Consider the following 50,007-nt stretch of genomic DNA (forward strand, 5'->3'; position numbering starts at 1 on the left):
GTCCGGGAGGTCCGGGTGGTCGGCGCCGACCTGGTGACCCCGGTGCAGGTCCGGGACGCCGCGGCGGTACCGGACGACACCCCGCTGGCCCGGGTGGACCTGACCGCCGTGGCCGCCCGGATCGGCGACCTCGCGCCGGTGGAGCGGGTCACGGTGGACCGGCAGTGGCCGGACACCCTGGTGGTCCGGCTGGTGGAGCGGACCGGGGTGGCCGTGGTGCCGCAGGGGGACGGGTACGCGGTGATCGACCGGACCGGCGTGGTCTTCCGTACCCTGGCGGAGCCGCCACCGGCCCTGCCGGTGGTCCGGGTGACCCGGCCGGGGCCGGCCGACCCGGGTACCCGGGCCGCGCTGGAGGTCCTCGGGGTGCTCACCCCGGAACTGCGCGAGCGGCTGCGGGACGTGCACGTGGAGGGGTTGGCCCGGATCAGCCTGCGGCTGCGCGACGAGCGGACGGTGTTCTGGGGCGACGCCACCCGGGGCGCGGAGAAGGCGCGGGTGGCCACCGCGCTGCTCGGCCAGCCGGCCGAACGGGTCGACGTGAGCGCCCCGGACGTGGTGACCGTCAAGTGACCGGTGCCGCCCGTCGTGCGGTGCGGTGAGTCGTGGCTCAGCCGGCCCGCGTTCCGGCCGGTCGGACGTGACTCGTGGCGCTCCGGCGGCGACACGCCGGGCAGGTCCTTGGCTCATCGCGTGGGGACGCTTACGTTGCCCGGAAGAGGATCAGTGGTTGACATAACTGTAAGCCTCTAGTAGAGGGTTAGGGTTCAGCTCGATCCTCCACAGGGGACAGCTGTCGTCGGCCGCGGATCTGGCCACGCCGTACCGGGGCGGTGCGAAGCCAATCTCGAAGGGAAAGGACCGGAGATGACACCTCCGCACAACTACCTGGCGGTCATCAAGGTCGTCGGCATCGGGGGCGGCGGGGTCAACGCCGTCAACCGGATGATCGAGGTTGGGCTCAAGGGCGTCGAGTTCATCGCGATCAACACCGACGCGCAGGCGCTGCTGATGAGCGACGCCGACGTCAAGCTCGACGTGGGGCGCGAGCTGACCCGGGGTCTCGGCGCGGGCGCCAACCCCGACGTCGGCAAGAACGCCGCCGAGGACCACCGCGACGAGATCGAGGAGGTGCTCAAGGGCGCCGACATGGTCTTCGTGACCTGCGGCGAGGGCGGCGGCACCGGCACCGGCGGCGCGCCGGTGGTCGCCAACATCGCCCGCAAGCTCGGCGCGCTGACCATCGGCGTGGTGACCCGGCCGTTCTCGTTCGAGGGCAAGCGCCGCCAGGTGCAGGCCGAGGCGGGGATAGAGGAGCTGCGCAACCAGTGCGACACGCTCATCGTCATCCCCAACGACCGGCTGCTCGCCCTCGGTGACCGCAACATCAGCATGATGGACGCCTTCCGTACCGCCGACCAGGTGCTGCTCTCCGGTGTCCAGGGCATCACCGACCTGATCACCACCCCGGGTCTGATCAACCTGGACTTCGCCGACGTCAAGAGCGTGATGAGCGGGGCCGGCAGCGCGCTGATGGGCATCGGCAGCGCCCGGGGGGAGAACCGCGCGGTCGAGGCGGCCGAGGCGGCCATCTCCAGCCCGCTGCTGGAGCAGAGCATGGACGGGGCCCGGGGCGTGTTGCTCTCCATCGCGGGCGGCTCCGACCTGGGGCTGTTCGAGATCAACGACGCGGCGCAACTGGTCACCGACGCCGCGCACCCGGACGCCAACATCATCTTCGGCGCGGTCATCGACGACGCGCTCGGCGACGAGGTGCGGGTCACCGTGATCGCCGCCGGCTTCGACGGTGGCGTGCCGGCGTACAAGACCAGCGAGCAGACCCGCAAGCCCAACCAGAACCAGCCCACCCCGCCGAGCACGCCGCCGCCGGCCGTCATGCCGCCGCCGGCCCAGTCGCCCCGGCGGGTGCTCTTCGACGACGTGGACGTGCCGGACTTCCTCAAGAACGGATCCTGAGCGGCGCCGATGACCGATCGAGACGGCACGGTACGCCCGGACCGGCGGGCCGAGATCGCCGCGGGGCTGGCCCAGGTCCGGGCCCGGATCGCCGACGCCTGTGCCGCCGCCGGCCGGGACCGCGCCACGGTGACCATGATCGCGGTCACCAAGACGTACCCGGCGGCGGACGTGCTGGCGCTGGCCAGCCTCGGCGTGCACGACATGGGGGAGAACCGCGACCAGGAGGCGGCCGGCAAGGCCGCCGAGGTCGCGGCGGCCGGGGTCCGGCCCCGCTGGCACTTCGTCGGCCGGTTGCAGCGCAACAAGTGCCGGTCGGTGGTCCGGTACGCCGACGTGGTCCACTCGGTGGACAGCGTCCGGCTGGCCGGCGCGCTCGACGCGGCGGCGGCGGACCGGGGTCGGCCGCTGGACGCCCTGGTGCAGGTCAGCATCGACGGCGACCCGTCCCGGGGCGGTGCGCTGCCCGGCTCCGCCGACCCGGACGTCGGGCTGGGGACGGTGGCCGCCGCGGTGGCCGGGTCGGGCGCGCTGCGGTTGACCGGACTGATGGCGGTGGCCCCGCTGGGCTGGGAGCCGGAGCGGGCCTTCGCCCGGTTGGCGGAGGTGGTCGCGGCGTTCCGCGCCGAGCATCCGAGCGCCACCGAGGTATCGGCCGGGATGAGCGGCGACCTGGACGTCGCGATCGGACACGGTGCGACACAGGTGCGCGTCGGTAGCGCGTTGCTCGGAATGCGTCCCACGCTGCGGTAGCCTGGCTCGGAAGAAGCAAATTACATCGCTGTTGTTTGACGGATCGGCACTCCGTATGTCCCGGGGTACGGCGGGCGGCCCGCGAACCGCTCACCGGGGATTGCCGTTCCGGTCGGGTGGGCACTTGGGGTCCATCACGACATGCGACACGGCATGGGGGCACGTGCCGCACGGCGGACGGAAGGGCGCGGGATGGGTGCACTGCGCAAGGCGGGGGTCTGGCTCGGTCTGGTCGAGGAGGACGACGAGCGGGCCTACGACGACGGTGGCTACGACAAGGGTGGCTACCGGGAGTCCCGGTACCGGCAGAGCCGGTACGCGGAGGAGTTCGCCGACGAGGACGACGACGAGGCCGACGAGCCGCCCACGCCGCCCCGGCCCCGGGCCGGCGAGCGGAGCCGGTTGGGCGACCGGTCCACGGCGCGGTCGCTGGACACCGACCGGTCCGACAACGACCGGCCGGAGCGGCCCGAGCGCTCCAGCGTGCGGTCCATCACCCGGGCCAACGCGGGGGAGGGGTCGGGCACCCTGTCCTACCACACCCGGGACAACCTCGCCCTGGCGCCGCAGGCGCAGTCCCGGGAGCGTCCGGCGGTGGTCGAGGAGGAGCAGCGGTACCAGATCACCACGCTGCACCCCACGACCTACCGCGAGGCCCGGACCATCGGCGAGCACTTCCGTGACGGCGTACCGGTGATCATCAACCTCACCGAGATGGACGAGGCCGACGCCCGCCGACTGGTGGACTTCGCCGCCGGTTTGGCTTTCGGGCTGCGCGGTACGATCGAGCGCGTGACCAATCGGGTGTTCCTGCTCTCACCGGCCAACGTCCAGGTCACCGCAGAGGACAAGGCCAAGATTGCCGAGGGCGGGTTCTTCAGCCTCAGTTAGACCCGCCCGAGCGAGGGACATTCACCTGCCGTGTTGTCGATCCTGCTGCAAGTCCTGTATCTCGTCCTCTACGTCTTTCTGCTCCTTCTTCTGTCCCGGTTTGTCCTGAGCGCCGTCCTGCAGTACGGTCGCCGCTGGCAGCCGGGTCGGGGCGCGTCGGCGGGACTGGAAACGGTGTGGAGCGTCACTGATCCACCCCTCAAGGCGTTGAGGCGTGTGATCCCTCCACTGCGAATTGGTACCGTGAGCATCGACCTGGCCTCCCTTGTGCTCCTGGTTATCCTGTTCGTGCTGATGGAGTTCGTGTTGAAGCGGCTGATCCTCGGGTGATGCCAACCCGCAGGTACAGCCCGCTACGCGGCCGCAACTGACCCGAGGAGTTTCGATGCCGCTGACCCCGGCCGACGTCCACAACGTCGCCTTCAAAAAGCCACCGATCGGCAAGCGGGGGTATGACGAGGAGGAGGTCGACGCCTTCCTGGACGAGGTCGAGCGTGAGCTCGCCCGTCTGATAGAGGAGAACAACGAGCTGCGCGCCCAGGTGGAGCGCGGCGGTCGCGGCGCCCCCGCCGGCCCCGGCGGCGACGCCCGCCTGGCGGCCGAGCTCAACGACGTCAAGGCCCAGCTCGACCGTGTGCAGCGCGACAAGGCCGCCGCCGAGCAGGCCGCCCGCGCCATGCAGGCGGAGCTGGAGCAGGTGCGCGCCGCCGGTGGCCCGGCCGTGACCGGAGACGGTGAGCAGCAGGCGCTGCGGGTGCTGATGATGGCCCAGCGCACCGCCGACGACCACGTCTCCGACGCCCGCCGTGAGGCCGACCAGCTCCTCTCCGAGGCCCGGTCGAAGGCCGAGGAGGTCACCCGCGAGGCGCGGGCCAAGGCCGACGCCCTGGAGCGGGACGCCCGCCAGCGGCACCAGGAGGCGATGGGCGGGCTGGACGCCAAGCGCACCGCCCTGCAGAAGCACATCGAGGAGCTCAAGCAGTTCGAGCGGGAGTACCGCACCCGGCTCAAGGCGTACCTGGAGAGCCAGCTGCGCGACCTCGACGGCCGGGGCCAGGGCCTGGAGGCCGAGATGACCCGCACCGAGGGCAGCCGATCCGTCGGCGGCAACGGTCTCGCGGCGGCCGGCCTCGCCGGCTCCTACGGCGGCGGTCGCTCCGGAGCGCTCGAAGCCGGTCGCTGATCCACGGGTCGACGGCCGTCGTGGCACGGCCGTCGACTCGCCAAGCCGGTCCGACGCGGCGGGGGTGAGCCGTGCTAGTCGCCAGTCTGCTGCTCATCCTGCTCGCCGTCATCCTGTTGGTGCTCGGTCTGACCGGCGGCTCCAGCGTTCTGTTGATCATCTCGATCGCGGCCAGCCTGCTGGCCGCTGTCGCGTTGGTGGTCGGCGCCCGCCAGGCGGTCGCCACCCGCGCGGCGGCGGACCGGGCCCCGCCGGCGACCCGGCGTCGGGAGACCCCCGTCGCCGAGGCGGCGTCCGGCCCGGTGGAGTACGCCGGCCCCGAGCCGGTGCGGACCCGCTCGGCGTACGGCCCGGTCGCGTACGGCCCCACGGGGTACGGCGGCCTGGACGAGGTGTTCGGGACGGGCACCGATCCGCCGGAGGACGTTCCCGGCCACGCCGGGACGCGCTCCGAGCCACTGATCCCGGTCCAGCACGTTCCGATGTCGGTCGACACCGGCGACCCCGGGTGGCGGCAACCACCCGGGTCGCCGATGACCGACCTGCCGCCGGAGATCGACCTCGACGTCGAGCCACCAGCCGACCTGGCCGCCCGGTGGCCCCCAGCGGCCCCTGATCCGGAACGGTCGTCGAGCCCCACCGCGTCGAGTGCCGCCGCGTCGGGCACGGCCGGGCCGAGCGTCTTCGGGCCGAGCGCCTTCGGGTCGAGCACCCCCGGATCGCGCCCCGCCGCGTCGACTGCGCCCGCGACCGGCTCCTCCGCGTCCCGCGCCGCCGGAGCCGGCCCGGAAACCGCCACCCCGTGGATCCCGGTCGACACCGACCTCGACGCCGACGCTGACGACTCCCTCGCCGACCGGTTGTTCCGGCCCCGCGACCGGGCCACCGAGCCGGTGACCACGCCACGCGCCCGGCCGGCCGACCGGCCGGACCCGGCGGCGGACCGGCCGACCCCCACGACCGCGTCACCGGACGGGCCGCCGGACCCGGCCCCGGCTCCGCTGGCCGGGTCGCGGACCTCCGGGGCGGACCCGCTGGACGCGCTGTGGAACCCGGCGACCTCGCCGGCCCAGTCGGCCCCGCAGCCCCAGCCGGCCCCGCCGGCCGAGCCGTCCCCGCCGGCCGAGCCGGAACCGGCGACCTCGCCGCCTCAGTCGGCCCCGGTGACCTCGTCGCCCCAGTCGGCCCCGGCGGCCCCGCAGCCCCAGCCGGCCGACGCCGACGCCCGGCCCGGCCCGGCCCACGCCGCTCCGGCGCCCTGGCCGGTCGCCCCCGATCCGGCCCCCTGGTCGGTGGAGCCCGACGGGACGTTCCGGCCGGCCGCCGTCGAGCCGGAGCCACCCACCCCGGCCCAGCCCATCTCGGAGCCATCCGCCCCGGCCCGGTCCGTTTCGGAGCCGCCCGTTCCGGCGCAGTCGGCTCCGGAGCCGCCTGCCCCGGAGCCGCCGGCCCCGGCCCAGCCCACCCCGGAACCGCCCGCCCCGGCGCAGTCGGCCCCGGAGCCGGTCGCTGCGGAGTCGCCCGCCCCGGCGCAGTCCGTCCCGGCGCAGTTCGTCCCGGTCTCCCCGGCCGCCGACCCGGCGGGCCGCGCGGTGGAGGTCGACCGGGCGCCCTGGTCGGCCGGGTTCGACCCGGTGCCCTGGTCGGTCAGCCTCGATCCGGGGCCCGTCGAGCCGGCCGACGAGCCGGCCGCCCAGCCGGTCACGCTCGCCGACTCCGCCCTGGTGGCGCGGCTCGACACCGAGATCCAGGTGGTCGACGGGCGGCCCCGGTACCACCTCGACGACTGCGCGCACCTGTTCGGCCGGGAGTACGAGCCGTTGCCCGTCTCGGAGGCGGTCGCGCTCGGCTTCACCCCGTGTGGGCGGTGCTGCCCGGACACCGTGCTGCTCGCCGAAGCCGGGCCGTACTGACGGAGCGCCGCCGTGACCAGTGCCGACGACACGTACACCGTTGCCGTGCGGGTGAAGCCGGGCGCGGCCCGCTCCCGGGTCGGCGGCCGGTTCGACGGGCCGCACGGTCCGGCCCTGGTGGTTGCCGTGCACGCCCCGCCGGTGGACGGCCGGGCCACCGAGGCGGCCCGCCGGGCGCTCGCCGACGCTCTCGGGGTCCGGCCGGGGGCGGTGTCGCTGCGGACCGGGGCGGCCAGCCGGGACAAACTCTTCCTCGTGGATCGTCCGCCGGCCGGCCTGGCCGACCTGGTGTCGCGGCTGCGCGACGGTACCGACCGGTGAGGCGGGCCCGGGGTTCGGCGAGTACGCCACCCCGCCTCGGGGCGAGCTGCTAGCGTACCTTTTGCCCCGCTCAGGGGCGGTTCGCGGCGAGTTCGCGGTGCGCCGGTGCGGCACGTTGTCGTACCAGGCGTACGTTCCGTATTCTTGCCAACCTCGGGAGTGCGCGGCCGACGTGCCGCGCGCCCCTTTTCGTACCTGGGGGACGCCATGGCGGCGGCCCCCGCCGGGGCACCGCCGACCGCCGCGGATTCCGTGGCCGAGGGAGCTGACGATGGCGAAGCCAGCCGACACCAGGACCGCCGGGCGCAAGCCGGCGGCGAAGGCCACCCGCAGCACGGCGGAGACCGAGAAGATCCGAGCCGCGCTGGCGGCCCGACGCGACGAACTGACCGCCGAGTACGATCAGACGCTGAGCGAGATCACCGAGCTGCAGCGCGACCGGCTGACCGACTCGGCCGGCGACGACCAGGCCGACACCGGGACGAAGACGTTCGAGCGGGAGCAGGAGATCTCTCTCGCCAACAGCATCAAGGAGCGGATCACGCAGGTCGAGCGGGCACTGGAGCGGCTCGACGAGGGGCACTACGGCTGGTGCGAGCGGTGCGGCAACGCCATTCCGGTGGAGCGGCTCGCCGCCTTCCCGTCGGCGACGCTCTGCGTGACCTGCAAGCAGCTGGAGGAGCGGCGCTGACGCTCGCTCCCCGGCGGCCGGCCCAGCCGGTGACCGTGACCGCGAGAGTGTCGATGGGGAGCAGATGAGCGCAGCACCGCCCGCCGGATCCGGCCGCGCCGAGCCCGGGGGCGGCCGGGCCCGGCCCCGGGTGGTGGCGATCCTCTTCGGACTGGCCCTGTTCCTGCTCGTCGCCGACCAACTGCTCAAGGACGTCGCGCTGGCCGGCCTGGAGGACCGGGACGAACCGGTGCGGCTGCTCGGCGGGGCGGTCTACCTCACCCTGGTCCGCAACAGCGGGGCCGCGTGGAGCATCGGCTCCGGCTACACCTGGGTCTTCCCGATGATCACGACCGGGGTGGTCGCCTGGATCTGCTGGATGGCGTTGCGGCTGCGCTCGCTGCCCTGGGCGATCTCGCTCGGCCTGGTGCTCGGCGGGGCGCTGGGCAACCTCGGCGACCGGATCTTCCGCGCGCCGGGGCACTTCGTCGGGCACGTGGTCGACATGGTCAGCCTCTTCGACCCGTACGGCCGGATCATCCCGGTGTTCAACCTGGCCGACAGCTCCCTGGTCTGCGGGGTGATCCTCGCGGTGCTGCTGGAGCTGACCGGCCGGCAACGGGACGGCACCCGGCTCGCCGACGACAAGGACCCCGACGCCGACGGCGTCACCGCGTCCAGCCCGGACGACCCGGCCGAGCAGCGGGAGCGGGCGTGAGCGCCCCCGCCGGCCGGGACCGGCGTTCCCTGCCCGTCCCCGACGGCCTGGACGGGATGCGGCTGGACCAGGCGGTGTCCCGGCTGTTCGGGCTCTCCCGGACCGCCGCGGCCACGCTGGTCGACGCCGGTGACGCGCTGGTCGACGGCGCGGTCCGGGCGAACTCCCACAAGGTCAAGGCCGGTTCCTGGCTGGACGTCACCCTGCCCGCCCCGGTCGCCGCGCCGACCGTGGTGCCGCAGGCGGTGCCCGGCCTGCGGGTGGTGTACGCCGACGACGACATCGTCGTGGTGGACAAGCCGGTCGGGGTGGCCGCGCACCCCAGCCCCGGCTGGTCCGGGCCGACCGTCATCGGCGGGCTCGCCGCGATCGGGCACACCATCGCCACCAGCGGGGCCGCCGAGCGGCAGGGGGTGGTGCACCGGCTCGACGTCGGCACCACCGGGATCATGGTGGTGGCCAAGAGCGAGTCGGCGTACAGCGCGTTGAAGCGGGCCTTCAAGTACCGCGAGGTGGACAAGCGGTACCACGCCGTGGTGCAGGGGCACCTGGACCCGCTGCGCGGCACCGTCGACGCCCCGATCGACCGGCACCCCACCCACGACTACCGCTGGGCGGTGGTCTCCGGGGGCAAGCCCAGCATCACCCACTACGACACGGTCGAGGCGTTCCCCTCGGCGAGCCTGGTCGACGTGCGGCTGGAGACCGGCCGGACGCACCAGATCCGGGTGCACTTCTCCACCCTGCGTCACCCCTGCGTCGGTGACCTGACCTACGGCGCGGACCCGACCCTCGCCGCCCGGCTGGGGCTCGACCGGCAGTGGCTGCACGCGCGGGCGTTGAGCTTCCTGCACCCGGGCACCGGCGAGCAGGTGACCTTCGTCAGCGAGTACCCGGACGACCTGGCCCGCGCCCTTGCCGTCCTCCGCGACTGACCGGACCGGTCCCGGGGCTTCCCCGGCCGGTCCCGGTGCGCCGCCGGCCGGTCCCGAGGAGCGCCCGGCGCCCGGCGGCCGGCGACCCCGGGGGCTCACCGTCACCGCGCTGCTCTGCGTGGGCGCGGTGCTGGTCGCCGCAGCCCTGATCCGGGACCGGGGGCCGGCGCCGGACCGGACGGTCGGCGAGGTGACCCGGGTCGGCGTCGCCGACGGCGGCTCGATCCCCGACTACCTGCGCGCCGCCGCCACGGAACTCGCGGCGCTGCCGGCCGCCGCCGAGCCCGGTACCTGGGCGTTGGTCTCGTTCACCGGGTACCTGCCGCCGGACCGGCTGGCCGAGGTCCTCGGGGACGTCGGGGTGTCGTTGGTCGTCGGCCGGGTGCCGCTGCCCGGCCGGCAGACCGAACTGGTCCGGATGACGGCGATGCGCCTGCCCGACGACGTGGCCGCGGCGATGACCGAGGTGGCCGCGCGCAAGGAGCGGGAGGCCGCCGACCAGCGCGCCCGGTCGGCCGCGCTGACCGACGCCGACCCCGACCGGGCGCACCTGCGCCGGGTGTACGACAGCGGCGCGCAGGTGGCCGACGCGGAGGCGCGGGCGTACCGGGCGGGGTGCGCCTGTGTCCACGCCGCCGTGGTGCGCGCGGTCCCGGCGGCGCTGCGCGACCTGGCGACCCGCGCCGGGGTGCGGGCGGTCGACCCCGCCCCCGAGGTGTCCCGGCTCGACCGGACCGTCTTCACCCCGCCCCTGCCCGAGCAGCGGGACCTCGCCCGACCCCCGGCTGACGACCTGCTCGGGCCGCTGTCGCCGTCGGTCGGCCCGTCGTGACCGGTCAGTGGGTGGACGCGGCGTCCCGTACCGTGGGCGGTTCGCTGGTGCTGGCACCCACCGTGACGGTCGGGTCACCGGGGTTGCCGGTGGCGGTGGCCGCCGGTGGCACGCTTGTCACCTCGGACGATGGCGTCGGGGTGGCGCGAGCGCCGGTCGGGGCCGGTGATCTGGGCGACGGGGGATGTGCGCAGACCGGTGTGGCCCGAATAGGGTTTGCTTCGTAGCCTGTCAGGCGGGATCCGATGGCGCTGGGAGGGCGAGCCGTGGACGGCAGCGAGACCGGCTGGGGTCGGCCGGCCGAACCAGCACCCCGATGGCGGGCGCTGCTCGACCGGGCCCGGCTCGGTGGTCGCCACGCCGAGGCGGCGGAGGTCGACCACCGCGCGGAGGAGCCGTCCGCGCCGCCCGAGCCGCTGCCCCGGCGCACGTCGGGTCAGGGCTACGCCGGGCGCGCCTCGGCCGTGGGCCGGGCCGCCGATCCGGGGTACGCCCCCGACCCGGCGTACCGGGCCGAGGCCGGTTACCGGGTGGACCCGGCGCACCGGGTGGAGCCGGCGTACCGCCCCGAGCCGGCGTACCAGCCGGAGCCCGCATACCGGCCGGAGCCGTCTTACCCGCTGGAGCCGACATACCGCTCCGAGCCGGCGTACCCGCCGGAGACCACGTACCGGGGCGAGTCGACGTACCGTCCCGAGCCGGCCCGCCCGGAGCCCCCGCCCCGTCCCGAGCCGGTCGAGTCCCGGTACGCGCTGCTCGACAACGGGTACCGCCCGGAGCCCCCGCCCGGCGAGTCCCGGTACGCGCTGCTGGACAACGGGTACCGGCAGCGGGCGTTCCAGGCCCCGCCCGAGCCGCCGCCGGCCCCACCCGCCCCGCCGGCCGCTGCTCCACCGGCCCCCGCCGCGCCGGTGGCGGACCGGGGGTTCGCGGGCCCGCGCCTGGAGTGGCGGGCGCAGAGCGGCGAGAGTGAGCTGGAACGCGCCGCCGGGGTGCTGCGCCGGGAACTCGGCGGTCCCCGGGTGCTGGCGTTCGCCAACCCCAAGGGCGGGGTGCACAAGACCACCGCCACCGTGCTGGCCGCCGCGACCGTCGGCAGCGTCCGGGGCCGGGGCGTGCTGGCCTGGGACGACAACGAGCTGCGCGGCACCCTCGGGCTGCGGGCCGGCAGCGCCCGGCACGCCCGGACCATCCGGCACCTCATCGCCGACCTGGCCCAGATCGAGATCCTTGAGGGCAACACCCTGCTGGAGCAGCTCGACGACTACCTGCGGCACGCCTCCGACGGCTCGTACGACGTGCTCGCCGGGGAGGAGAGCCCGCGCTTCGCCCAGCGGCTGGACAAGTACACCGTCCGCCGGGTGCTGGAGCTGCTGCGCCGCACCCACGACGTGGTCTGCGTGGACACCGGCAACAACGTGGAGAGCCCCAACTGGCGGACGGTGATGCAGGCGGCCGACCAGTTGGTGGTGACCACGGTGCCCCGGGAGGACGCCGCGTTCAGCGCCGACTGGATGCTGGACCTGCTGCACGAGGTGGGGATGGGGGAGCTGGCCGACAACGCGGTCACCCTGATCTCCTGCCCGACCCCGGGCCGGTCCCCGCTGCAGAGCGACCTGGAGCGGCACTTCGCCACCCGGACCCGCGCGGTCGCCGTGGTGCCGTACGACCCGGCGCTGGAGACCGGCTCGTCGATCGAGTACCACCAGCTCCAGCCGGAGACCCGGCAGGCCTGGCTGCGGGCCGCCTCGATGATGCTCGAACCCTTCGCCCGCTGACCGGTCCGGTCCCGCCCACCGGGCGGTCGGTGGCCGGCCCGTCGGGCGTGCCAGCAGTTTCATGATCAACAGAACGGGTCGGTGGATGTCGGGTCGCCAGCAGCGTCATCGGAGTGGACGGCCTGAGAGGATCATCGGGTGAGCCCGGATTCCTCCGACCCCGACCGTCCCACCGAGCGCGCCGAGGCGGCGCCGGCGGCCCACCCCGGCCCCCCGGCACCCCCGGCCGCCGTGCCGTCCGGCGCCCCGGCCCTGTCGCCGGTCGAGGGCCCGGTCGAGCCGCCGGTCGAGGGCCCGGTCGAGCCGCCGGTCGAGGGTCGGGCCGGGCCCGGCGCGGCCTACGCGAGCCTGCTGCGCCTGCACTTCGACGAGCCCCGGCTGCCGGGTCGCCGGGTCGCCGGGCTGGTCGGCGCCGTCGTGCTCGGGATGACCCTGCTGGGGGCGCCGCTGGGCCTGCTCTGGGTGCTGGTGGCCCCGGCCACGCCGGTCATCAAGATCACCGAGGGGGCGATCTACGCCGAGCCGCAGCCGGAGCAGCCGATCGCCGCCGACGGCTGGTTCAGCCTGCTCGGGCTCGGGTTCGGGGTCCTCGCCGCGGTGGCGCTGTGGTACCTGTTGCGCGCCCTGCGCGGCCCGGCCGGGCTGCTCGCGGTGACCGTCGGGGGACTGGGCGCCGCCCTGGTGGCCTGGCAGGTGGGCCGGCGGATCGGCTGGTCGACCTACCAGCGGCTGCTCGCCGAGGCCCCGCCCGGGCAGTCCTTCGACAAGCCCGTCGACCTGCGCGCCGGCGGGGTGGACCGGGTCCTCGGCGTGCTGCCCGTCCCGTACGGCAACGTCCTGCTGGTCGCGTTCGGCGGGGCCGTGGTGTACACCCTGCTGGCCGGCTGGTCGCGCTGGCCCTCGCTGCACCCGGAGCCGGACCTCCCGCCCGACCTCTGGCCCGCGCCGACCCCCGGCTTCGGCCCGGGTCCGCCGGGGCCGGGGCCGGGGCCGCTGCCCGGTGCCGGTGCGGCCGGGGTCAGTTGGGGGACGGGGGCGTCGCCAGCTCCGTCAACGGCACCGGAACCGCCCGCACCTGACGCAGCAGAGCCGCCTCGCGGTTGAGCATCCGCAGCTCGGCCCGGAGCCGGGCGGCGGTGTCGTCGACGGCGAGCAGCCGCTGCCGGTCGGCCACGGTCAGCGCCGCCGTGGCCGCCACCAGGTGCGACAGCACGGTCGGGTCCTCCGGGAGTTGCTCGGACAGCTCCTGCTCGTCGGCCCGTACGAGGGTCAGGTACTGCCGGAAGACCGCGATCACCCGGGCGGCGAGCAGGGACGTCGACTCGTCCGGGCCGGTCGGCTCGGGCAGCCACTCCACCTCGGCGGTCAGGTACGGCGCGGAGGCCTCGTCCACGCTCGCCACTCGGAACCGGCGCCGGCCGACCGTGACCAGGTCGAAACCGCCGTCGTCCAGCTCGGTGACCTGGCGGACCTCGGCGGTGCAGCCCACCTCGTGCAGGGTGACCGCGCCGCCCCCGGGGATCGGCCGGCCACCCGGACCGGTCGGCGCGACCTCCCAGCCGGCCTGGATCGCCACCACACCGAACTCGCGCGGGGTGCCCTCGGGCAGCTCCACCAGGTGCCGGACCAGCGCGCGGTACCGTTCCTCGAAGATGTGCAGTGGCAGCACCAGGCCGGGAAAGAGCACCGTCCCGAGCGGGAACACCGGCAGCCGAGCAGTCACGTCGTCGAGCCTAGCCCGACCGGCCCACCCCGGCGTGGCTCGCCTCACGCATCCCGGACAGCGGGCGCGGCGGGTGGCTCGCCGGCCGGGCAGCCTAGACTCGCAAGGGTGCTGACTCGGATCGACCTGCGTGGCGGGGTCCGTGACCCCCGCTGGCTGCTGCCCCGTGCCCAGCTCGACGTCTCCGTGGCCGTCGAGCGGATCCGCCCCCTCGTCGAGGCGGTCCGCGACCATGGGTACCCGGCGATCCGCGAGGCGAGCGAACGCTTCGACGGCGTCGCGCCGGAGCGGCTGCGGGTGCCGGTCGAGGCGATCGCGGCGGCGGAGGGCACCCTCGACCCGGACGTGCGGGCCGCGCTGCTGGAGTCGATCACGCGGGCCCGCAGGGTGCACGCCGACCAGCGCCGCACCGACCACACCACGCAGGTGGTGCCCGGTGGCACGGTCACCGAGCGCTGGGTGCCGGTCGACCGGGTCGGGCTGTACGTCCCCGGCGGCCTGGCGATGTACCCGTCGACCGTGGTGATGAACGTGGTGCCGGCCCAGGCGGCCGGGGTCCGCTCGCTGGTCGTGGCGAGCCCGCCGCAACAGGAGAACGGCGGCCTGCCCGACGCCCGGGTGCTGGCCGCCTGCGCGCTGCTCGGCGTCGACGAGGTGTACGCCGTGGGCGGCGCCCAGGCGGTGGCGATGCTGGCGTACGGCTCGACCGCCGACGCCGACGGGGCGACCCGCTGCGACCCGGTCGACATGATCACCGGGCCGGGCAACATCTGGGTGACCGCCGCCAAGCGGCTGCTGCGCGGAGTGGTCGGCATCGACGCCGAGGCCGGCCCGACCGAGATCGCCATCCTGGCCGACGACACCGCCGACCCGGCGCACGTCGCGGCCGACCTGATCAGCCAGGCCGAGCACGACCCGTTGGCCGCCAGCGTGCTGGTCACCCCGTCGACGGCGCTGGCCGACGCGGTGGACCGGGAACTGGCCCGGCAGGTGCCGGCGACCAAGCACGCCGAGCGGGTCACCACCGCGCTCAGCGGTGAGCAGAGCGGCGTGGTGCTCGTCGACGACCTCGACGCCGGGCTGCGGGTGGTCGACGCGTACGCCGCCGAGCACCTGGAGATCCAGACCGTGGACGCCCGGGAGTGGGCCCTGCGGGTCCGCAACGCCGGGGCGATCTTCGTCGGCCCGTGGGCGCCGGTCTCCCTCGGCGACTACTGCGCCGGCTCCAACCACGTGCTGCCCACCGGCGGCTGCGCCCGGCACTCCTCCGGGCTGTCCGTGCAGTCCTTCCTGCGCGGCATCCACCTGGTGGAGTACACCGAGGCGGCGCTGCGTGAGGTGGCCCCGCACGTGGTCACCCTGGCGACCGTCGAGGACCTGCCCGCGCACGGCCAGGCGGTCACCGCCCGCTTCCCCGGGGGCCTGGCGTGAGCGCGAGGAGTGAGCCGGGTCTGCGAGCCCCGCAGTCGCGAACCGAGGAGGCGGCGTGACCACCCTCGACGACCTGCCGATCCGGGACGACCTGCGCGGGCTGTCCCCGTACGGGGCACCGCAGCTCGACGTGCCGGTGCGGCTGAACACCAACGAGAACTCGTACTCCGTGCCGGAGCCGGTGGTCGAGGCGATCGGCAAGGCGGTCGCCGCCGAGCTGCGCGACCTCAACCGGTACCCGGACCGGGACGCCACGGCGCTCCGCACCGACCTCGCGGACTACCTCGGCCACGGGCTCACCGCCGACCAGGTGTGGGCGGCCAACGGCTCCAACGAGGTCCAGCAGCAGCTCCTGCAGGCCTTCGGCGGGCCCGGCCGCACCGCGCTCGGGTTCACCCCGGCGTACTCGATGCACCCGCTGCTGTCGCTGGGCACCGGTACCCGCTGGGTGCCGGGCCGGCGCGGGGCCGACTTCGGGCTGACCGCCGCCGACGCGGTGGCGCAGGTCCGCGAGCACGCCCCGGACGTGGTCTTCCTCTGCTCGCCGAACAACCCCACCGGCACCGCGCTGGACCCGGCGGTCGTCGCCGCCGTGCTGGCCGAGGCCCCGGGCATGGTGATCGTCGACGAGGCGTACGCCGAGTTCGCCCGCCCCGGCACGGTCAGCGCCCTCGCGGTGCTGCCCGGCCACCCCCGGCTGGTGGTGACCCGGACGATGAGCAAGGCGTTCGGCTTCGCCGGCGGCCGGCTCGGGTACCTCGCCGCCGACCCGGCGGTGGTGGCGGCGGTGCAGCTCGTCCGGTTGCCGTACCATCTCTCGGCGCTCACCCAGGCCGCCGCCCGCGCGGCGCTGGCGCACCGGGAGGCCCTGCTCGGCACGGTCGACGCGATCAAGGCGCAGCGCGACCGGATCGTCGCCGAGCTGCGCGCCCGGGGGCACCGGGTGGCCGACAGCGACGCCAACTTCGTCCTCTTCTCGGTCGACGGCGACCCCGCCGCGGCCTGGCGTACCCTGCTCGACGCCGGGGTGCTGGTCCGCGACGTCGGGCTGCCCGGCTGGCTGCGGGTCACCGCCGGCACCCCCGCCGAGACCGACGCCTTCCTTTCTGCGATGGAGAAACTCTGATGAGCCGGACCGCCCGGGTGGAGCGGATCACCAAGGAGACCAAGGTCCTGGTCGAGATCGACCTCGACGGCACCGGCCAGGCCGAGATCGGCACCGGGATCGGGTTCTACGACCACATGCTGAACCAGATCGCCCGGCACGGCGGCTTCGACCTCACCGTGCGGACCGTCGGCGACCTGGAGATCGACGCCCACCACACGATGGAGGACACCGCGCTGGCCCTGGGCGCCGCGTTCGACCAGGCGCTGGGGGACAAGGCCGGCATCCGGCGGTACGGCTCGGCGACCGTGCCGATGGACGAGGTGCTGGTCCGGGCGGCGGTCGACCTCTCCGGCCGGCCGTACGTGGTGCACGACGAGCCGGCGCTGGCACCGTACATCGGGCCGGTCTACCCGACCAGCATGACCCGGCACATCTTCGAGTCCTTCGGCCAGGCGGCCCGGATCACCCTGCACGTGGACGTGCTGCGGGCGGCCCGCCCCGGCGGCCACCCCGACGCCCACCACGTGGTCGAGGCGCAGTTCAAGGCGGTCTCCCGTGCCCTGCGCGAGGCCACCGCCGTCGACCCGCGCTCCGCCGGCGCGATCCCCAGCACCAAGGGGACGCTGTGACGGGCGGGCGGCGCTGATGGGCTCGGTGTTGCCGATCCTGTTGCTGGCCCTGGCCGGGGTGCTGGTCGGTGGGGCCGTGTCGCTGCACCGGCAGGGCGCGGCCCGGGGCGCGGTGGTCACCGCCGGGGTGCTCGCCGTGCTGGCCGCCACCGGTGGCCTGCTGTACCTGTTCCCCGGGGAGAACGCATGAGCGAGCGGCAGTGCACGACCCGTCGGCGCGGCGTCGGGAGGCCGGCATGAGCCGGGTGGTCGTCCTGGACTACGGCTCGGGCAACCTCCGCTCGGCCGAGCGGGCGTTGCAGCGGGCCGGGGCGGACGTGACCGTCACCGACGACCTCGCCGCGGCGGCCGTCGCCGACGGCCTGGTGGTCCCGGGTGTCGGGGCGTTCGCCGCCTGCATGGCCGGGATCGAGGCGCTCGGCGCCGGCCCGGTGATCGCCGACCGGGTCGCCGCCGGCCGGCCGGTGCTCGGCATCTGCGTCGGGATGCAGGTGCTCTTCGAGTACGGCGACGAGCACGGGGTGGTGACCAAGGGGCTCGGGCTGCTGCCCGGGTCGGTGACCGCGCTGCCCGCCCGACGCCTGCCGCACATGGGCTGGAACACCGTCGCGCCACCGGCGGCCTCGGTGCTCTTCGCCGGCCTGCCGCCGCAGAGCCGCTTCTACTTCGTCCACTCGTACGGGGTGGTGGACCGCGCGGCGCTGGCCGACTCGGGCGCGCTGGTGACCACCGCCCACCACGGGGCGGACTTCGTCGCCGGGGTGGAGCGGGGCGCGCTGTCGGCGGCCCAGTTCCACCCGGAGAAGTCCGGCGACAACGGCGCGGACCTGCTGCGCAACTGGCTGGCCACGCTGTGACCCGAGGCTGGGCGGGCCCGGTGGCGAGCGCCCCGGGCGTGGTCCGCCGGTGAGCAAGGAACGGGCCCGGCTCCGGGCCGCCCGGGAGGCGGAACAGGCCCGCCAGCGGGCCGCCCGGGAGCGTCGGGTGGCCCGCCGCGACCGGCAGCGGGCGCTGCTGCGCCGGCTGACGCCCCGCTGGCGGCGGCGCCGTACCGGCCGGCTGCTGCGGCACAGCCGGCGCGAGCGGCTCGCCATCGTGGCGCTCACCGGCGTCGCCGTCGTCGGGATCTGGGTGCTCGTCGACAGCCTGGCGCTGCGCCTGGCCCTGATCGCGTTGCTGTTGCTCGTACTCCCGGCGATCGTGGTGATCGCCCTGGACCGTCGTACCTGATGCGAGGAGAAGAAGACCGTGAGCCTCACCCTGTTGCCCGCCGTGGACGTCGCCGACGGCCAGGCCGTCCGGCTCGTGCAGGGCGCCGCCGGTAGCGAGACCGCCTACGGCGACCCGCTGGAGGCGGCGCTGGCCTGGCAGCGGGACGGGGCGGAGTGGATCCACCTGGTGGACCTCGACGCGGCGTTCGGCCGGGGCTCCAACGCGGACCTGCTCGCCGACGTGGTGGGCCGGCTCGACGTCAAGGTGGAGCTCTCCGGCGGCATCCGGGACGACGCCTCGCTGCGCGCCGCCCTCGCCACCGGGGCGGCCCGGGTCAACATCGGCACCGCCGCCCTGGAGGACCCGCAGTGGTGCGACCGGATCTGCGGCGAGTACGGCGACCGGGTGGCGATCGGGCTGGACGTGCGGGGCCGTACCCTCGCCGCCCGGGGCTGGACCCGCGACGGCGGTGACCTGTACGAGGTGCTGGAGCGGCTGGACAAGGCCGGGGCCTCCCGGTACGTGGTCACCGACATCACCAAGGACGGCACCATGCGCGGGCCGAACCTCGACCTGCTGCGCGAGGTCTGCGCCCGGACCGACGCCCCGGTGATCGCCTCCGGTGGTGTCTCCACCCTCGACGACCTGCGGGCCCTGGCGACCCTGGAGCCGGTCGGGGTGGAGGGCGTGATCGCCGGCAAGGCGCTGTACGCGGGCGCGTTCACCGTGGCGCAGGCCCTGGCGGTGCTCGCCACCGCCTGACGCCCCGAGGAAACCGCCTGACGCTCAGGGAAACCGCCTGACGGCGGCGGGAGACCGCCGGTACGGCTGGGCGGGACCCGGTCGTCCGGTCCTCGACCGCCCCACCCGCTGCTGCCAGACTGGGGTGGTGAGCGGGGCGACCGTCGGTCGGCAGCCGGAGATCGACCGGGTCCGGCACGCCCTGGGCGAGGGCCGGCCGGTCCTGGTCGAGGGGCCGGCCGGGATCGGCAAGACCGCCCTGCACCGGGCGGTGCTGGCCGGCGTCGCCGACGACGGCTGGACGGTGCTCGGCTGCGCGCCGACGGAGACCGAGGCGGCGCTGCCGTTCGCCGCGCTCGCCGACGTCCTGTCGCCCCTGGCCGACCTGGTGCCCGACCTGCCCGTCCCGCAACGGACGGCGGTGACCGGCGTGCTGCTCTCCGGCGAGGTCACCGACCCGGTGGACGAGCGGACGGTGGGCGTGGCCACCCGGGCCCTGCTCGACGCCGCCGCCCGCGCCCGCCCCGACACCCGGCTGCTGGTGGCGGTGGACGACGCGCCCTGGCTGGACGCGCCGAGCGAACGGGCGCTGCGGTTCGCGCTGCGTCGACTCGGGTCCCGGGTGGGCGTCCTCGCCACCGCGCGGGCCGACCCGCCCGGGGCGGACCCGGCCCCGCTCGGCCTGGCCCACGCCGGGGTGCTGCGGGTGGCGTTGGGGCCGCTCGGGGTGGGGCCCCTGCACCACGTGCTGCGGGCCGAGGTGGGCGCCACCCTGCCCCGGCCGCTGCTGGTCCGGATCGCCCGCGACGCCGGGGGCAACCCGCTGCTGGCCATCGAGTTGGCCCGGGCGGTGCTGCGCCTGCCGCAGCTTCCGGCGCCCGGCGCGGACCTGCCCGCCGGCCCCTCGCTGCGGCACCTGGTCGCCGACCGGCTGGCCGCGTTGCCGCCCCCGACCCGGCGGGCGATCCGGCTGGCCGCGCTCTGCGGCACCCCGACCCTGGCCGACCTGGCCCGGTGCGACGTCCCGGCGACCGCCCTCGACGCGGCGGAGGAGGCCGGGCTGGTCGCCGTCGCCGAGCAGCGGATCACCTTCACCCACCCGGTGTACGCCGCCGCCGTCCGCGCCGGCATCCCGCCGGGCGTCCGGCGGGGCCTGCACCAGGTGCTGGCCGGTACGGTGACCGACCCGGACGAGCGGGCCCGGCACCTCGCCGCCTGCGCGACCGCCCCCGACCCGGACGCGGCGGAGCGGATCGCGGCGGCGGCGGCCCGGCACCGGGCCCGGGGAGCGGCGGAGGCGGCGGCCGGCCTGTACGACACGGCGGCCCGGCTGACCCCGCGCACCGACCCCGACGGGTACGCCCACCGCCGGCTGGCCGCCGCCGGGTGCCGGTTCGACAGCGGTGACTACCCGGCCGCGGCGCTGGCCGCCGACCGCGCGGCGGCGGAGCTGACCGGTACCGGCCGCGCCGAGGCGCTGCTGCTGCGTTCGGTGGTCGCCTGGTGCGCCGAGGACCTGTCGACCAGCCTGTCCGCCGCCGACCTGGCGCTGTCCGCCGCGCCGGCCGGCTCCCCGGTCGCCGGCCGGGTGCACGCCCACCTGGCGCTGTACCGGGACGCCCCGGACCCGGCCCGGCGGCACGCCGAACAGGCGGTGGCCCTGCTCGCCGCCAGCCCGGCCGACCGGGCGGTGCACGCGGCGGCGCTGCTGCTGCTCTTCTTCAACGAGGTCCGGGCGGGCCTGCCGGCCCGGACCGACCTGCTGGAGCGGGCGCTGCGGTTGGAGGGGGACGAGCCGTCCTGGCTGGCCGGGACGGTGCCGGCGGTGTGGTGGAAGGGGGTCGACGAGCACGACCGGTCCCGGGAGCGGCTGCGGTGGATGCTGGACCGGGCGGTCGCCCGGGGGGACGAGCCCTCCCAGCACGAACTCCTCACCCACCTCGGCGAGACCGAGCTGTTCGCGGGGCGCTGGCCGGCGGCGGCGGCGCACCTCACCGCCGCCCGCGAGCTGGGCGAGCAGTCCGGTGTCGAGCCGGTGGGCGCGGACTGGCTGGCCGGGCTGCTCGCGGCGGCCCAGGGACGGCTGGCCGAGGCGAACCGGACCGCCGAGGCGGGGCTGCGCCGCGCCGACGAGCTGGCCGACGGCTGGCGACGCCGGATCCACCAGCAACTGGCCGGGTTCGCGGCGCTCTGCGGCGGGGCGTACGCGGTGGCGGCCGGGCACTACGGCGCGCTGGCGGCGACCGTCGACGGGATGGGCCTGGCCGAGCCGCTGGCGCAACGGTTCGAGGCGGACTGGCTGGAGGCGTGCGTCGGCGCGGGCGACCTGGGCACCGCCGAGGCGGCCCTGGAACGGCTGGCCGCCCGGCACCGCCGGCTGCCCCGGCCCTGGACGACGCTGGGCCTGGCCCGCAGTCGGGTGCTGCTCGCCGGGGCGCGGGGCCGGGACCCGGGCGACGCCCTGGCCGACCTGGTCGCGGCGCGGGCCGCCGTACCCGCCGGGGTGGTGCCGCTGGAGCGCGCCTGGTGCCTGCTGGTGGCGGGGGTGGCGTACCGCCGGGTCCGGCGTCGCCGCGAGGCGCGGGCGGCGCTGACCACCGCCGCGCTGGAGTTCGACGCCCTCGGGGCCGCCGGGCTGGCCGCCCGGTCCCGGGCGGAGGCGGCGCGCCTCGGTGGCCGTCCGCCCGCCCCCCGCGAGCTGACCGGCACCGAGCTGGCGGTGGCCCGGCTCGCCGCCGCCGGCCGGACCAACCGGGTCATCGCCGACACGCTGTTCATCAGCCCGAAGACGGTCGAGGCGAACCTCGCCCGGATCTACCGCAAGCTGGGTGTGGCCAGCCGCGCCGAACTGGGCGCGGCGATGGCCCGCGAACCGGGCCCGGTCCCGGCGGCTGGACCCCGCACGGTCCCGGCGGGTGGGCCGGGCGGCGATCGGTAGGGAAACCCCCGATTACCGTGCGCCCGCCCCGACCTACTGTCAGGTCGTGGCCCGTCGACTCTTCGCGCTCGAACAGTACGACCGCGTCGCGGGTGAGGACGCCGACGACGCGGTCGACCGGCTGACCACCGGGACGACGCTGCTCACCGCCGCCGAGGTGACCGAGGTGATTGGTGAGCACGGCGGGCCGCGCCCCGGCACCGGCAACTGCGGGTGGGAGAACCCGGAGACGTACCACTCGATCACGCTCAGCATCGGCCGGGCGGGTACCGCCGTCGACGGGAACCTGCCCACGCCCGACCCGATCCTCGGCACGCCCGAGCCCGGCCCGGACGGTATCCGGTTCGTGCGGACCGGTGCCGCCGAGTTCGCCGTCGGGGACCGGTACTGCGAGCTCACCGTGGTCACCTCGGTCACCGACGACCGGGACCGACCCACCCTGGTCCGCCTCGTGGGCCTGGTCCGTACCCGCCTGTGAGCATCGTCCCGACCGACAGGAGTCCCTGGTGAAGCAGATTCGACGTGGTACCCGCCGGGCCGCGCTCGGGCTGGTCACGCCGGCCGTCGTGGCGCTGGCCGTGCTCGGGCTGGCCGGCTGTGGCGGCCCCGGCGCGGCGGTGCCGTCCGGGGCCGGGGAACCGCCCGCGCCGAGTGTCGAGCGTCCGGCGGAGCCGGGGGCCGAGCCCTCGGCGGAGCCGGGCGGAGACCCGGGGGAGCCGACGGGCGGAGCCGTGCCCGAGGCCTGCGCGCTGGTCGACCAGCGGGAGGCCGAGCAGCTCGCCGGCACCGCGCTGAACGAGCCCGTGCCGGTCCGGGAGACCTGCACGTACACCGGGCCGGTCGACGGGCCGACCGCCCAGGTCGAGGTCTTCGTCGGGGACGGGGCCGCGAAGTTCCTCGGCATCGAGCGGGAACTCGGGCACGAACTGCGCCCGCTGGCCGGCGTCGGCGACGAGGCGTACGCCACGCAGGAGGCGGTCTTCGTCCACAAGTCCGGGGTGTGGGTCTCGGTGCGGCTGGTCCGGCTCAACGACCCGGCCGAGAACCGCGCCCCGCTGGAGCGGATCGCCCGCACGGTGGCCACCCGCCTCTGACGGCACCGCCGGGCGCTGCCGTCACTGCCGGGTTCCGACGTCACTGCCGGGTTCTGCCGTCACTGCCGGGTCCTGACGGGACTGCCCGGTCCTGCCGTCACCGCCGGGCGGGCGGCAGCACCCGCCGGTAGTGGGCGATCAACGCCTCGTCCGGGCCGCCGCCCGGCGGCGCGGTCCGTCCGGCCAGCGTCGCGGCGAGGTCCGCGAGGCAGCGGTCCCACCCGGCGGCGGTGTGGGCCGTCCAGTCCGGGTCGAGCACGGTGTTGCTCAGCCGGAGCAGGCACCCGTCGCCGTCCTCCGCCAGGGTCCAGCGCAGGTGCTCCCCGCTCCAGGTGAAGGCCAGCACCCGGGGCGGGTCGAACTCGGTGATCGGCGCGGTCTCCGGCGCGCCGTCGCCGAAGTCCAGGGTGAGCGACCCGCCGGGGCGGGCGTCGATCTCCACCCGGCAGGGGAACCACCGGCTCAGCTCGGCCCCGGTGGTCAGCGCCGCCCAGACCCGGGTCGGTGGGTGCGGGTACCGGCGGGCGACGTGCAGGACCGGCCCGTCGGGGCCGCTGGTGTCCAGGGTGACGTCGGTGCCCATGGTTCAGGTTCCTTCCGGAGGCGTGCTGCTGTCGAGGTGGTCCGCGAGGTCGTCCAGGCGCTGGACCCAGAACCGCCGGTACGGCGCGAGCCAGGCGTCCAGTTCGCGCAGCGCGTCGGGCCGCAGCCGGTACCGGCGGCGTTGCCGCTCGACGGTCTCGGTGACCAGCCCGGCCTCGCGCAGCACCCGTAGGTGTTTGGAGACGTTGGGCTGGGAGAGGTCGAGCGCGGCGGTCAGCTCCTTGACGATCAGCCCGTCGCCGCCCCGCAGGGTGTCCAGGATCCGCCGGCGGCTCGGGTCCGCCAGGACGGTGAAGAGGTCGACCACGCCCTATGATGCTTTGCTGGTTATATAACTGTCAAGGCATGTAAATTGAGTCGTGCGCAATCGGATCGCGCGCTACGGTCGAGGCGTGACCGATCCGCTGGGGGTGCGCCGACAGGTGTGCTTCGCGCTGTACGCGGCGCAGCGCGCCCTGACCGACGTCTACCGGCCGATCCTCGACGAGTTCGGGCTGACCTACCCGCAGTACCTGGTCCTGCTGGTGCTCTGGGAACGGGACGCCGCCGGCGACGGCCGGACCCCGCCCACGGTCTCCGAACTCGGCGCCGCGCTGCGGCTGGACTCCGGCACCCTCTCGCCGCTGCTGAAACGGCTGGAGGTGGCGGGGCTGGTGCGACGGCGGCGGTCGACCCGCGACGAGCGGCGGGTGGAGGTGACGCTGACCGACGCCGGCCTCGCGTTGCGGCAGCCGATGTGCCAGGTGCCGCGGCGCGTGGTCGAGGCGACCGGCCTCACCGAGGCGGAGCTGGTCGGCCTGCGCGACACCCTCACCCGGGTCACCGAGACCATCCACCGAGCGACCGAGCGGTCGTGACCGTCGGCACCCCCGGGCCGCCCGCCGGCCCCGGGCGCGCCACCGGACGGACCCGACCCTCCCGACGACCCGTACCGGCGCCCGAAAGGCAGGCCCATGAGCACCGTCAACCGTGAGATCCACCTCGCCTCCCGCCCCACCGGGTGGCCGACGGCGGAGAACTTCCGCCTCGTCGAGGCCGCCGTGCCCACCCCCGGGCCGGGGCAGATCGTGGTACGCAACCAGTACGTCTCCGTGGACCCGTACATGCGGGGCCGGATGAACGACGTCAAGTCCTACGTGCCGCCGTACCGGCTCGACGCCCCGCTCGACGGTGGAGCGGTCGGCGAGGTGGTGGCCAGCCAGGCCGAGGGGTTCGACCCCGGCGACGTGGTGCTGCACGGGCTCGGCTGGCGGGAGTACGCCCTCCTCGACGCCACCGCCGCCCGCCCGGTCGACCCGACCCTGGCCCCGGTCACCGCGTACCTGTCGGTGCTCGGGATGACCGGGCTCACCGCGTACGCCGGGCTGCTGGAGGTGGCCGCGATGAAGCCCGGCGAGACCGTCTTCGTCTCCGCCGCGGCCGGCGCGGTGGGCAGCCTGGTCGGCCAGATCGCCACCCTCAAGGGCGCCGGCCGGGTGATCGGCAGCGCCGGCTCGGCGGCCAAGGTCGACCGGCTGCGCGCGCTCGGCTTCGACGCCGCGTTCGACTACCACGACGGCCCGGTACGGGACTCGCTGGCCGCCGCCGCCCCGGACGGCGTCGACGTGTACTTCGACAACGTCGGCGGCGACCACCTGGAGGCCGCCATCGCGGCGATGAACCTGCACGGCCGGGCCGCGATCTGCGGCATGATCGCCCAGTACAACGCCACCGAGCCGCCGGCCGCGCCGCGCAACCTGGCGCAGGTCATCGGCAAGCGACTGACCCTGCGCGGGTTCCTCGTCGCCGACCACGGCCACCTGCGGGAGCAGTTCGTCACGGAGGTGGCCGGCTGGCTGCGCGAGGGGAAGCTGTCCTACGACGAGACGATCGTCGACGGTCTCGACCAGGCGCCCGAGGCCTTCCTCGGCCTGCTGCGCGGCGACAACCTCGGCAAGATGCTCGTCCGGGTGTAAGGAAGGGCCCCCTGTTAACGCCTCCGGTAGAGAAGGGTCCCCTTCTCACCCCCCCCGGGATGCACGCGCCGGCAGCGCCGACAGCATCCCGGGGCGGCAGGCGGCGGGACGGGAGAGGATAGGCTTTCCGGCATGACGGTGGCGGTACGGGTGATCCCGTGTCTGGACGTGGACGCCGGTCGGGTGGTCAAGGGAGTCAACTTCCTCGACCTGCGCGACGCCGGTGACCCGGTGGAACTGGCCGCGGCGTACGACCGGGCGGGCGCGGACGAGCTCACCTTCCTCGACGTCACCGCCTCCTCCAGTGACCGGGGCACCATGCTCGACGTGGTCCGGCGGACGGCGGAGTCGGTCTTCATCCCGTTGACCGTCGGCGGCGGGGTCCGACAGGTCGCCGACGTCGACACCCTGCTGCGCGCCGGCGCGGACAAGGTCGGGGTGAACACGGCCGCGATCGCCCGGCCGGAGCTGATCGCCGAGATCGCCGACCGGTTCGGCCGGCAGGTGCTGGTGCTCTCGCTGGACGTCCGGCGGGCACCGGCGGGGACCACGCCCAGCGGGTTCGAGGTGACCACGCACGGCGGCCGGCGGGGCACCGGCCTCGACGCGGTCGAGTGGGCGGGCCGTGGCGCCGAACTGGGGGCGGGGGAGATCCTGCTCAACTCGATGGACGCCGACGGGACCAAGGCCGGCTTCGACCTCGAACTGATCGGCGCGGTCCGGCAGGTGGTCGACGTGCCCGTGATCGCCAGCGGGGGCGCCGGTGAGGTGGCCCACTTCCCGCCCGCGATCGGCGCGGGTGCGGACGCGGTCCTGGCCGCCAGCGTCTTCCACTTCGGCGAGCTGACCGTCACCGAGGTCAAGGACGCCCTGCGCACCGCCGGCCACCCCGTCCGCTGACCGGCCGACCGCCCGGCGCTGCGGCGGGGGCGGTCGACCCGAAGGGCTCCGGCGGTCGGTGGCTCAGCCCTGGCGGGGATGACCCTCGGGGGAGCGGCGCGGCGCCGGGATGGAGCGGACGAAGTACTCCTGCACCGCCGCCGCGTGTTCGGCCTCGTCGAGGTCCCACTCGACCGCGCCCGGGGCCTGCCGTCGGCTCAGCACGCCCTGCATCTTGTCGACCGTCGTGCCGAGACCGGCGCTGGGCCTGGTCCGCCACAGCCGTTCGCCGTCAGGGGTGATCCGGAACCAGCCGTCGGTGACGCTGACCAGCCCGGAGCCGACCAGCCGCCGGACGGCCTCCTCCACCTCGTGCCGCTGCGGGATGGCCTGGTTGAGGTGGTCCGCTGTGGACAGCACGTCCGCCAGGCGTACCCCCTCGGGACGCCGGGTGGTGGCGGCGCGGCGGTGCCGCCCGGCACCGCTCGCGATCACCAGCGAGACGAAGATCCAGGCGTCGGTCCACCGCCATCCGTTCTCCCCCATGCACCAGATGATGCCTGGCGCGGGCGGCCGAGGAAACACCGTCTTTTCGGTCGGGACGTCCGGGCAGGTCAGCGGGGTGGCTTCGGTGCGGCGCGGCTCACTCTCCGTCGACCGGTCCCGGCGGGCGTCGGGGTGAGCGCGCCGCGCGCTCACCCGGCCGGCGGGGCGGCGGGCTGCGGGGCGGAAGCGGGGTGCGGTCCGGTACCACCCGGGTCCGGGCCACCGCGCGAGGTGCCGGCGGCGGATCCGCCCGGGGTCCCGGCGGCGGTCCCGGCATCGGGACCGGCCGGGGGCGCGACGGTGAACATCGGGATGAACACCTGGGCCAGCGGGCCGATGGCCAGGGCGTACGCGACGGTGCCGATGCCGACGGTGCCGCCGAGCAGCCAGCCCAGGGCCAGCACGGTGACCTCGATGACGGTACGGACCAGCCGGATGGAACGGCCCGGCCGGCGGGCGACGTACCCGCTCATCAGGCCGTCGCGGGGGCCCGGACCGAGGCGGGCGCCGAGGTACAGGCCGGTGGCCAGGCCGTTGCCCACGATCCCGACGACCAGCAGCCCGATCCGGGCGACCAGGGGCGTGCCGGTGGGCAGCAGGGCCAGGGCGAGGTCCACCACCACCCCGATGACCAGCACGTTGCTCACCGTGCCGAGGCCGGGGCGCAGCCGCAGCGGAATCCAGAGCAGCAGGACGAGGATGCCGGTGACGATGGTGGCGGCGCCGATCGACATGCCGGTGATCATCGAGAAGCCCTGGTGGAAGACGTCCCACGGGTTCAGGCCGAGATCCGAGCGGATCATCATGGCCATGCTCGTGCCGTAGAGCACGAGCCCGAGGTAGAGCTGGACGAGTCGCCGCGCCGGTCGGTACCGGAGATTGCCAGTTGGTGCCATGCATGCCACCCTAGGGTCCAATTCGCGAGATGAAAGAGCCAATATTGGAGGGGTGGCGGTGACGAGCCAGGTGCGGGGAAGCCAATTGGCCCGACTGCTGGGGCAGTGGCATGCCCTGCCGGGCCGCCGGCGCAGTCCGGACTACGCCGCCCTGGCCGCCGCCGTCCGGGGCCTGCTCGCCGACGGTCGGCTCCCCCTGGGGGTACGCCTGCCGGCCGAGCGGGAGCTGGCGGACGCCCTGCGGATCAGCCGGACCACGGTCAGCGCCGCGTACCGGCAGTTGCGGGAGACCGGCCACCTGGCCAGCCGGCGGGGCGCCGGGAGCTGGACGATGCTCCCGGGCACCCACCGGGTGGCCAGTTCGGGGCTGTGGACCCCGTCGGACGACCGGGACATGCTCGACCTCGGCATCGCCGCGCTCGCCGCCCCGCCGCAGCTCCTGCCGGCGGCCCGGGCCGCCACCGAGGACCTGCCCCGCTACCTCGGCGGCGCCGGGTACCACCCGACCGGGATCATCGAGCTGCGGGAGGCGGTGGCCCGGGGGTACACCGAGCGTGGCCTGCCCACCCGGGCCGAGCAGATCATGGTCACCAGCGGTACCCAGCACGCGCTGGACCTGGTGCTGCGGCTGATGCTCCCGCCCGGCGGCGGGGTCCTCGTCGAGTCGCCGACGTACCCGAACGGGCTGGCCTCGCTCGCCGCCCGACGGGCCCGGATCACCACCCACGGCCTCTCCACCGACGAGGCCGGCTGGGACGGTGAGCTGCTGCTGGGCAGCCTGCGGCAGGGCCGGCCGAAGCTGGCGTACCTGATCCCGGAGTTCCACAACCCCACCGGCCACCTGATGCCGGCCGAGCTGCGTGAACGCCTCGTCGCCACGGCCCACTCGGTCGGCACCGACCTGATCATCGACGAGTCGTTCGTGGACCTCCCGCTGGACGACACCGTGCTCCCACCCCCCACCGCCGCCTACGACCGGCACTCCCGGGTGATCTCCATCGGGGGGATGAGCAAGCCGTACTGGGGCGGGCTGCGCATCGGCTGGGTCCGGGCCTCCGCCCCGCAGGTGCAGCGGCTCGCCGCCGCCCGGGTCGGGGTGGACATGGCCAGCCCGGTGCTGGACCAGCTCGTCGCCGTCCACCTGCTCGCCGACGCCCCGGCCATCGTCGCCGACCGACGGCGGCAGCTCACCGCCCAGCGGGACGTGCTGATCGACGCGCTGGCGGCCCGGCTGCCGGAGTGGCGGGTCACCGTGCCGCGCGGCGGGGTGACCCTCTGGGCGGAGCTGGACGGGCCGATCTCCAGCGCCCTCGCCCGCGCCGCCGAGGACGAGGGGGTACGGCTCGCCCCGGGCCCCCGGTTCGGCCTGGACGGGACGCTGGAGCGGTTCCTCCGGCTGCCCTTCACCCTGCCGGCCGCCGACCTGGTGGAGGCGGTCGGGCGGCTCGCCGCGGTCCGGTACGACCTGGACCGCGCCGTCCGCCCGCAGTGGCGGGAACCGGCGGTCATCGCCTGACCCCGACCCGGCCGCCGCCCACTCGCCACCGGGGCTGAGGCTGGACCCGAGCCCGGCCCCGTGCCGGAGCCGGCGTTGGTTCCGGCGATCGGGTCCGGGTCGGCCGGGTCGGCTGGGAGACTGCCCAGGTGGCCGTAGAAACCCGATCCGGTCTGGTCAGGCTGGGTGCGCCGGGCTCGCGGGTCACCCGGTTGGAGCTCTTCTACGACCTCGTCTTCGTCTTCGCCTTCCTCAACGTCACCTCACTGACCGGGTACTACCCGAGCGCCGCCAACGTGTTCCGCTGCCTGCTGGTGCTGGGGCTGCTCTGGTGGTGCTGGACCGGTTTCGCCGGGCTCGGCAACGCCGTCCGTGCCGACCAGGGCCTCCTGCCGCTGGTCGGGTTCGTCACCATCGCCGCCACCTTCCTGCTCGCGTTGAGCATCCCCGGGGCGTTCGGAAAACGACCCGGCGGGCTGGACGGTCCGCTCGTCTTCGCGAGCTGCTACTTCCTGGTCCGCGCGTCGCAGCTCGCGGTCTTCGGCTGGATCGTCCGGGACGACCCGGCGCGGCTGCGCCGCTGGGCGCTGCTCGCCGTGCTGCCGGTCGTCGCGGGGGGCCTGCTGGTCGCCGCCGCGCTGGTGCCGCCCCGGATCGCCCACGGCGGGGTGGCGACCGCCCTGCAACTGGGCTTCTGGGCCGGCGCGTTGCTGCTGGAGTACGGGGCGGGCGTGACGCTGGGCAAGGCGTACTGGGTGGTGCTCTCCGCCGGGCACTGGGCGGAACGGCACGCGCTGATGGTGCTGATCGCCCTCGGCGAGTCGATCATCGCGCTGGGGCTCAGCCAGAAGTTCGTCACGAGCCAGCTACCGCTCACCTGGCCGGTGGTGGTCGCCGCGGTGACCGGGATCGCGGTCACCGCCGCGCTCTGGTGGGCGTACTTCGACACCCTGGCGCCCGCCGCCGAGCAGGCCCTGCACGCCACCCGCGACCCGGCGGCGCGGGGTCGGCTGGCCCGGGACGTGTACACGTACCTGCACCTGCCGATCGTCGCCGGGATCATCCTGTTCGCCCTCGGCATCAAGGACCTGCTGGTCGAGGCGGCCGACCCGGCGGCCCCGCCGTGGGGCGAGCCGCTGGGCGGCTTCTGGATCGCCGTGCTCTACGGCGGGGTCGCGCTGTACCTGCTCAGCCTCGTCGCGTGCGGGCTGCGGGCGGTCCGGGTGCTGCGCTGGCGGTCGCTGGTCGCGGTGGCGGCGCTGGCCGCGCTCGCGCCGGTGGGCGCCCGGATCGCGGCCCTGCACGCGCTGGTGCTGCTGGCGCTGGTCTGCGTCGGGCTGGTGCTCTGGGGCACCCGGGGGGAGGGGTCGCGCCGCGCCCGGGTCCGGCAGGTGGCGCTGGCCGAGCAGGAGGCGGCCGAGGTCGAGGCGAGCCGGTGGCGGCACGAGCACCTGTGAGCCGCCCGGCGGGGTCGGGCCCCGGGTGGGACCCGACCGCCGACGGTCCCGGGCTCAGAGTTCGGCGAGCGAGCCCTCGTACATCTTGTCGATCTGGGGGGCGAAGTTGGTCTCCACGCCCCGCCGCTTGATCTTCATCGACGGGGTCATCTCGCCCTGCTCGATGGTGAGGTCCCGGGGCAGGACGGTCACCTTCTTGATCGTCTCCCACCGGTTCAGCTTCGCGTTGAGCTGCCCGACGTACTCCTCGACCATGGCCTGGGCCTGGGCCGAGGTGACGACCTCGGCGTACGGGCGGCCGGCCAGCGGGCCGCCGGCGGCCCAGCCGGCGATCGCGTCCGGGTCCAGGGTGACCAGCATGGTGCAGTAGTTGCGGGCCTGGCCGATGACGACCGCCTGGGAGACGTACGGGCAGATCGCCTTGAACATCCCCTCGATGTGCGAGGGCGCGATGTACTTCCCGCCCGAGGTCTTGACCAGGTCCTTCTTCCGGTCGGTGATCCGCAGGTAGCCGTCGGCGTCCAGGCTGCCGATGTCCCCGGTCCGGAAGAAGCCGTCCTCGGTGAACGCGGCGGCGGTCTCCTCGGGGAGGTTGTGGTACCCGCGCATCACCGGCCGGCCCCGCAGCAGGATCTCGCCGTCGGTGTCGATCCGGCACTCCAGGTCGCCCATGGCCTGCCCGACGGTGCCGATGCGCTGCTGGCCGGGCCGGTTGACGAAGTTGCCGGCGCTGGTCTCGGTGAGCCCGTACCCCTCGGAGATGGGCAGGTTCGCGGCGGCGAAGAAGGTGGCGATGTCCGGGCTCAGCGGGGCGGCGCCGGAGACCAGCACCCGGATCCGTCCGCCGAGGCGGGCCTGGAGCTTGCTGAACACCAGCTTCTCGGCGATCGCGTACTTCAGCCGCAGCCCGGCGGGCAGCGGAGTGCCGGCCTGGGTCAGGGCGACCTTCTCCTTGCCGACCGCCACCGCCCAGGCGAAGATCTTCGCCTTTGCCCCACCGGCGTCCTGGGCGGTGGTGACCGCCTTGTTGTAGACCTTCTCGAAGACCCGGGGGGCGCCGCACATCAGCGTCGGCTTCACCACGCTCAGCAGGTCGACCAGCTTCTCCACCCGGCCGTCGACGTAGGTCGGCACGCCGACGTGGATGCCGCCGCAGAGCAGCGTCTTGCCGAACGAGTGCGACAGCGGCAGCCACAGGTAGTGCAGGTCCTCGCGGTGGAGCAGGCCGGTCTCGGCCTGCACCACGCCCTCCCAGCACCAGCCACCGTGCAGCAGCTCGACGCCCTTGGGGCGGCCGGTGGTGCCGGAGGTGTAGATCAGCGTGGCCACGTGCTCGGGGCCGATGCCGGCGACGATCCGGTCGATCAGCTCCGGGTCGGCCGCGAGCGCCCGCGCCCCCTGCTCCTCCAGCTCGGCGAGGGTGAGCTGGGGGACGGCGGCGGCGGGGTCGGCGGCCCCGTCGAAGAGGACCACGTGGGTCAGCGCCGGCAGGCTCGCCCCGGCGATCTTCGCCGCCTGGGCCGGGTCCTCGGCGAACAGCACCCGGGAGCCGGAGTCGCCGATGATGTACGCCGCGTCGTCCGGCTCGGTGGTCGGGTAGACGGTGGTGGTGGCGCCCCCCGCGCACATGATGCCGAGGTCGGCGATCACCCAGTCGAGGCGGGTGCCGGCCAGGATCGCGACCGGGTCCTCCGGGCCGACGCCGAGGCCGTGCAGCCCGGCGGCGACCGCCTTGGCGCGGTGACCGACCTGTTCCCAGGTCAACCAGACCGGCCCCGAGTCGTCCGGGGCGGGGTGGGCGAAGGCGGGCCGGTCGGCGGACGCGGCCACGCGCTTGAGGAACATGTCGGGGATGGAACGGTACGGTACATCGAGAGACATCGCTGTAGCCGCCTTCGGGGGGTGGAGGCGTGACGGGGGTCACGTCGTTCTGCGGTTACGGAAGGGTATTTCGTACCCACCGAATCGGCCAGTCCTGGGCTCCCGGCGTTGGCGAACCGTTGCCCGGGGCGGCGGCGGGTGCCCCGCCCCCCGGTGGTGGTCGCCCCGCCGTGGACCGCCCCCGGTCGCGGGTCGCATCCCCGTCAGTGATCCGAACCGGACCCGTGCCGCCGTCCCGCCGTCCCCGCCCCGGTCAGAACCCCAGCGACGCGGTCCGCAGCCGCTCGGCGGCCGGCGGCGGCCCGTCGACCTCGACCCGGGCCACCCGTTGCCGTCCGGAGAGGAAGAGCACCAGCTCACCGGGGGCGCCGACGACCTCCAGCCGGTCCCCGCCCCGGCCGGCGTCGAGCTGCCCGTGACCGGGCGCCCGCACCGCCACCGTGGCGGGGAAGCGCCGCAGCGCCAGCCGGGCCACCGGGCCGACCCGCCGCCACAGCGCCGCGTCCAGCCCGGCCGGCAGGACCCGGGGCTGCCAGTCGGGCCCGCCCCGGCGGACGTCCTCGTGGTGGATGAAGAACTCGATCGTGTTGGTCAGCTCGTCCACCAGCGGGTTGCTGACCGGGCTCCACAGCGGTGGCCGGCGGACCTGCCCGACCAGGTCGGCCCAGTTGCCGGCGGCGATCCGGCGGCGGACCCGCTCGGCGTACCCGGCCAGCGGCGGGAGCAGGATGCCGGCCGCCGCGTCCGGGCGGCGCTCCCGCACGACCAGGTGCGCGGCCAGGTCCCGGGTCACCCACCCGGTGTTGACCGTCGGGGCGTCGGGACCGACGTCGAGCATGAGGTCGGCGAGCGCCGCGCGCTCCGACCGGGCGTACCGCGACATGCCCCGATCGTAGGCCCCGGGGCGGCGGTCGGCACGGTGGGCGCGGCGGCCCGGCCGCGCCACGCCGACGTGACCGTGGACATATCGCGGTGGGTCGGCGGACGTGGCATCGAACGGTAAGGATGAGGGGGGTACGGGCAACTTACGGCGGGGGAAAGCGTGGCGAGCAGGGCGAGTCGGGATGTGCTCCGGCGGGGGCTGTCGGTCCTCGGGCTGGCGATCCGGGAACAGCCGAGGATCTTCGCGGTGGCGGTCGCCGGCAGCGTGGTGTTCGGCGTGATGGTGATCGCCAGCGCGTACGTGGTCGGCGCGGTGGTCGGGGACGTGGTGGTGCCGGCCATCGCCCGTGGGTCGGTGGCCGTCGGCGCGCTGGCGCTGGCCGCGGCGGCCCTGTTCGGCCTGAGCGTGCTGCGGGTGGTGGGCATCTTCGGTCGTCGGCTCGGGGCCGGCTTCATGCAGTTCCGGCTCCAGGCCGCGTACCGGCGCCGGGTGACCCGGCGGTACCTGGACCTCCCGCTCTCCTGGCACCAGCGCAACGCCACCGGGACCCTGCTGTCCAACGCGAACTCCGACGTCGAGGCCGCCTGGCACCCGATCGCGCCGCTGCCCTTCGCGGTCGGCACGCTGGTGATGCTGGTCGGGGCGATCATCTCGCTCTTCGTCACCGACTGGGCGCTGGCCCTGGTCGGGCTCGCCGTGTTCCCGGCGCTGTTCACGCTCAACGTCGTCTACTCCCGGCGGATGGCGCCCCGGCAGCAGCGCGCCCAGCGGCTGCGGGCCGAGGTCTCCGGCATCGCCCACGAGAGCTTCGACGGCGCCCTGGTGGTCAAGACGATGGGCCGTGAGGCGCAGGAGACCGCGCGCTTCGCCGCCCGCACCGGGCAGCTCCGGGACGCGCTGATCTCCGTCGGCCGGCTGCGCGGGCTCTTCGACCCGCTGCTGGAGACCCTGCCCAGCCTCGGCACCCTGGCCGTGCTGGTGGTCGGCGCGGTCCGGCTGCGGCAGGGCGCGATCACCGTCACCGAGCTGGTCAGCGTGGCGTTCCTCTTCACCGTGCTGGCCTTCCCGGTGCGGGCCATCGGCTGGGTGCTGGCCGAGCTGCCGCGCAGCGTCGCCGGCTGGGAGCGGGTCCGCCGGGTCCTCGACGCCACCGGCGAGATGCCGTACGGGGACGTGACGCTGGACCCGGCCGACCCGCGTCCGGCCACGCTCGGCTTCGCCGACGTCCACTTCGCCTACGAGCCGGCCGAGGCGCACCTGCCGGGCACCCAGGTGCTCGGGGAGGTGACCTTCACCGTGCCCGCCGGCCGGACCGTGGCGCTGGTCGGGCCGACCGGCGCCGGGAAGTCCACCATCGCCTCGCTGGCCGTCCGGCTGGTCGACGCCCGCTCCGGCACGGTCACCCTGGACGGGGTGGACGTGCGGCGGCTCACCGCCGGGTCGCTGGCCGGGACCGTCGCCCTGGTGGCCCAGGTGCCGTTCGTCTTCGACGACACGGTCCGGGCCAACATCGCCCTGGACCGGCCGGGCATCGGCGACGAGGAGGTCTGGGCGGCGCTGCGGCTGGCCGAGGCGGACGGCTTCGTCGCGGCGCTGCCGGACGGGCTGGACACCATGGTCGGCGAGCGGGGCGCGTCCCTCTCCGGCGGGCAGCGGCAGCGGCTCACCCTGGCCCGCGCGCTGGCCGGCCGGCCCCGGCTGCTGGTGCTCGACGACGCCACCAGCGCGGTCGACCCCCGGGTCGAGGCGGCGATCCTGGCCGGGCTTCGCTCGGGCGACCCGGACACCCCGGCCACCTCGATCCTGGTGGTGGCGTACCGGCGGGCGACCATCGCCCTCGCCGACGAGGTGATCTACCTCGAACAGGGCCGGGTGGTCGCCCGGGGCACCCATCCCGAGCTGCTCGCCACCGTGCCCGGGTACGCCGACCTGGTGACCGCGTACGAACAGGCGGAGGCCGAGGGGGAGCAGGCCGGCGGCCCCGGCGGCCCACCCCGGCCGTACGAACCGGTGATCCCGCTGAACTCGGGTCTGGACGTGGAGGTGGACCGGTGACCGCGACGACGACCACCGACCGGCGGCAGTCCCCGCCGACGGAGTCCGCGTCGACCTGGCAGACGCTGCGCCGGGGCCTGGCCCTCTCCCCGGAGCTGCGGGTCGGGCTGGCCGGCACGCTGGCCCTGGCGCTGGTGTACATGGTCGGCCGGGTGGCCGTGCCGGTCGCCGTCCAGCAGGGCATCGACCGGGGGCTGACCGTGCCCGGCGGCCCGGACCTGGACGTGATCGCCACGGTCGTGCTGCTCACCACCGCCGTGCTGGTGGTCACCACCACCTGCGGGTACCTGATGACCCGCCGGCTCTTCGTGGTCAGCGAGACGGCGCTGGCCAACGTGCGGACCCGGGCGTTCCGGCACGTGCACGACCTGTCCATGCTGCACCAGCAGAGCGAGCGGCGCGGCTCGCTGGTCTCCCGGGTGACCAGCGACGTCGACCAGATCACCCAGTTCCTCCAGTGGGGCGGGGTGCTGCTGCTGGTCAACCTCGGTCAACTGGTGGTCACCACCGCCGTGATGCTGGCGTACTCCTGGCAGTTGACCCTGGTGGTGTTCGCCGCCTTCGGGCCGGCGGTGCTGGTCATCCGGGTGCTCCAGCGGCGCCTCGGCGCGGCGTACGGGGTGGTCCGGCAGCGGATGGGCACGTTGCTGGCGGCCATCGGGGAGAGCGTGGTCGGCGCGCCGGTGATCCGGGCGTACGGCATCGCCGGGCGGACCGCCCGCCGGCTCGACGAGGCCATCGACAGCCAGCGGCGGGCCCAGCAGCGGGCGATCCGGATCAGCGTGCTGGGCAGCTCCGTCGGGGAACTGGCCGCCGGGCTGGCGCTGGCCGGGGTGGTGGTGCTGGGGGTGACCCTCGGGGTGGACGGCACGCTCTCCGTCGGGCAGCTCACCGCGTTCCTGTTCCTGGTGACGCTCTTCATCCAGCCGGTGCAGATCGCCACCGAGGTGCTCAACGAGGCGCAGAACGCGATCGCCGGCTGGCGGCGGGTGCTGGACGTGCTCGACGTCGCCCCGGACGTGGCCGACCCGGGCGCGCAGGGGCGGGACCTGCCGGCGGGGCCGCTGGACGTCCGCTTCGCCGGGGTGTCGTTCGCGTACCCGGGCGGGGCGCGGGTGCTGCACGACGTCGACCTGGAGATCGTGGCCAAGAGCCGGGTGGCGGTGGTCGGCGAGACCGGCAGCGGCAAGACCACCTTCGCCAAGCTGCTCACCCGGCTGATGGACCCGAGCACCGGGGAGGTGCTGCTCTCCGGCGTGCCGCTGCGGCAGGTCCGGTTCGGCTCGCTGCGCTCCCGGGTGGTGATGGTGCCGCAGGACGGCTTCCTGTTCGACGCCACGGTGGGGGAGAACGTCCGGTTCGCCCGCCCGGAGCTGACCGACGAGCAGCTCGTCGCGGCCTTCACCGAGCTCGGCCTGGCCGACTGGCTGGACGGCCTGCCGGCCGGGCTGGACACCCCGGTGGGGGAGCGCGGGGAGGCGCTGAGCGTGGGGGAGCGGCAGCTCGTCGCGCTGGCCCGCGCCTACGTCGCCGACCCGGACCTGCTGGTCCTCGACGAGGCGACCAGCGCCGTGGACCCGGCGACCGAGGTCCGCCTGCAACGCACCCTGGACGCGGTGACCCGGGGCCGGACCACCCTGGCGATCGCGCACCGGCTCTCCACCGCGCAGGCGGCCGACGAGGTGATCGTGGTGGACCGGGGCCGGATCGTCCAGCGGGGCCCGCACGACGAGCTGCTGCGCGACCCGGAGTCGGTGTACGCCCTGCTCTACGCCTCCTGGCTGGAGCAGACCCGGTGAGGCGGGGGCGGCTGCCGGGGCGGGTGCGTGGACGTGGACGGGGTCGGTGCTCTAGGGTGCGAGTTAGGTAAGCCTAACCTACTTCCGGAGGTGCGCCGTGCGCCCCAGCCCCGCCCTCGTGCGGCCCAGCCCCGCCGAACTCGTCCGTACCCTGGTGGCCGGGCGGCTGCCCGCGCTCGCCCACGTCGCGCACCGCCCCGGCCCGCACCACGTCCGGCACATCACCGACCCGGACGGGCAGCTCCTGATGCTCGTACCGGTGGTCAGCGACCTCTCCGTCGCGTTGGAGCCGGTGGCCGGGGACGACGTCGCCGTGGTCCTCGACGTGCTCGACCTGCCGCCCGTCGCCGGGGCCCCGTCGCTGGGCCGGGCCTGGGTCTCCGGTTGGGCCACCCGGCTGCGCGACGACGCGCAGCGGCAGGCCACCCTGGACTTCGCCGACGCGGCCCCGACCGGGGACCTGCTCGACGTCGGCACCCGGTTCCGGCTCTACCGCTTCGAGGTGGCCGAGGCCCGGCTGGAACGCGCCGACACCGTGCTGCGCGTCGACCCCGAGGAGTACGCCGCCGCCGAGCCGGACCCGCTGCACCCGGTCGAGGCGCAGGTGCTCGCCGACCTCGCCGATCACCACGGCGCGGAGGTCACCGGGTACGTCCGGCGGCAGCTCGGCCACGCGGCCCCGGCCGGTCCGGTCCGGCCGGTCCGGGTGGACCGGTACGGCCTGGTCGTCGCGTACGGGCCGGTGCCGGAGCGCCACCAGCTCCGGCTGGCCTTCCCGCACCCGGTGGACCACCCGGGCGAGCTGGCCCGCGCCCTGCACCCGGTGCTCTGCCGGGCCCGCGCCACCCGCACCCCCGACTGACCGCCCCGCGCCGGGCCCCGCCCCACCCGCGCCCGGCTCAGGTCAGGTCGCCGGTGAGGTACCGGTGGACGGCGGGACCGACGGCGGCCACCAGCGTCTCCGGCGACGCCGACGCGACCGGCTCCAACCGGAGCACGTACCGGGTCACGGCCAGCCCGACCAACTGCCCCGCCACCAGGGAGCCGCGCAGCGACAGCTCGGCCGGGTCGGTGTCGAGGTGCTCCAGCAGCCGGCGCAGCACCTGGGTGACCAGGAAGTCGCGCAGCATCCGGGCGGTCCGGTCGTTGGTCATGCTGGAGCGCAGCAGGGCCACCGCGCCGGCCCCGGCCGGCGAGTCCCACACCGTCAGGAAGAGTCGGACCAGCCGCTCGCCGAGGCCCGCCGGATCACCGGCGGTCACCTGCGGGATGACCGCGGCGGGATCGGCCGGCGCGTCCAGGGCGGCCAGGAAGAGCCGGTCCTTGGCGCCGAAGTAGTGGTGCACCAGCGCCGGGTCCACCCCGGCCGTGGCGGCGACCGCCCGGATCGACGCCCCGTCGTAGCCGCGTTCGGCGAAGAGCGTCCGCGCCGCGTCGAGGATCGCCTCCCGGGTGTCCGGGTTGCCGGGTCGCCGCCCGGTGCGGCGCGTCCCGCGCCCCGCCGGGCCGCCGCCTCCGCTCACCCGCTCCGGTGAGTCGCCGCCGCTCATCCGCTTCGGTGAGTCGCCGCCGCCGCTCATCCGCTGCGGTGAGTCGTCGCCGCCGCTCATCCGCTTCGGCGGCGCAGGGTCGCCGCCGCCAGGACCAGGGCCACCACCGCCGACCCGGCGACGATCACCAGGTCCCGCCACATCAGACCGGTCGGCTCGGCGTGCGCGCCGACCTCCTGGAGGGCCTCCACCGCGTACGACAGGGGGAGCACGTCGCTGATCGCCTGCAACCAGCCGGCCATCTGCCCGCGCGGCACGAAGAGCCCGCAGAGCAGCACCTGCGGCAGCACCACCACCGGCATGAACTGCACCGCCTGGAACTCGGTCCGGGCGAACGCGCTGCACAGCAGGCCGAGCGCCACCGCCAGCACCGCGTTGACCGCGGCGATCAGCACCACCAGCCGGATGCTGCCGGCGGTCCGGAGGCCGAGCAGCCAGTACGCCGCCGCCGAGGCGATACCCGCCTGCACCGCGCCGGCCAGGCCGAACGCGATGCCGTACCCGAAGAGCAGGTCCAGCCGGCGCAGCGGGGTGGTGAGCAGCCGTTCCAGGGTGCCGCTGGTCCGCTCGCGCAGCATCGCGATGCTGGTCACCAGGAACATGACCACGAACGGGAAGAAGCCGAGCATCACCAGGGCCACCTGGTCGAACAGCGACCGCTGGCCGGGCGGGGTGGGCTGGTCGGCGTACATGGCGTGGATCAGCACCAGCAGCACCGTCGGGACCACCACCAGCAGCACCACGGTCCGCCGGTCGTGCCGGAGCTGGCGCAGGATGCGGCCGGTGGTGGCGGCCAGGATGCGCGGGCTCACGAGGTCTCCTCCCGGCCGGGCCGGCGCCGCTGCGCCGCGCGGGTGTCGTCCGGCCGCTGCGGGTGCGGGGCACGCCGGTCCGGCGGGTGGTCCTCGCTGGCGCGGATCAGCCGCAGGAACGCCTCCTCCAGGTCGTCGGTGCCGGTGCGGGCGCGTACCGCGGCCGGGGTGTCGTCGGCGACCAGCCGCCCCTCGCGGACGAGCAGCAGCCGGTCGCAGCGGGCCGCCTCGTCCATCACGTGGCTGGAGACCAGCAGCGTGGTGCCCTCGGCCGCCATGGCGTGGAACCTCGTCCACAGCTCGGCGCGCAGCACCGGGTCCTGCCCGACGGTCGGCTCGTCCAGCACCACCAGCTCGGGGCGGCCGACCAGCACGCAGGCCAGCGAGGCGCGGCTGCGTTGGCCGCCGGAGAGGGTGGCGACCAGTTGCCCGGCGGCGTCGGCCAGCCCGACGTCGGCGACGGCCCGGTCGGCCTCGGCCCGGCCCCGGCCGTGCAGCGCGGCGAAGTACCGGGCGTTCTCCCGCACGGTGAGGTCGGCGTAGACGCTCGGCGCCTGGGTCAGGTACCCGACCGTGCGGCGCAGCGCGGGGCTGCCGGCGGGTCGGCCGAGGACGGTGACCCGGCCGGCGCGGATCGTCTGCACCCCGACCACCGCCCGCATCAGGGTGGTCTTGCCGCTGCCGCTGGGCCCGAGCAGCCCGGTGACGGTGCCCCGCCCGACGGCGCAGCTCACCCCGTCGAGGACCCGGCGCCCACCCCGCTCGACCACCAGGTCGCGCACGTCGATGGCGGTGTCCGTCGGGGTGGCCGTGGTCGCCATCGGGACCTCCGGATGAACTCGTCGGGTGTTGAATTCAACGGTAGGTGAGTTCCCCGGCCCTCCGCAACGGGTTGTCGTGCGATGACGCCCGAACGGGCAGCCCGGACGAGGCCCGGTGGGCCGGGTGGCCGGGGACCCGGGTGGGTGCGGACAATGGGTCACTGTGCCCGTACCTGACGCGCCGGTGACCGGCGCCCACCCCAGCCCCACGGGGCCGACGCCCGCCGGCACGGCCCGCCCGTCCCGGCTCGACCCGGCCGTCGCGGCCCGGCTCAAGCGCGACGCCGACGGCCTGGTCGCCGCCGTGGTCCGCCAGTACGACACCGGCGAGGTGCTGATGGTCGGCTGGATGGACGATGAGGCCCTGCACCTGACCCTGACCACCGGCCGGGCCACCTACTGGTCGCGCAGCCGGCAGGAGTACTGGGTCAAGGGCGACACCTCCGGGCACCACCAGTACGTCCACTCGGTGGCGCTGGACTGCGACGGGGACGCGCTGCTGGTCAGCGTGGACCAGGTCGGCGTGGCCTGCCACACCGGCGAGCGGACCTGCTTCCACACCGAGTTGCCGGTCACCGGCGGCGTCACCGGGGCGGGATCGTGACCGACGGCGCGGTCAGCCCCGACCTGACCACCTTCACCGAGCTGGCCGGCCGCTGGCGGGTGGTGCCGGTCGTCCGGCGGCTGCTCGCCGACGCGGAGACCCCGGTCGGGGTCTACCGCAAGCTCGCCGGCGGGCCGGGCACCTTCCTGCTGGAGTCCGCCGAGCAGGGCGCCGGCTCGGCCGGGCTGGCCTGGTCCCGGTACTCCTTCATCGGCGTGCGCAGCAGCGCCACCCTGGTCGAACGGGACGGCGTGGCGACCTGGACCGGCCAGCCGCCGGCCGGGCTGCCCACCACCGGCGACCCGGTGACCGTGCTGCGGGCCACCGTCGACGCGCTCGCCGGCCCGGCGCAGGACCCGGCGAGCGGGCTGCCGCCGCTGACCGGCGGCATGGTCGGCTACCTCGCCTACGACTTCGTCCGCCGGTTCGAGAAGCTGCCCGAGCTGACCCGCGACGACCTGGGCGTGCCCGAGCTGGGCATGATGCTCGCCACCGACCTGGTGGTGCTGGACCACTACGAGGGCTCGGCGATCCTGGTCGCCAACGCCGTCCTGCCCCCGTCGGACGCGCCGGACCGGGCCGCCGAGGTCACCGCCGCGTACCACCACGCGGTGGGGCGGCTGGACGCGATGACCACCGCGCTGTCCCGCCCGATCCCGCCGATGATCTCCACGGTCGAGCGCCCGCCGGCCGGCGAGGTGGTCGCCCGGACCCCGGCCGGCGGGTACCCGAAGGCGGTGGAGGCGGCCAAGGAGGCGATCCGGGCCGGGGAGTGCTTCCAGATCGTGCTCTCCCAGCGCTTCGAACGGGCCACCCACGCCGACCCCCTCGACGTGTACCGGGTGCTGCGCACCACCAACCCCAGCCCGTACATGTACCTGCTGCGCTTCGACGGGTTCGACGTGGTCGGCTCCTCGCCGGAGGCGCACCTCAAGGTGACCGCGACCGCCGACGGGCAGCGGCGGGCCCTGCTGCACCCGATCGCCGGCACCCGTCCCCGGGGCGGCACGCCCGCGCAGGACGCCCGGCTCGCCGCCGAGCTGCTGGCCGACCCGAAGGAACGCGCCGAGCACGTGATGCTGGTCGACCTGGGCCGCAACGACCTGGGCCGGGTCTGCCTGCCGGGCAGCGTCGAGGTGCCGGAGTTCGCCACCATCGAGCGGTACAGCCACGTCATGCACATCGTCTCGACCGTGGTCGGCACGCTGCGCCCGGACCGTACCGCCTTCGACGCGCTGGCCGCGACGTTCCCGGCGGGCACCCTCTCCGGGGCCCCGAAGGTCCGCGCCATGGAGATCATCGAGGAGCTGGAACCGGCCCGGCGCGGCCTGTACGGCGGCACGGTCGGGTACTTCGGCTTCGGTGGCGACCTGGACATGGCGATCGCCATCCGGACCGCGCTGATCCGCGACGCCCGCGCGTACGTGCAGGCCGGGGCGGGGGTGGTGGCCGACTCCGACCCGGCCGCCGAGGACCAGGAGACCCGAAACAAGGCCGCCGCCGTGCTGGCCGCGATCGCCGCCGCCGAGACCCTGCGGCCCGCCCGGTGACCGGCACCGACCCGACCGGGGCCACACCCGGCGGGGCCCCGGCTCCCGACGGCGACGGCAGCGCGCCGACCTCCCCGGCGACCGCCGCCGCCGGGACGCCCGATCCCGGCCGGCGCGACCTGGCGTACGCGGTGCTGCTCTGCCTGGCCGGGGCGGGCCTGGCGGTGTGGGCGGCGACCCGGACCTGGTCGGTGGAGGTGACCGTCCGTCCGGTGCCGCTGCCCGCGTTGCGCGAGGGGCGTACCGGGGTGGGACTGGTGCCCTGGGTGCCGGCGCTGGCGCTGGTGGCGCTGGCCGGCGGCGGCGCGGTGCTGGCCACCCGGGGGCGGGTCCGGCGGCTGCTCGGTGCGCTGCTGCTGGCGCTCGGCGCGGCGGTGGCGGCCGGCGGCGGCTACGGGCTGGTCGTCGAGACCGGCGGCGAGCCGAGCCGGCAGTGGCCGGCGCTGTGCCTGGTCGGCGGGGTGCTGATCGGGCTGGGCGGCCTGCTCACCCTGCTGCGGGGGCACCGCTGGCCGGCGATGGGGGCCCGGTACGAGCGGCCGGTGCGTGGGGCCCCGGCCACGTCGGCGCCGGCGGCGGAGCGGGCCGGCCCGGTGACCGGGCGGCGCACCGTCGAGGCGTGGGACGCGCTGGACCGGGGCGAGGACCCGACCGCCGGCTGACCCGTCAGTCGACGGTCGCGGACCGACCCGGTCACGCGGGCCGAGCCGGTCAGCCGACCGACCGCGGGCCGAGCCGGTCAGCCGACCGGTTGCCGCTGCGGCGTGGTGGCGCGGTCGGCGCGGGCGGCGGCCAGCTCGGCCACCATCCGGTCCAGTTCGGCGCGGCGGTCGGCGCGGGCCCGGTCGGCGCAGACCGCCTCCCAGGCGTTGCCCTGGGCGGTCCGGATCCGGGCCTCGCCGACCACGGCGCGTTCCACCGTGTGCACCATCCCGGCGGCCAGCGACGCGACGGTCCGGGAGACGGTGGTCAGGCCGATCGGGTTGGGCTTCTCCGCACTCATGTCTCACCCCGTACGAGAAGTGGGTCGACGTGGGCAGGCACGCCGTCGAGTCTGCCGCGTCCGTATGCTGCCGGCCGCACGTTTCACCATGGTGACCGACGGGTCAACTGTCCCTCCGGGGCAACGGGCCGCACCGCGCCGGGCTTCCTTGATCTTCGTCACAGCATCGACAATCATGATTGCACTGCGCCGTGCTCGCCGGCCGGCGATGATGGAGGCAGTGATGTGGTGGTCGACGACGCGACGCTCACGGTCGGTCCGGGTGGGTGACGAAGGTCGATGGGGGCGGTGGCGCTGGGTGACATCTCGTTCACCGGAGGTCGGCCATTATGCCCCAGCCCGTCTCGTGAGCAGCGCCATACCCCCGGCGGTCTTCGCCAGGTGGCGCCACCTAGCATCGGCCCATGACGCCCGGAGAGGGGAGTCCGTTGGTGACTGCTGAGCATGGGCACGCGGAGGGGGACGAGGCCGGTCCGGCGGCGCCCGCTAGCGTGCTCGACGAGATCCTGGCCGGTGTCCGCGAGGACGTCGCCCGACGGCAGGAGCAGGTTCCGCTGGAGCGGATCCGCGAACTGGCCGCCGCCGCGCCGCCGCCGTTGGACGCGTACGCGGCGCTGCGCAAGCCCGGCGTGGCCGTGATCGCCGAGGTGAAGCGCTCCTCGCCGTCCAAGGGGCGGCTGGCGGAGATCGCCGACCCGGCCGACCTGGCCGGGCAGTACGCCTCCGGTGGGGCGCGGGCGATCAGCGTGCTGACCGAGGGGCGCTGGTTCGGCGGCTCCCTCGACGACCTCGCCGCGGTCCGGGCCGCCGTCCGGGTGCCGGTGCTGCGCAAGGACTTCGTGGTCTCCAGCTACCAGGTGCACGAGGCGCGGGCGCACGGGGCGGACCTGGTCCTGCTGATCGTCGCCGCGCTGGAGCAGAACGTGCTGGTCGGCCTCCTGGAGCGGATCGAGTCGCTGGGCATGACCGCGCTGGTCGAGGTGCACACCGAGGAGGAGGCCGACCGGGCCCTGGAGGCCGGTGCCCAGGTGATCGGGGTCAACGCCCGTGACCTGCGTACCCTTCAGGTGGACCGGTCGGTGTTCGAGCGGATCGCGCCCGGCCTGCCGAGCAACGTCGTCAAGATCGCCGAGTCGGGCGTGCGGGGTCCGCACGACCTCATCCGGTACGCCTCGGCGGGCGCGGACGCGGTGCTGGTCGGCGAGGGCCTGGTCACCCAGAAGAGCCCCCGGGAGGCGGTGGCCGAGCTGGTCAACGCCGGCAACCACCCGGCCACGCCCCGGCCGGTGCGGTGAGCGTCCACCCCGCGACGACCGAGAGGATCAGGAGCACCCGATGAGCGCCGACGTGCCCGCCCGCGCAGCAGAGGCCACCGCGCAGCCCGACGGCACCGGTCACTTCGGCCGCTTCGGCGGCCGGTTCGTGCCGGAGGCGCTGGTCGCGGCGCTCGACGAGCTGGGTGAGGCGCACCGGACGGCGATGGCCGACACGTCCTTCCGGGCGGAGTTCGGCGCGCTGCTGCGGGACTACGCCGGCACCCCCTCGCTGCTCTACACCGCCGACCGGTTCTCCGCTCAGGCCGGCGCGAAGGTCCTGCTCAAGCGGGAGGACCTGAACCACACCGGGGCGCACAAGGTGCGCAACGTCCTCGGTCAGGCGCTGCTCACCCGGCGGATGGGCAAGCGACGGGTGATCGCCGAGACCGGGGCCGGGCAGCACGGCGTCGCCACCGCCACCGCCGCCGCCCTGTTCGACCTGGAGTGCGTCGTCTACATGGGCGAGGTGGACACCGAGCGGCAGGCGCTCAACGTGGCGCGGATGCGGATGCTCGGCGCCACCGTGGTGCCGGTCACCACCGGGTCCCGCACCCTCAAGGACGCGATGAACGAGGCGATGCGGGACTGGGTCGCCAACGTCGACGAGACCCACTACCTGATCGGCACGGCGGCCGGGCCGCACCCGTTCCCGGCGCTGGTCCGTGACTTCGTCCGGGGCATCGGTGACGAGGCGCGGCAGCAGTGCCTGGACCTGACCGGGGCGCTGCCGGACGCGGTGACCGCCTGCGTGGGCGGCGGCTCCAACGCGCTGGGCATCTTCCACGCCTTCGTCGGCGACCCCGACGTGCGGCTGTACGGCTTCGAGGCCGGCGGCGACGGGGTGGAGACCGGCCGGCACGCGGCCAGCATCACCGGTGGCACCTCCGGGGTGCTGCACGGCGCCCGCACCTACGTGCTCCAGGACGCCGACGGGCAGACCGTCGAGTCGCACTCGATCTCCGCCGGGCTGGACTACCCGGGGGTCGGGCCGGAGCACGCCTGGCTGCACGACACCGGCCGGGCCACGTACCTGCCGGTGACCGACGCCGAGGCGATGGCCGCGTTCGAGCTGCTCTGCCGGACCGAGGGGATCATCCCGGCGATCGAGAGCGCGCACGCCCTCGCCGGCACCCTGAAGGTCGCCCCGAAGCTCGCCGCCGACCTGGGCCGGGAGCCCACCATCGTGGTCAACCTCTCCGGCCGGGGCGACAAGGACGTGCACACCGCCGGCGAGTACTTCGGCATCCTCGACAAGGAGGAGAACGCGTGAGCGAGCTTGGCGAGCGAACCATCGTTGTCGTGGTCCGCGTCGACGCCGCACGTAGTGAGGTGGCGGCGTGAGCGAGTCTGGCGAGCGAACCATCGTTGTCGTCGTCCACGGCGACGCCGAACGCAGTGAGGTGGCGGCGTGAGCCGGATCGGGGTGGCGTTCGACAAGGCGCGGGCCGACGGGCGGGCGGTGCTGGTCGGCTGCATGCCGGCGGGGTTCCCGACGGTCGAGGGCAGCATCGCGGCGATGACCGCGATGGTCGAGGCCGGCGTCGACGTCATCGAGGTGGAGATCCCGTACTCCGACCCGGTGATGGACGGCCCGGTGATCCAGAAGGCCAGTGACATCGCCCTGGCCGGCGGGGTACGGACCCGGGACACCCTGCGCATCGTCGAGGCGGTCGCGGCCACCGGCGCGCCGGTGGTGACGATGACCTACTGGAACCCGATCGAGCAGTACGGCGTGGACGCCTTCGCCCGGGACCTGGCCGCCGCCGGGGGCACCGGCCTGATCACCCCCGACCTGATCCCCGACGAGGCCGACGAGTGGCTGGCCGCCTCGGACGCCCACCAGCTCGACCGGACGTTCCTGGTCTCGCCCTCCTCCACCGACGCCCGCCTGGCGATGACCGTCGAGCACTGCCGGGGCTTCGTCTACGCGACCGCGGTGATGGGTGTCACCGGGGCCCGGACGCAGACCTCCTCCGCCGCGCCGACCCTGGTCTCCCGGGTCCGCGCCGTCACCGACCTGCCGGTCGGGGTGGGGCTGGGCGTCGGCACCGGCGCGCAGGCCGGCACGGTCGCCGGGTACGCCGACGGGGTGATCGTGGGCAGCGCCCTGATCCGCTGCCTGCTCGACGCCCCGGACGAGGCCAGCGGCGTGGCCGCGCTGCGGACGCTGAGCGCCGAGCTGGCCGAGGGCGTGCGCAACCCGCACCGCTGACCCGCCGCACCCCTGCCCCGCCGCACCGCTGACCGACCCCGCCCGGCACCGCCCACCGGGCGGCATCCCACCGCGCCGAGCCGGACCTCGCCCCGGTGTCGGAAGCCCCGCAGCAGGTCCGGAAGCCTCCGTAAGGGTCCGGAAGCCCCGCACCGGGGCCGAACCGGGCATCGGGCGGCGTTGCCGCCGGATCGGACAATCTGCCCTGCCCTGGACAGGTGAGCCCGCACCGGCGGAGATCGCCGCGCTGTTCGCCGTCCGTTCGCCGGCCGGTCGTCGGCGGGACCCGCGGTGGTCGGCGGGGCGTCGGGGAGCGGCCGGTTGACGACGAGCGGGCCTACCGGGGTGCCGCCGGGGCGTCGGGCGACGGTAGCGTGTTGACCCGTGACTCTCGCCTCGCTGACTCCCCAGGCGGCTCTGCCCAGCCCCAGCACCGCTGTCTGGCAGATCGGCCCTGTGCCGCTCCGGGCGTACGCGCTCTGCATCATCCTCGGCATCGTGGTGGCCTGCTGGGTCACCGAGCGGCGGCTGCGCCAGCGCGGCGTCGCCCCGGGCGCGGTGCTGGACATCGCGGTGTACGCGGTGCCCGCCGGCATCATCGGCGCCCGGATCTACCACGTGATCACCTCGCCGGACAAGTACTTCGGCGCCGGTGGGGAACTCATCAAGATCTTCTACATCCACGAGGGTGGGCTCGGCATCTGGGGCGCGGTCGCCGGTGGCGCGGTCGGCGCCTGGTTCGCCGCCCGCCAACTCGGCATCCCGTTCGCGGTGGTGGCCGACGCGCTCGCCCCCGGCCTGCCGCTGGCCCAGGCCGTCGGCCGGGTCGGCAACTGGTTCAACAACGAGCTGTACGGCGGGCGGACCACGCTCCCGTGGGGCCTGGAGATCCACCGGATGGATCCGCAGAACCCGGGCCACGCGCTCCGCGACGACCAGGGGCAGCCGATCCTCGAACCGGGCCTGTACCACCCGACCTTCGCCTACGAGGCGCTGTGGAACGTCGGCGTCGCCGTCATGGTGCTGCTGCTCGACCGGCGGCTGCGCCTCGGCCGGGGCCGGGCCTTCGCCCTGTACGTGATGGGCTACACCGTCGGCCGGTTCTGGATCGAGATCATGCGGACCGACGAGGCCAACCGGATCCTCGGCGTCCGGCTCAACGTGTGGACCGCCGCCCTGGTCTTCCTCGGTGCGCTGATCTACTTCGTGCGGGTCCGCGGCCCCCGGGAGTACGTGATCCCGGTCGGTGCCGGCGCGGCGCCCGTGCCCACCGGCCCCAGCGGCGACGTCTCCCAGCTCGACCTCTCCCGGCGGGAGGAGAAGCCGTCCACCGCCCCGGAGGGGTACCGGGCGGTCACCGAGGACGAGTTCCGCGCGTACCAGGAGACCGGGGCCGTGCCCGACGAACCGGATCGGGCGCGCGGGGCCGACCCGGACGCACCGACGGAGAGCGGCGACGCGCCCGCCGCCGACGGGTCGACCGCCGACGCGGGGGCTCCCGCCGAGGGTGGCACCGGCCGGCGCGTCGACCGCGACAGCTGAGCGGGAGAGGCGGCAGCGATGCGTAGCGCGGTGGTGGTCGGGGCCGGACTGGGTGGCCTGGCGGTGGCCGGCGCGCTGGCCGGCTCCGGCTGGCGGGTCACCCTGCTGGAGCGGGCCGACCGGGTCCGGCCGGAGCCCACAGCCGTCGTGCTCTGGCCCAACGGGGTCCGCGCGCTGCGGGCGCTCGGCCTCGACACCGCCCTGGCGGCGATCTCGACCCCGCTGGCCGACGGTGGGGTCCGCCGCCCGGACGGGCACTGGCTGGTCCAGCCCCGGCCGGCGGCGGCCGAGCGCACCCCCGTGATCGTGCACCGGGAGGACCTGCACGACGCCCTGATCGCGGGCCTCGGCGACCGGGTGGAGCTGCGGACCGGGGTGACCATCCGGACGGTGCGGGCGACCCCCGACGACCGGCCGGCGGTCGGGGACGGTCGGCAGATGTTCGCCGCCGACCTGGTCGTCGCCGCCGACGGCACCGACAGCGTGGTCCGCCGGCACCTCGCCCCCACCTCCAGCGTGGTCAGCTCCGGCTGCGCCACCTGGGCGGCGGTGGTCCCCTGGTACCGGGCGCCGCAGGCGGCCGTGGACCACCCGGACGGCGGGGAGGTGCTCGGCGCCGGGTACCGCTTCGTGGTGGCCCCGCTGGGCGAGCACGGCTCGACCCGGCGCGGCGGCGTCTACTGGGCCGCGACGGCGGCCGGCGCGCCCCGGCCGGAGCCCCCGGAGACCCAGCTCACGCTGCTGCGCCGTTGGTACGCGGGCTGGCCCGGCCCGATCGGCGACCTGCTCGACGCCACCGACCCGGGCGCCCTGGTGCAGCACGAGATCCGTGAGCTGCGCCCGCTGCCCCGCACGTACGCCTTCCCGGCCGGCCCGGGGGGCGTGGTGCTGCTCGGTGACGCCGCACACGCCATGCCGCCGCACCTCGGCCAGGGGGCGTGCCTCGCCTTCGAGGACGCGGCGACCCTGCAGAGCCTGGTCCGGGAGATCAGCCTGCCGGACGCGCTCGCCCGGTACGACCGGGCCCGGCGGCCCCGGGCGGCGACGGTGGTCCGGCAGACCCGCCGGATGTCGGCGGTGCTGCGGACCCGGGGCCGGCTGGCGTTGCGGGCCCGGGACGCCGCGCTCGGCGCGATCACCCCGAGACTGCTCGGCAACGCCGCCGAGGCCGCCGCCCGCTGGCAGCCGCCCACCCCCTGAGCCGCCGGGCGGGTCAGGGCCGCCCGGCGGTGGGTTCGGCGAGGCAGGCGGTGCCGATCCGGCGGAAGCCGACCCGCAGGTAGACCCGGGCGATCTCCAGG

49 protein-coding genes and 2 pseudogenes are annotated in these 50,007 nt (G+C 75.4%); 40 read left to right on the plus strand and 11 right to left on the minus strand.

All coding sequences use genetic code 11. From position 1 onward, the window contains the following. From AWW66_RS13715 to AWW66_RS13780, 14 genes and pseudogenes are all read left to right on the plus strand, one after another. On the plus strand, positions 1-573 hold a 573-nt coding region (locus tag AWW66_RS13715; protein ID WP_067365225.1), incomplete at its 5' end, for a cell division protein FtsQ/DivIB. Positions 574-867: 294 nt separating this feature from the next. Beyond that, positions 868-1,977, plus strand: a complete 1,110-nt coding sequence (gene ftsZ, locus AWW66_RS13720) for a cell division protein FtsZ (protein WP_067365228.1) — start codon at positions 868-870, stop codon at positions 1,975-1,977. A 9-nt stretch (positions 1,978-1,986) separates the two neighbouring features. Continuing rightward, positions 1,987-2,730: a YggS family pyridoxal phosphate-dependent enzyme gene (locus AWW66_RS13725; protein WP_067365230.1), complete on the plus strand. Its 744-nt coding sequence runs from the start codon at positions 1,987-1,989 to the stop codon at positions 2,728-2,730. Positions 2,731-2,922: 192 nt separating this feature from the next. Beyond that, positions 2,923-3,621, plus strand: coding sequence for a cell division protein SepF (locus AWW66_RS13730; RefSeq protein WP_067365233.1), 699 nt, complete (start codon positions 2,923-2,925; stop codon positions 3,619-3,621). 30 nt (positions 3,622-3,651) lie between these two features. Then, positions 3,652-3,951 (plus strand): YggT family protein, encoded by a 300-nt coding sequence (locus tag AWW66_RS13735; RefSeq protein WP_067365236.1) that lies wholly within the window; start codon positions 3,652-3,654, stop codon positions 3,949-3,951. Positions 3,952-4,006: 55 nt separating this feature from the next. Continuing rightward, positions 4,007-4,804, plus strand: a complete 798-nt coding sequence (locus tag AWW66_RS13740) for a DivIVA domain-containing protein (RefSeq protein ID WP_067365239.1) — start codon at positions 4,007-4,009, stop codon at positions 4,802-4,804. A 71-nt stretch (positions 4,805-4,875) separates the two neighbouring features. After that, positions 4,876-5,055: pseudogene (locus tag AWW66_RS34850) on the plus strand (hypothetical protein); the annotation flags it as partial. Between the two features lie 1,674 nt (positions 5,056-6,729). Beyond that, on the plus strand, positions 6,730-7,038 hold the full coding sequence (locus tag AWW66_RS13750; RefSeq protein WP_067365244.1) for a DUF167 domain-containing protein: 309 nt from the start codon (positions 6,730-6,732) through the stop codon (positions 7,036-7,038). A gap of 271 nt (positions 7,039-7,309) precedes the next feature. Continuing rightward, a complete protein-coding gene (locus AWW66_RS13755; protein WP_067365247.1) occupies positions 7,310-7,729 on the plus strand; it encodes a TraR/DksA family transcriptional regulator in 420 nt (139 codons plus the stop codon). 64 nt (positions 7,730-7,793) lie between these two features. Beyond that, positions 7,794-8,426, plus strand: a complete 633-nt coding sequence (lspA, locus tag AWW66_RS13760) for a signal peptidase II (RefSeq protein ID WP_067365250.1) — start codon at positions 7,794-7,796, stop codon at positions 8,424-8,426. Between the two features lie 56 nt (positions 8,427-8,482). Then, on the plus strand, positions 8,483-9,361 hold the full coding sequence (locus AWW66_RS13765) for an RluA family pseudouridine synthase (protein ID WP_083978478.1): 879 nt from the start codon (positions 8,483-8,485) through the stop codon (positions 9,359-9,361). Positions 9,362-9,479: 118 nt separating this feature from the next. Beyond that, entirely contained in the window at positions 9,480-10,193 is a 714-nt protein-coding gene (locus tag AWW66_RS13770) for a hypothetical protein (RefSeq protein ID WP_245648255.1), read from the plus strand. 245 nt (positions 10,194-10,438) lie between these two features. Then, positions 10,439-11,971 (plus strand): MinD/ParA family ATP-binding protein, encoded by a 1,533-nt coding sequence (locus tag AWW66_RS13775; RefSeq protein ID WP_067365258.1) that lies wholly within the window; start codon positions 10,439-10,441, stop codon positions 11,969-11,971. A gap of 138 nt (positions 11,972-12,109) precedes the next feature. Then, positions 12,110-13,075, plus strand: coding sequence for a DUF2567 domain-containing protein (locus tag AWW66_RS13780; RefSeq protein ID WP_067365261.1), 966 nt, complete (start codon positions 12,110-12,112; stop codon positions 13,073-13,075). Here AWW66_RS13780 and AWW66_RS13785 read toward each other — a convergent pair. After that, complete coding sequence (locus AWW66_RS13785; protein WP_067365264.1) at positions 12,990-13,694, minus strand: LON peptidase substrate-binding domain-containing protein; 705 nt, start codon at positions 13,692-13,694, stop codon at positions 12,990-12,992. The two genes, AWW66_RS13780 and AWW66_RS13785, sit on opposite strands and share 86 nt — an antisense overlap. A gap of 108 nt (positions 13,695-13,802) precedes the next feature. On the opposite strand from AWW66_RS13785, the gene hisD reads away from it, so the two are divergent. From hisD to AWW66_RS13830, 10 genes are all read left to right on the plus strand, one after another. Then, positions 13,803-15,125, plus strand: a complete 1,323-nt coding sequence (gene hisD / locus AWW66_RS13790) for a histidinol dehydrogenase (RefSeq protein ID WP_067365267.1) — start codon at positions 13,803-13,805, stop codon at positions 15,123-15,125. A 55-nt stretch (positions 15,126-15,180) separates the two neighbouring features. After that, positions 15,181-16,251 carry a histidinol-phosphate transaminase gene (locus AWW66_RS13795; RefSeq protein WP_067365270.1) on the plus strand — a complete coding sequence of 357 codons (1,071 nt, stop codon included), beginning with the start codon at positions 15,181-15,183 and terminating at the stop codon, positions 16,249-16,251. Continuing rightward, positions 16,251-16,862 (plus strand): imidazoleglycerol-phosphate dehydratase HisB, encoded by a 612-nt coding sequence (hisB, locus tag AWW66_RS13800; RefSeq protein ID WP_067365273.1) that lies wholly within the window; start codon positions 16,251-16,253, stop codon positions 16,860-16,862. Before AWW66_RS13795 ends, hisB begins: the two co-directional genes overlap by 1 nt. Positions 16,863-16,878: 16 nt before the next feature. Beyond that, the gene (locus AWW66_RS34395) at positions 16,879-17,052 is read left to right on the plus strand and encodes a hypothetical protein (RefSeq protein WP_169807109.1); all 174 of its coding nucleotides are present in this window, start codon (positions 16,879-16,881) and stop codon (positions 17,050-17,052) included. Positions 17,053-17,098: 46 nt separating this feature from the next. Then, the gene (gene hisH / locus AWW66_RS13805) at positions 17,099-17,719 is read left to right on the plus strand and encodes an imidazole glycerol phosphate synthase subunit HisH (RefSeq protein ID WP_067365344.1); all 621 of its coding nucleotides are present in this window, start codon (positions 17,099-17,101) and stop codon (positions 17,717-17,719) included. 49 nt (positions 17,720-17,768) lie between these two features. Then, a complete protein-coding gene (locus AWW66_RS13810) occupies positions 17,769-18,092 on the plus strand; it encodes a hypothetical protein (RefSeq protein ID WP_067365276.1) in 324 nt (107 codons plus the stop codon). A gap of 18 nt (positions 18,093-18,110) precedes the next feature. Beyond that, complete coding sequence (priA, locus tag AWW66_RS13815; RefSeq protein ID WP_067365279.1) at positions 18,111-18,836, plus strand: bifunctional 1-(5-phosphoribosyl)-5-((5-phosphoribosylamino)methylideneamino)imidazole-4-carboxamide isomerase/phosphoribosylanthranilate isomerase PriA; 726 nt, start codon at positions 18,111-18,113, stop codon at positions 18,834-18,836. A 127-nt stretch (positions 18,837-18,963) separates the two neighbouring features. After that, entirely contained in the window at positions 18,964-21,753 is a 2,790-nt protein-coding gene (locus AWW66_RS35980) for an AAA family ATPase (protein WP_067365347.1), read from the plus strand. A gap of 46 nt (positions 21,754-21,799) precedes the next feature. Continuing rightward, complete coding sequence (locus AWW66_RS13825) at positions 21,800-22,231, plus strand: hypothetical protein (RefSeq protein ID WP_067365282.1); 432 nt, start codon at positions 21,800-21,802, stop codon at positions 22,229-22,231. 28 nt (positions 22,232-22,259) lie between these two features. Further along, entirely contained in the window at positions 22,260-22,847 is a 588-nt protein-coding gene (locus tag AWW66_RS13830; protein ID WP_245648268.1) for a hypothetical protein, read from the plus strand. A gap of 97 nt (positions 22,848-22,944) precedes the next feature. Here the strand turns inward: AWW66_RS13830 and AWW66_RS13835 are convergent, their stop codons facing one another. Beyond that, a complete protein-coding gene (locus AWW66_RS13835) occupies positions 22,945-23,430 on the minus strand; it encodes an SRPBCC family protein (RefSeq protein ID WP_067365285.1) in 486 nt (161 codons plus the stop codon). A 3-nt stretch (positions 23,431-23,433) separates the two neighbouring features. Then, positions 23,434-23,757 (minus strand): ArsR/SmtB family transcription factor, encoded by a 324-nt coding sequence (locus AWW66_RS13840; RefSeq protein ID WP_067365288.1) that lies wholly within the window; start codon positions 23,755-23,757, stop codon positions 23,434-23,436. An 85-nt stretch (positions 23,758-23,842) separates the two neighbouring features. Between AWW66_RS13840 and AWW66_RS13845 the strand changes: the two genes are divergently transcribed. The 3 genes from AWW66_RS13845 (at position 23,843) to hisF (ending at position 26,305) form a co-directional block, all read left to right on the plus strand. Then, complete coding sequence (locus tag AWW66_RS13845) at positions 23,843-24,307, plus strand: MarR family winged helix-turn-helix transcriptional regulator (protein ID WP_067365291.1); 465 nt, start codon at positions 23,843-23,845, stop codon at positions 24,305-24,307. Between the two features lie 96 nt (positions 24,308-24,403). Next, a complete protein-coding gene (locus AWW66_RS13850; protein ID WP_067365294.1) occupies positions 24,404-25,405 on the plus strand; it encodes an NADP-dependent oxidoreductase in 1,002 nt (333 codons plus the stop codon). Between the two features lie 132 nt (positions 25,406-25,537). Next, positions 25,538-26,305: an imidazole glycerol phosphate synthase subunit HisF gene (gene hisF, locus AWW66_RS13855; protein WP_067365297.1), complete on the plus strand. Its 768-nt coding sequence runs from the start codon at positions 25,538-25,540 to the stop codon at positions 26,303-26,305. A 63-nt stretch (positions 26,306-26,368) separates the two neighbouring features. Here the strand turns inward: hisF and AWW66_RS13860 are convergent, their stop codons facing one another. Together AWW66_RS13860 and yczE are read right to left on the minus strand one after the other, a co-directional pair. Next, entirely contained in the window at positions 26,369-26,830 is a 462-nt protein-coding gene (locus AWW66_RS13860; protein ID WP_067365300.1) for a hypothetical protein, read from the minus strand. A gap of 149 nt (positions 26,831-26,979) precedes the next feature. Further along, complete coding sequence (yczE, locus tag AWW66_RS13865) at positions 26,980-27,726, minus strand: membrane protein YczE (RefSeq protein WP_169807110.1); 747 nt, start codon at positions 27,724-27,726, stop codon at positions 26,980-26,982. Positions 27,727-27,784: 58 nt separating this feature from the next. On the opposite strand from yczE, the gene yczR reads away from it, so the two are divergent. Together yczR and AWW66_RS13875 are read left to right on the plus strand one after the other, a co-directional pair. After that, complete coding sequence (yczR, locus tag AWW66_RS13870) at positions 27,785-29,242, plus strand: MocR-like transcription factor YczR (RefSeq protein ID WP_067365353.1); 1,458 nt, start codon at positions 27,785-27,787, stop codon at positions 29,240-29,242. Positions 29,243-29,370: 128 nt separating this feature from the next. Beyond that, positions 29,371-30,678, plus strand: coding sequence for a low temperature requirement protein A (locus AWW66_RS13875; RefSeq protein WP_067365303.1), 1,308 nt, complete (start codon positions 29,371-29,373; stop codon positions 30,676-30,678). Between the two features lie 54 nt (positions 30,679-30,732). Here AWW66_RS13875 and AWW66_RS13880 read toward each other — a convergent pair whose 3' ends face one another. Next, a complete protein-coding gene (locus AWW66_RS13880; protein WP_067365306.1) occupies positions 30,733-32,559 on the minus strand; it encodes an AMP-dependent synthetase/ligase in 1,827 nt (608 codons plus the stop codon). A gap of 253 nt (positions 32,560-32,812) precedes the next feature. Further along, a complete protein-coding gene (locus tag AWW66_RS13885) occupies positions 32,813-33,442 on the minus strand; it encodes a TIGR03085 family metal-binding protein (protein WP_067365309.1) in 630 nt (209 codons plus the stop codon). A 159-nt stretch (positions 33,443-33,601) separates the two neighbouring features. On the opposite strand from AWW66_RS13885, the gene AWW66_RS13890 reads away from it, so the two are divergent. From AWW66_RS13890 to AWW66_RS13900, 3 genes are all read left to right on the plus strand, one after another. Beyond that, positions 33,602-35,497 (plus strand): ABC transporter ATP-binding protein, encoded by a 1,896-nt coding sequence (locus AWW66_RS13890; RefSeq protein WP_067365312.1) that lies wholly within the window; start codon positions 33,602-33,604, stop codon positions 35,495-35,497. Further along, positions 35,494-37,296, plus strand: coding sequence for an ABC transporter ATP-binding protein (locus AWW66_RS13895; protein WP_067365315.1), 1,803 nt, complete (start codon positions 35,494-35,496; stop codon positions 37,294-37,296). The genes AWW66_RS13890 and AWW66_RS13895 overlap by 4 nt, the downstream gene beginning before the upstream one ends. Before the next feature lie 118 nt (positions 37,297-37,414). Next, positions 37,415-38,158, plus strand: coding sequence for a DUF2470 domain-containing protein (locus AWW66_RS13900; RefSeq protein WP_067365318.1), 744 nt, complete (start codon positions 37,415-37,417; stop codon positions 38,156-38,158). 37 nt (positions 38,159-38,195) lie between these two features. On the opposite strand, the gene AWW66_RS13905 is transcribed toward AWW66_RS13900, so the two are convergent. The 3 genes and pseudogenes from AWW66_RS13905 to AWW66_RS13915 all read right to left on the minus strand — a co-directional run. After that, positions 38,196-38,906 (minus strand): TetR/AcrR family transcriptional regulator, encoded by a 711-nt coding sequence (locus AWW66_RS13905; protein ID WP_245648270.1) that lies wholly within the window; start codon positions 38,904-38,906, stop codon positions 38,196-38,198. Continuing rightward, entirely contained in the window at positions 38,903-39,658 is a 756-nt protein-coding gene (locus AWW66_RS13910) for an ABC transporter permease (RefSeq protein WP_067365321.1), read from the minus strand. The genes AWW66_RS13905 and AWW66_RS13910 overlap by 4 nt, the downstream gene beginning before the upstream one ends. A gap of 92 nt (positions 39,659-39,750) precedes the next feature. Continuing rightward, positions 39,751-40,479 (minus strand): annotated as a pseudogene (locus tag AWW66_RS13915) (ABC transporter ATP-binding protein); the annotation flags it as partial. Positions 40,480-40,642: 163 nt separating this feature from the next. On the opposite strand from AWW66_RS13915, the gene hisI reads away from it, so the two are divergent. The 3 genes from hisI (at position 40,643) to AWW66_RS13930 (ending at position 43,295) form a co-directional block, all read left to right on the plus strand. Beyond that, complete coding sequence (gene hisI, locus AWW66_RS13920) at positions 40,643-41,083, plus strand: phosphoribosyl-AMP cyclohydrolase (RefSeq protein ID WP_067365323.1); 441 nt, start codon at positions 40,643-40,645, stop codon at positions 41,081-41,083. Continuing rightward, positions 41,080-42,633: an anthranilate synthase component I gene (locus AWW66_RS13925; RefSeq protein WP_067365326.1), complete on the plus strand. Its 1,554-nt coding sequence runs from the start codon at positions 41,080-41,082 to the stop codon at positions 42,631-42,633. Before hisI ends, AWW66_RS13925 begins: the two co-directional genes overlap by 4 nt. A gap of 119 nt (positions 42,634-42,752) precedes the next feature. Continuing rightward, positions 42,753-43,295, plus strand: coding sequence for a Trp biosynthesis-associated membrane protein (locus AWW66_RS13930; protein ID WP_067365359.1), 543 nt, complete (start codon positions 42,753-42,755; stop codon positions 43,293-43,295). Between the two features lie 77 nt (positions 43,296-43,372). Here AWW66_RS13930 and AWW66_RS13935 read toward each other — a convergent pair whose 3' ends face one another. Beyond that, positions 43,373-43,636, minus strand: a complete 264-nt coding sequence (locus AWW66_RS13935; RefSeq protein WP_067365329.1) for a hypothetical protein — start codon at positions 43,634-43,636, stop codon at positions 43,373-43,375. 491 nt (positions 43,637-44,127) lie between these two features. On the opposite strand from AWW66_RS13935, the gene trpC reads away from it, so the two are divergent. The 5 genes from trpC (at position 44,128) to AWW66_RS13960 (ending at position 49,906) form a co-directional block, all read left to right on the plus strand. Beyond that, positions 44,128-44,931 carry an indole-3-glycerol phosphate synthase TrpC gene (gene trpC, locus AWW66_RS13940; protein ID WP_211271943.1) on the plus strand — a complete coding sequence of 268 codons (804 nt, stop codon included), beginning with the start codon at positions 44,128-44,130 and terminating at the stop codon, positions 44,929-44,931. Between the two features lie 40 nt (positions 44,932-44,971). Beyond that, a complete protein-coding gene (gene trpB, locus AWW66_RS13945; protein WP_067365335.1) occupies positions 44,972-46,222 on the plus strand; it encodes a tryptophan synthase subunit beta in 1,251 nt (416 codons plus the stop codon). Positions 46,223-46,360: 138 nt separating this feature from the next. Next, on the plus strand, positions 46,361-47,164 hold the full coding sequence (gene trpA / locus AWW66_RS13950) for a tryptophan synthase subunit alpha (protein ID WP_067365338.1): 804 nt from the start codon (positions 46,361-46,363) through the stop codon (positions 47,162-47,164). A gap of 384 nt (positions 47,165-47,548) precedes the next feature. Next, the gene (lgt, locus tag AWW66_RS13955; protein ID WP_083978476.1) at positions 47,549-48,706 is read left to right on the plus strand and encodes a prolipoprotein diacylglyceryl transferase; all 1,158 of its coding nucleotides are present in this window, start codon (positions 47,549-47,551) and stop codon (positions 48,704-48,706) included. Between the two features lie 18 nt (positions 48,707-48,724). Next, entirely contained in the window at positions 48,725-49,906 is a 1,182-nt protein-coding gene (locus AWW66_RS13960) for an FAD-dependent oxidoreductase (RefSeq protein WP_067365341.1), read from the plus strand. Positions 49,907-50,007: the final 101 nt, after the last annotated feature.

Source organism: Micromonospora rosaria (genome assembly GCF_001567585.1).
GTDB classification, from domain to species: Bacteria; Actinomycetota; Actinomycetes; order Mycobacteriales; family Micromonosporaceae; genus Micromonospora; species Micromonospora rosaria.

Coding starts and splice junctions, on each gene's coding strand:
- AWW66_RS13960 (WP_067365341.1), top strand. CDS start 48,725: ATGCGTAGCGCGGTGGTGGTCGGGGCCGGACTGGGTGGCCTGGCGGTG.
- AWW66_RS13755 (WP_067365247.1), top strand. CDS start 7,310: ATGGCGAAGCCAGCCGACACCAGGACCGCCGGGCGCAAGCCGGCGGCG.
- AWW66_RS13775 (WP_067365258.1), top strand. CDS start 10,439: ATGGCGCTGGGAGGGCGAGCCGTGGACGGCAGCGAGACCGGCTGGGGT.
- hisH (WP_067365344.1), top strand. CDS start 17,099: ATGAGCCGGGTGGTCGTCCTGGACTACGGCTCGGGCAACCTCCGCTCG.
- AWW66_RS13860 (WP_067365300.1), bottom strand. CDS start 26,830: ATGGGGGAGAACGGATGGCGGTGGACCGACGCCTGGATCTTCGTCTCG.
- hisB (WP_067365273.1), top strand. CDS start 16,251: ATGAGCCGGACCGCCCGGGTGGAGCGGATCACCAAGGAGACCAAGGTC.
- yczE (WP_169807110.1), bottom strand. CDS start 27,726: ATGGCACCAACTGGCAATCTCCGGTACCGACCGGCGCGGCGACTCGTC.
- AWW66_RS34395 (WP_169807109.1), top strand. CDS start 16,879: ATGGGCTCGGTGTTGCCGATCCTGTTGCTGGCCCTGGCCGGGGTGCTG.
- AWW66_RS13765 (WP_083978478.1), top strand. CDS start 8,483: ATGCGGCTGGACCAGGCGGTGTCCCGGCTGTTCGGGCTCTCCCGGACC.
- AWW66_RS13885 (WP_067365309.1), bottom strand. CDS start 33,442: ATGTCGCGGTACGCCCGGTCGGAGCGCGCGGCGCTCGCCGACCTCATG.
- lspA (WP_067365250.1), top strand. CDS start 7,794: ATGAGCGCAGCACCGCCCGCCGGATCCGGCCGCGCCGAGCCCGGGGGC.
- AWW66_RS13730 (WP_067365233.1), top strand. CDS start 2,923: ATGGGTGCACTGCGCAAGGCGGGGGTCTGGCTCGGTCTGGTCGAGGAG.
- AWW66_RS13740 (WP_067365239.1), top strand. CDS start 4,007: ATGCCGCTGACCCCGGCCGACGTCCACAACGTCGCCTTCAAAAAGCCA.
- AWW66_RS13850 (WP_067365294.1), top strand. CDS start 24,404: ATGAGCACCGTCAACCGTGAGATCCACCTCGCCTCCCGCCCCACCGGG.
- AWW66_RS13835 (WP_067365285.1), bottom strand. CDS start 23,430: ATGGGCACCGACGTCACCCTGGACACCAGCGGCCCCGACGGGCCGGTC.
- AWW66_RS13725 (WP_067365230.1), top strand. CDS start 1,987: ATGACCGATCGAGACGGCACGGTACGCCCGGACCGGCGGGCCGAGATC.
- ftsZ (WP_067365228.1), top strand. CDS start 868: ATGACACCTCCGCACAACTACCTGGCGGTCATCAAGGTCGTCGGCATC.
- AWW66_RS13935 (WP_067365329.1), bottom strand. CDS start 43,636: ATGAGTGCGGAGAAGCCCAACCCGATCGGCCTGACCACCGTCTCCCGG.
- AWW66_RS13905 (WP_245648270.1), bottom strand. CDS start 38,906: ATGAGCGGCGGCGACGACTCACCGCAGCGGATGAGCGGCGGCGGCGAC.
- AWW66_RS13880 (WP_067365306.1), bottom strand. CDS start 32,559: ATGTCTCTCGATGTACCGTACCGTTCCATCCCCGACATGTTCCTCAAG.
- hisF (WP_067365297.1), top strand. CDS start 25,538: ATGACGGTGGCGGTACGGGTGATCCCGTGTCTGGACGTGGACGCCGGT.
- trpB (WP_067365335.1), top strand. CDS start 44,972: ATGAGCGCCGACGTGCCCGCCCGCGCAGCAGAGGCCACCGCGCAGCCC.